Annotated in this window: 37 protein-coding genes (2 of these 37 cut by a window edge); 24 read left to right on the top strand and 13 right to left on the bottom strand. The window is 72.5% G+C overall.

Going from position 1 to position 57671, the window contains the following annotated elements:
- The 6 genes from mtrA to ACLJPL_RS04995 form a co-directional block, all read left to right on the top strand.
- On the top strand, positions 1-498 hold the 3' portion of the coding sequence (gene mtrA, locus ACLJPL_RS05020) for a two-component system response regulator MtrA (RefSeq protein WP_007448372.1). It extends 192 nt beyond the left edge of the window; 498 of the gene's 690 nt are visible here — the last part of the coding sequence; its start codon lies off the left edge, out of view; the stop codon is at positions 496-498.
- Between the two features lies 1 nt (position 499).
- Positions 500-2533: an MtrAB system histidine kinase MtrB gene (gene mtrB, locus ACLJPL_RS05015; RefSeq protein WP_411079407.1), complete on the top strand. Its 2034-nt coding sequence runs from the start codon at positions 500-502 to the stop codon at positions 2531-2533.
- A 28-nt stretch (positions 2534-2561) separates the two neighbouring features.
- Positions 2562-4397 (top strand): LpqB family beta-propeller domain-containing protein, encoded by a 1836-nt coding sequence (locus ACLJPL_RS05010; protein WP_411079471.1) that lies wholly within the window; start codon positions 2562-2564, stop codon positions 4395-4397.
- A gap of 111 nt (positions 4398-4508) precedes the next feature.
- Positions 4509-5237 carry a ComF family protein gene (locus tag ACLJPL_RS05005; RefSeq protein ID WP_411079406.1) on the top strand — a complete coding sequence of 243 codons (729 nt, stop codon included), beginning with the start codon at positions 4509-4511 and terminating at the stop codon, positions 5235-5237.
- A gap of 330 nt (positions 5238-5567) precedes the next feature.
- A complete protein-coding gene (gene hpf, locus ACLJPL_RS05000) occupies positions 5568-6257 on the top strand; it encodes a ribosome hibernation-promoting factor, HPF/YfiA family (protein WP_411079405.1) in 690 nt (229 codons plus the stop codon).
- 183 nt (positions 6258-6440) lie between these two features.
- Positions 6441-7193 carry a response regulator gene (locus ACLJPL_RS04995; RefSeq protein ID WP_411079404.1) on the top strand — a complete coding sequence of 251 codons (753 nt, stop codon included), beginning with the start codon at positions 6441-6443 and terminating at the stop codon, positions 7191-7193.
- An 18-nt stretch (positions 7194-7211) separates the two neighbouring features.
- Here the strand turns inward: ACLJPL_RS04995 and ACLJPL_RS04990 are convergent, their stop codons facing one another.
- Positions 7212-8399 carry a winged helix-turn-helix domain-containing protein gene (locus ACLJPL_RS04990; RefSeq protein ID WP_411079403.1) on the bottom strand — a complete coding sequence of 396 codons (1188 nt, stop codon included), beginning with the start codon at positions 8397-8399 and terminating at the stop codon, positions 7212-7214.
- 90 nt (positions 8400-8489) lie between these two features.
- Complete coding sequence (locus tag ACLJPL_RS04985) at positions 8490-9119, bottom strand: GNAT family N-acetyltransferase (protein WP_411079402.1); 630 nt, start codon at positions 9117-9119, stop codon at positions 8490-8492.
- Between the two features lie 240 nt (positions 9120-9359).
- Here ACLJPL_RS04985 and secA point away from each other — a divergent pair, with 240 nt between their 5' ends.
- Positions 9360-12185, top strand: a complete 2826-nt coding sequence (secA, locus tag ACLJPL_RS04980) for a preprotein translocase subunit SecA (protein WP_411079401.1) — start codon at positions 9360-9362, stop codon at positions 12183-12185.
- Positions 12186-12301: 116 nt separating this feature from the next.
- Here the strand turns inward: secA and ACLJPL_RS04975 are convergent, their stop codons facing one another.
- A complete protein-coding gene (locus ACLJPL_RS04975) occupies positions 12302-12736 on the bottom strand; it encodes an Rv3235 family protein (protein WP_411079400.1) in 435 nt (144 codons plus the stop codon).
- 276 nt (positions 12737-13012) lie between these two features.
- Here ACLJPL_RS04975 and ACLJPL_RS04970 point away from each other — a divergent pair, with 276 nt between their 5' ends.
- The 3 genes from ACLJPL_RS04970 (at position 13013) to ACLJPL_RS04960 (ending at position 19636) form a co-directional block, all read left to right on the top strand.
- Entirely contained in the window at positions 13013-13519 is a 507-nt protein-coding gene (locus tag ACLJPL_RS04970) for a DUF6912 family protein (protein WP_411079399.1), read from the top strand.
- Between the two features lie 61 nt (positions 13520-13580).
- Complete coding sequence (locus ACLJPL_RS04965) at positions 13581-14258, top strand: HAD family hydrolase (RefSeq protein WP_411079398.1); 678 nt, start codon at positions 13581-13583, stop codon at positions 14256-14258.
- A gap of 380 nt (positions 14259-14638) precedes the next feature.
- On the top strand, positions 14639-19636 hold the full coding sequence (locus ACLJPL_RS04960) for an NAD-glutamate dehydrogenase (protein WP_411079397.1): 4998 nt from the start codon (positions 14639-14641) through the stop codon (positions 19634-19636).
- A gap of 203 nt (positions 19637-19839) precedes the next feature.
- On the opposite strand, the gene ACLJPL_RS04955 is transcribed toward ACLJPL_RS04960, so the two are convergent.
- On the bottom strand, positions 19840-20631 hold the full coding sequence (locus ACLJPL_RS04955; RefSeq protein WP_411079396.1) for an ABC transporter ATP-binding protein: 792 nt from the start codon (positions 20629-20631) through the stop codon (positions 19840-19842).
- Entirely contained in the window at positions 20624-21580 is a 957-nt protein-coding gene (locus ACLJPL_RS04950; protein WP_411079395.1) for an ABC transporter permease, read from the bottom strand. Before ACLJPL_RS04950 ends, ACLJPL_RS04955 begins: the two co-directional genes overlap by 8 nt.
- A 189-nt stretch (positions 21581-21769) precedes the next feature.
- On the opposite strand from ACLJPL_RS04950, the gene ACLJPL_RS04945 reads away from it, so the two are divergent.
- Positions 21770-22381 carry a TetR/AcrR family transcriptional regulator gene (locus ACLJPL_RS04945; RefSeq protein WP_411079394.1) on the top strand — a complete coding sequence of 204 codons (612 nt, stop codon included), beginning with the start codon at positions 21770-21772 and terminating at the stop codon, positions 22379-22381.
- 49 nt (positions 22382-22430) lie between these two features.
- Here the strand turns inward: ACLJPL_RS04945 and ACLJPL_RS04940 are convergent, their stop codons facing one another.
- Positions 22431-23666: a hypothetical protein gene (locus tag ACLJPL_RS04940; protein ID WP_411079393.1), complete on the bottom strand. Its 1236-nt coding sequence runs from the start codon at positions 23664-23666 to the stop codon at positions 22431-22433.
- A 66-nt stretch (positions 23667-23732) separates the two neighbouring features.
- Complete coding sequence (locus ACLJPL_RS04935; protein WP_411079392.1) at positions 23733-27320, bottom strand: CDP-glycerol glycerophosphotransferase family protein; 3588 nt, start codon at positions 27318-27320, stop codon at positions 23733-23735.
- Positions 27321-27510: 190 nt separating this feature from the next.
- Between ACLJPL_RS04935 and ACLJPL_RS04930 the strand changes: the two genes are divergently transcribed.
- The 6 genes from ACLJPL_RS04930 (at position 27511) to ACLJPL_RS04905 (ending at position 38326) form a co-directional block, all read left to right on the top strand.
- The gene (locus ACLJPL_RS04930) at positions 27511-28638 is read left to right on the top strand and encodes a CDP-glycerol glycerophosphotransferase family protein (RefSeq protein ID WP_411079470.1); all 1128 of its coding nucleotides are present in this window, start codon (positions 27511-27513) and stop codon (positions 28636-28638) included.
- Positions 28639-28776: 138 nt separating this feature from the next.
- A complete protein-coding gene (locus tag ACLJPL_RS04925; protein WP_411079391.1) occupies positions 28777-29532 on the top strand; it encodes a methyltransferase domain-containing protein in 756 nt (251 codons plus the stop codon).
- A gap of 11 nt (positions 29533-29543) precedes the next feature.
- On the top strand, positions 29544-30446 hold the full coding sequence (locus ACLJPL_RS04920; RefSeq protein WP_411079390.1) for a TylF/MycF/NovP-related O-methyltransferase: 903 nt from the start codon (positions 29544-29546) through the stop codon (positions 30444-30446).
- A 277-nt stretch (positions 30447-30723) separates the two neighbouring features.
- On the top strand, positions 30724-34233 hold the full coding sequence (locus ACLJPL_RS04915) for a CDP-glycerol glycerophosphotransferase family protein (protein WP_411079389.1): 3510 nt from the start codon (positions 30724-30726) through the stop codon (positions 34231-34233).
- Positions 34230-37187 carry a CDP-glycerol glycerophosphotransferase family protein gene (locus tag ACLJPL_RS04910; protein WP_411079388.1) on the top strand — a complete coding sequence of 986 codons (2958 nt, stop codon included), beginning with the start codon at positions 34230-34232 and terminating at the stop codon, positions 37185-37187. The genes ACLJPL_RS04915 and ACLJPL_RS04910 overlap by 4 nt, the downstream gene beginning before the upstream one ends.
- On the top strand, positions 37184-38326 hold the full coding sequence (locus ACLJPL_RS04905; RefSeq protein ID WP_411079387.1) for a glycosyltransferase: 1143 nt from the start codon (positions 37184-37186) through the stop codon (positions 38324-38326). Before ACLJPL_RS04910 ends, ACLJPL_RS04905 begins: the two co-directional genes overlap by 4 nt.
- Before the next feature lie 52 nt (positions 38327-38378).
- Here ACLJPL_RS04905 and ACLJPL_RS04900 read toward each other — a convergent pair whose 3' ends face one another.
- The 5 genes from ACLJPL_RS04900 to ACLJPL_RS04880 all read right to left on the bottom strand — a co-directional run bounded on the left by ACLJPL_RS04900 (position 38379) and on the right by ACLJPL_RS04880 (position 48780).
- Positions 38379-40592, bottom strand: a complete 2214-nt coding sequence (locus tag ACLJPL_RS04900; protein WP_411079386.1) for a CDP-glycerol glycerophosphotransferase family protein — start codon at positions 40590-40592, stop codon at positions 38379-38381.
- 204 nt (positions 40593-40796) lie between these two features.
- On the bottom strand, positions 40797-41675 hold the full coding sequence (locus tag ACLJPL_RS04895; RefSeq protein ID WP_411079385.1) for a carbohydrate ABC transporter permease: 879 nt from the start codon (positions 41673-41675) through the stop codon (positions 40797-40799).
- A complete protein-coding gene (locus ACLJPL_RS04890) occupies positions 41672-42958 on the bottom strand; it encodes a carbohydrate ABC transporter permease (RefSeq protein WP_411079384.1) in 1287 nt (428 codons plus the stop codon). Before ACLJPL_RS04890 ends, ACLJPL_RS04895 begins: the two co-directional genes overlap by 4 nt.
- 106 nt (positions 42959-43064) lie before the next feature.
- The gene (locus ACLJPL_RS04885) at positions 43065-44432 is read right to left on the bottom strand and encodes an ABC transporter substrate-binding protein (protein ID WP_411079383.1); all 1368 of its coding nucleotides are present in this window, start codon (positions 44430-44432) and stop codon (positions 43065-43067) included.
- A gap of 217 nt (positions 44433-44649) precedes the next feature.
- On the bottom strand, positions 44650-48780 hold the full coding sequence (locus tag ACLJPL_RS04880; protein ID WP_411079382.1) for an FHA domain-containing protein: 4131 nt from the start codon (positions 48778-48780) through the stop codon (positions 44650-44652).
- Between the two features lie 545 nt (positions 48781-49325).
- Between ACLJPL_RS04880 and ACLJPL_RS04875 the strand changes: the two genes are divergently transcribed.
- From ACLJPL_RS04875 to ACLJPL_RS04860, 4 genes are all read left to right on the top strand, one after another.
- On the top strand, positions 49326-51026 hold the full coding sequence (locus ACLJPL_RS04875; RefSeq protein WP_411079381.1) for a serine/threonine-protein kinase: 1701 nt from the start codon (positions 49326-49328) through the stop codon (positions 51024-51026).
- 186 nt (positions 51027-51212) lie between these two features.
- A complete protein-coding gene (locus ACLJPL_RS04870) occupies positions 51213-52460 on the top strand; it encodes a serine/threonine-protein kinase (RefSeq protein ID WP_411079380.1) in 1248 nt (415 codons plus the stop codon).
- A 93-nt stretch (positions 52461-52553) separates the two neighbouring features.
- Positions 52554-53660 (top strand): peptide chain release factor 2, encoded by a 1107-nt coding sequence (prfB, locus tag ACLJPL_RS04865; protein ID WP_411079379.1) that lies wholly within the window; start codon positions 52554-52556, stop codon positions 53658-53660.
- A 353-nt stretch (positions 53661-54013) separates the two neighbouring features.
- A complete protein-coding gene (locus tag ACLJPL_RS04860) occupies positions 54014-54952 on the top strand; it encodes a hypothetical protein (RefSeq protein WP_411079378.1) in 939 nt (312 codons plus the stop codon).
- Positions 54953-55144: 192 nt separating this feature from the next.
- On the opposite strand, the gene ACLJPL_RS04855 is transcribed toward ACLJPL_RS04860, so the two are convergent.
- On the bottom strand, positions 55145-55345 hold the full coding sequence (locus ACLJPL_RS04855; protein WP_411079377.1) for a hypothetical protein: 201 nt from the start codon (positions 55343-55345) through the stop codon (positions 55145-55147).
- Positions 55346-55605: 260 nt separating this feature from the next.
- On the opposite strand from ACLJPL_RS04855, the gene ftsE reads away from it, so the two are divergent.
- The 3 genes from ftsE to ACLJPL_RS04840 all read left to right on the top strand — a co-directional run.
- Positions 55606-56295 (top strand): cell division ATP-binding protein FtsE, encoded by a 690-nt coding sequence (gene ftsE, locus ACLJPL_RS04850; protein ID WP_411079376.1) that lies wholly within the window; start codon positions 55606-55608, stop codon positions 56293-56295.
- Between the two features lie 56 nt (positions 56296-56351).
- Entirely contained in the window at positions 56352-57272 is a 921-nt protein-coding gene (gene ftsX / locus ACLJPL_RS04845) for a permease-like cell division protein FtsX (RefSeq protein WP_411079375.1), read from the top strand.
- 68 nt (positions 57273-57340) lie between these two features.
- Positions 57341-57671, top strand: the beginning of a protein-coding gene (locus ACLJPL_RS04840) for a S41 family peptidase (protein WP_411079374.1). The gene runs 851 nt beyond the window's last position; only the first 331 of its 1182 coding nucleotides appear in the window; its start codon is at positions 57341-57343; its stop codon lies beyond the right edge, outside the window.

Here is a 57671-nt window from a genome sequence, read left to right as displayed (position 1 = left end):
GGCATCGAGGTGTGCAGGCTGATCAGGGCCGAGTCCGGGGTGCCGATCGTCATGCTCACTGCCAAGAGCGACACCGTCGATGTCGTGGTCGGCCTGGAATCAGGTGCCGACGACTACATCGTCAAGCCGTTCAAACCTAAGGAGTTGGTCGCCCGGATCAGGGCACGCCTGCGGCGGTCCGAAGAGCCCGCGCCGGAGCAGTTGACCATCGGTGACCTGGTCATCGACGTGGCCGGTCACTCCGTGAAGCGGGAGGGGCAGTCCATCGCCCTGACTCCGCTGGAGTTCGACCTGCTGGTCGCGCTCGCCCGTAAGCCGTGGCAGGTCTTCACCCGTGAGGTCCTGCTGGAGCAGGTCTGGGGTTACCGCCACGCGGCCGACACCCGACTGGTGAACGTGCACGTCCAGCGGCTGCGTTCCAAGGTCGAGAAGGACCCCGAGCGCCCGGAGATCGTCGTGACCGTCCGAGGGGTCGGTTACAAGGCCGGACCGAGCTGACATGGCCGAAGGCAGCGCTGCTCCGAAGCCCGGGGAGCCGGGAGTCCGTGCGGGGCGGGCTGCCGGTCCGGGACGGAAGGCTTCGCGCATGAGCCGTTTCCTGCGGGGCGGCCGGTTGTTCCAGGGCCGGACGCCCGGCGGGCCCGTACCGCGTCTGCTGATGCGGTGGGTGCGCCGTCCGCTGCTGCCCGCCGTGCGGTTGTGGCGGCGCAACCTGCAGCTCCGCGTCGTCGCGGGCACCCTGCTCATGTCGATGGCCGTGGTGCTGCTGCTCGGCTTCGTCGTGATCGGGCAGGTCCGCAACGGGCTGCTCGACGCGAAGAGCAAGGCCGCCCAGACCCAGGCCGCCGGCGGGTTCGCCGCCGCCCAGGAGAAGGCGAACGCCTCACTGGCCCCGGGCGGGCAGGGCAGCGACGGCTCCGACGGCCTGACCGCCAACACCTCCTGGCGCACCGAGCTCGTCGACCAGCTCGCCAGCGGCGGCAAGAACGCCTTCAACGTGGTCGCGCTCAGCGCGGACTCGGTGAACGACGGCGCGAGCAGCCGTGCGCCGCGCGGCTCCGGCAGCGTCGAGGCGTCCAGCGTGCCCGAGCGCCTGCGCCAGGACGTGGGCAAGGGGCAGGGGGCGTTCCAGACGTACTCCTTGATCCGGTACTCGTACGGCAAGGAGTCGCAGCCCGGCCTCGTCGTCGGCAAGCGGCTCTACGACGTCGATCAGCACCCCTACGAGCTGTATTACCTCTTCCCGCTCACGCAGGAGGAGAAGTCCCTGACCCTGGTCAGAACGACCCTGGCGACCGCCGGGCTGTTCGTCGTCGTGCTGCTCGGAGCCATCGCCTGGTTCGTGGTGCGGCAGGTCGTCACACCGGTGCGGATGGCGGCCGGCATCGCTGAGCGGCTCTCCGCCGGCAAGCTCCAGGAACGCATGAAGGTCACCGGCGAGGACGACATCGCCCGGCTCGGTGAAGCCTTCAACAAGATGGCGCAGAACCTTCAGCTGAAGATCCAGCAGTTGGAGGAGCTCTCCCGGATGCAGCGGCGCTTCGTCTCCGACGTCTCGCACGAGCTGAGGACCCCGCTCACGACCGTACGGATGGCCGCCGACGTCATCCATGAAGCGCGCGCCGACTTCGATCCCATCACCGCGCGCTCGGCCGAACTGCTCGGCGACCAGCTCGACCGCTTCGAGTCGCTGCTCTCGGACCTGCTGGAGATCAGCCGGTTCGACGCGGGGGCCGCGGCGCTGGAGGCCGAGCCGATAGACCTGCGGACCGTGGTGCACCGGGTGATCGGCGGCGCCGAACCGCTCGCGGAGCGCAAGGGCAGCCGGATCCTGGTCGTCGGCGACGACCAGCCGGTGATAGCCGAGGCCGATGCCCGGCGCGTCGAGCGAGTGCTGCGCAACCTCGTGGTCAACGCCGTCGAGCACGGTGAGGGCCGGGACGTGATCGTGCGGATGGGCGTGGCCCAGGGGGCTGTGGCCGTGGCCGTACGGGATTACGGGGTCGGGCTCAAGCCCGGCGAGGCGACCCGGGTCTTCAACCGGTTCTGGCGTGCCGACCCGGCGCGCGCCCGGACGACCGGCGGCACCGGGCTCGGGCTCTCCATCGCCGTCGAGGACGCCCGGCTGCACGGCGGCTGGCTCCAGGCGTGGGGCGAGCCGGGCGGCGGGTCCCAGTTCCGGCTGACCCTGCCGCGTACGGCGGACGAGCCGCTGCGCGGGTCGCCCATACCGCTGGAGCCCGAGGACTCGCGGCGCAACCGGGAGGACCGGGAGCGTGAGGAGGCCGCGCCGGCGGACGAGCACCGGCTGAGGTCCGTACCGACCCAGTCGGGGGCGGCGCAGCGCCCGGCGCTGCCCGTGCCGGGCCGAGGGTCCACCGTTCCGCACCCGGCTCCCGCCTCGGTGCACCCGGCGGCGCTGCCCGGCAACGGCGCCCGCGTCGTGGCACGTCCGGCCCCGGAGCGCTCCGGCGGCGGCACAGGTTCGCAAGCGCGGAATTCCGACCAGGAGGACACCACTCGTGGGTACTGACCGCCGTCGTGGCGGCCACCGGCGCGGCGTGCGGACGACCGCGCTGCTCGGCTGCTGCGTCATCGTGCTCGCCGGGTGCGGATCGATGCCGGTGACCGGGGATGTGAAGGCGGTCGACGCCTCGCAGCCGGGAGATTCCCAGGTGCAGGTGTACGCCGTCGCGCCCCGTGAGGGCGCGGCGCCCAGCGAGATCGTCGACGGCTTCCTGGAGTCGATGACCAGTGACGATCCCGGTTTCCGGACCACGCGGAAGTATCTGAGCGCGGACGCCGCGCAGACGTGGCAGCCGAGCGAGGGCACCACGGTCCTCACCCAGGCGCCCAACCGCAGCGGGCCCCTGCTCCAGGACGAGGAGAACCAGGAAACCGAGACCGCCTACACGCTGACCGGCGAGAAGGTGGCGGCGGTCGACGCCCAGAGCTCCTACCAGCCGCTCGCGCCCACCGACTACTCCCAGATCCTGCACCTGGTGCGGGAGAAGGGGGCGGACGGCAAGCAGGAGTGGCGCATCGACATCGTGCCCGACGGCCTGGTGCTGGGACAGTCCGACTTCAAGCGGCTCTACCGCTCCGTGAACAAGTACTACTACGCCTCCGGGCAGGCGAACGGGCAGTCCACCCTTGTCGCCGACCCCGTCTACGTACGCAACCGCACCGATCCGGTCTCGCGCATGGACACGGCCACGCAGACGGTCCGGACGCTGCTGGAGGGGCCGACGAACTGGCTGCGGCCCGTCGTCGACTCCCGGTTCCCCACCGGGACGGCCCTGCGCAAGGGCGTCGTCGCGCTGGCGCCCGACGACCAGAACGTGCTGAAAGTGCCGCTCAACCGGAAGGCCGACAAGGCGAGCCGGGCAGCCTGCCGGATGATGGCCGCCCAGGTGCTCTTCACCCTCCGCGACCTGACCTCGGCGCGGGTCGAGCAGGTGGAGCTGGAGGGCGGGCGGGGCCGGCTGTGCGCGCTGGACGCGGACGAGGCGGCGGAGTTCTCCTCCGACAGCGGATCCGGCGGGCCGGACAGCCAGTACTTCATCGACGCCAAGGGCAAGGTGCAGCGGATTTCCGGCACCACCGAGGACAACGGCACCCCCGAGGTGGTGCTCGGCCCCCTCGGCACGGGCGCGGTGGCGATGGGCTCCCTCGGCGTGGCCCGGGACGAACTGCGGGCCGCCGCGGTCTCGGCGGACGGCCAGAACCTCTACGTGGCTCCCTTGAACGCGGACGGCGAGCTGGCCGCTCCCGTCGTGACCAGCAAGGCGAAGAAGACCGCCGACCGGCTGTCGCCGCCGAGCTGGGACGACCGCGGGGACCTGTGGATCGCCGACCGCGACCCGGCCGGACCGCGGTTGCTGCGCCTGGTCAAGGGCGAGGGCGAGCCGCAGGAGGTGCGTGTCCCGGGTCTGAACGGCGGGCACGTCAAGGAGCTGCGGATGTCGGCGGACGGGGTGCGGATCGCCCTGCTGGTGACGGAGGACGGGCATACGACGCTGAAGATCGGCCGGGTCGAACGACGGGGGTCCCAGGCGGCCCCCGAGATCTCGGTCGAGGACCTGCGCCAGGCCGCGCCGCAGCTCACGGACGTGACCGCCATCTCCTGGTCCGGCCGCAGCCGCCTCGTGGTGGTCGGCAAGGAGGCGGGGGGCGTCCAGCAGGTGCGGTACGTGCAGGCGGACGGTTCCACGCCGTCCTCCGGGGCCTCCGGGGTGCTGCCCGGGGTGAACCAGGTCCAGGCGGTCGCCGCCGCGGACGACGAACTGCTTCCGCTGATGGCGGAGACCGAGAGCGACGGCATCGTGAGGCTCTCGCCCGGGGACAACTGGCAGACGGTCCTGGAGGAAGGCACCTCGCTGGTCTACCCGGGCTGATCCGGGGCCTGTCCCGTCCGGGGGTTCCTCGTCGCCCCGTCCGGGCGCCCCCGTCCCGCAGGGTTTTCCACAGGGGTGGTCCTGCCCTCGGCGGCCGGGCACAGTGGATCCGTGCGGGATTGGTGGCGTGAGGTCTCCGGGCTGGTCCTGCCGGTGGCCTGTGCGGGCTGCGGCAGGCCGCGTACGGAGCTGTGCGCGCGGTGCGGGACCGCGCTGCACGGTGCGCCGCCCCGCCGTGTGCGGCCCTCTCCCCGGCCCCCGGGGCTTCCGGCGGTCCATGCGGCGGCGCCCTACGAGAACGCCGTACGTGCGGTACTGCTGGCCCACAAGGAGCGCGGGGTGCTCGGGCTCGCCGCGCCCCTCGGAAGGGCCCTGGCGGCCTCCGTACGGGCCGGGACGGGGCAGCCGGGAGCCGCGGGTCCCCTGTTGCTGGTGCCCGTCCCCTCCGCGCGGTCCGCGACCGCGGCGCGCGGCCATGACCCGGTGCGCCGGATCGCCCGGGCGGCGGCGGGGGAGCTGCGGCGCACCGGGACGCCGGCCCGGGTGCTCCCGGTGCTGCGGCAGACCCGCGCGGTCGCCGATCAATCGGGCCTCGGAGCGCGTCGGCGGCGGGCCAATCTCGACGGGGCCCTGGCGGCGGCCCGAGGAGGAGAACGGCTGCTCGCCCACGGGAGGGTGGTCCTGGTGGACGATCTGTTGACGACGGGATCGACGCTGGCCGAAGCGGCACGGGCCGTGGCCGAGGCGCTCGGAGCCGGCCGGGAATCCGCCGGGCGCGGAGTGTGCGCGGCGGCGGTCGTATCCGCTTCTCCATCCGCCTTCGAAATAAACCGGAACTGACCGATGACTCGCATCGTTGCAGGTAAGAAGAGGGCGTTGCCCCCTGAACGGAGGTACGTGCCAGTAGCGGGTGCCGACACCGTGGTGCGCAGGCTATGTTCAGTTGTGGGGAACGGTGAATGCCGGACCTCGATGAATGCACCATCAGCTTTCGGGCAGGTAACCCACCAGAGAGATCGTAAGCACTCGAGTCGGTGGGGTAGTGACCTCTCCGACGGGGGAGGAGGAGGCGAAAGTCACCGAGTCCGAGGCCCTGGTGATCGCCGGGGCCGGGTGCAAAAGGGAGATGCTCCGCCATCGAAGCGGGGCGATCCGGGAACGGAGTTCTGCGTGGACATCGTCGTCAAGGGCCGCAAGACCGAGGTGCCCGAGCGGTTCCGCAAGCACGTGGCCGAGAAGCTGAAGCTGGACAAGATCCAGAAGTTCGACGGCAAGGTGATCAGCCTCGACGTCGAGGTGTCCAAGGAGCCGAATCCCCGTCAGGCCGACCGTTCCGACCGGGTGGAGATCACACTCCGCTCGCGGGGTCCGGTCATCCGGGCGGAGGCGGCGGCGGGCGACCCTTACGCAGCGCTCGACCTGGCCACCGGAAAGCTGGAGGCCCGGCTGCGCAAGCAGCACGACAAGCGTTTCAGCCGCCGCGGCAACGGCCGTCTGTCTGCTGCCGAGGTCGGGGACGTGGTGCCGGGCGTCGCCTCGTTCGACGAGGACGGCGAGCTGGTCGGGGAGCAGCCGTCCGAGCCCGTGCCGACCACGAAGATCGGTTCGCTCGAGGTGCAGGGCGAAGGGCCGCTCGTGATGCGCGAGAAGACCCACACCGCCGCGCCCATGGCGCTCGACCAGGCGCTCTATGAGATGGAACTGGTCGGGCACGACTTCTACTTGTTCGTCGACGCCGAGACGAAGGAGCCCAGTGTCGTCTACCGGCGACACGCGTACGACTACGGCGTCATCCACCTGAGGACCGACCCGCTCGCCGCTGACGAGGCAGGCGGCGCGGGCGGCGCGCTCGGCGGCTGACACCACACCGTCCCGGTGCCCCTGGAGCGTTTTCACGCCACCGGGGGCACCTGTGTGCGAGCCGACGATCACCGCATGGACGCTCCGGCATGGAATCATGGCGGCCCAAGCCAATCGGCGGTCGGTGCAGTGCCGTTGGCGGACGACTGATGACTCAGGCCGTGGCCTTCAGGGGGAGGAACGATGGCGGACACCTTCGGGCCCGTGCGCGACGTGAATGATTCCGGTGACGACGGCGATCGCGCCGGCGGCGACACCGGCGGTGCGTCGCGCAAGGAGCCGATCCGGGTCCTCGTGGTCGACGACCACGCGCTGTTCCGCAGGGGCCTGGAGATCGTCCTCGCGCACGAGGAGGACATCCAGGTCGTCGGTGAGGCCGCAGACGGTTCGGAGGCGGTCGACAAGGCGGCCGACCTGCTGCCCGACATCATTCTGATGGATGTGCGGATGCCCAAACGCGGCGGCATCGAAGCCTGCACCGCCATCAAGGAAGTGGCCCCCAGCGCCAAGATCATCATGCTGACGATCAGCGACGAGGAAGCCGACCTCTACGACGCGATCAAGGCGGGCGCCACCGGATACCTCCTCAAGGAGATCTCCACCGACGAGGTGGCGACGGCCATTCGCGCCGTCGCTGACGGGCAGTCCCAGATCAGCCCTTCCATGGCCTCCAAGCTGCTCACCGAGTTCAAATCGATGATCCAGCGCACCGACGAGCGCCGGCTCGTCCCCGCGCCCCGGCTGACCGAACGGGAACTGGAAGTCCTCAAACTCGTGGCGACCGGTATGAACAACCGGGATATCGCCAAGGAGTTGTTCATTTCCGAGAACACGGTGAAGAACCACGTCCGCAATATCCTGGAGAAACTGCAGCTGCACTCCCGCATGGAGGCCGTGGTCTACGCGATGCGCGAGAAGATCCTCGAGATCAGGTAGGGGCCACGGCCCGTCGCCTCAGCGGCCGGCCCGTCGCAGCGCCCGGCCGATCTCGTCCCTGAGCGGGTCGCGCAGCTCCGGGGCGTCGATCCGCTCCAGCCGGACGTCCGTGCAGCCCACCCAGGACGCCGCCTCCACCAGGGCCTCGGCCATCGGGACCACCGCTTTCGGGCCGATCAGGGACGCCTGCCGGACGACCAGCGTGGCGCCCTCGCGCGCCGGGTCGACGCGGCCCTGGAGCTTCCCGCCCGCCAGCAGCGGCATCGCGAAATAGCCGTGGATCCGCTTCGGCTTGGGGACGTACGCCTCCAGCCGGTGCGTGAAGCCGAAGATCCGCTCCGTACGCGCCCGTTCCCAGACCAGGGAGTCGAACGGGGACAGCAGCGTCGTACGGTGGCGTCCGCGCGGCTCGGTGGCCAGAGCCTCCGGGTCCGCCCAGGCGGGCTTGGCCCAGCCCTCCACCGCGACCGGCACCAGACCCGAGTCCGCGACCACCGCGTCGAACTCCTCGCCCCGCAGCCGGTGGTAGTCCGCGATGTCGCTGCGGGTGCCGACCCCCAGCGACTTGCCGGCCAGCGCGACCAGCCGCCGCCGGCACTCGGCGTCGCTCAGGTCGTCGTGGAGCACGGCGTCCGGGACGGCCCGCTCGGCGAGGTCGTAGATCCGCTTCCAGCCGCGCCGCTCGGTGCACACCACCTCGCCGTACATCAGGGCCCGCTCGACGGCGACCTTGGAGGCCGACCAGTCCCACCACTCCCCGCCGTTCTTCGCGCCGCCGAGCTCCGTCGCGGTCAACGGGCCCTCGTCGCGCAACTGCTTGATCACCGTGTCGTACACGCCGTCCGGCAGATCGTGGTGCCAGTTGGGACGGGCCCGGTAGGCGCGGCGGCGGAACGCGAAGTGCGGCCACTCCTCGACGGGCAGGATGCACGCGGCGTGCGACCAGTACTCGAAGGAGCGGCCGCCCGACCAGTACGCCTCCTCCACCGTGCGCCGGCCCACCGCGCCGAGCCGGGCGTACGGGATCAGCTCGTGCGAGCGGGCCAGCACCGAGATGGTGTCCAGCTGGACGGCCCCGAGGTGGCGCAGCACCCCGGGCACCCCCGCCCGGCGGTCCGGGGCCCCCAGGAAGCCCTGGGCGCGCAGCGCTATGCGTCGGGCCTGGTCGGCGGAGAGTTCGACTGCGGGAGGAGGCACAGGCGTCATACGTCGAACCCTAGACCGCGCCACTGACAGCGGGGGGCCCGATCCTGCTCCCGCACCCCCTGACCGGTCGAGCCCGGTCCGGCCGCCGCCTCAGCGCGCGGAATCCGGGGCGTCTGCGGGCCGTCCGGCGTGCTCCCCGGGAAGAGCGGCGCTCCCGGGGAGGTACGGGTGGGCGCCGGGGAGCCCCAGGTCGGACGGGAGCAGGGCCGCCGTCCAGGCGTCGCGCCGCACGCCCTTGTTGAGCAGCCCGGACCGCTGCTCCCCCTCCAGCCGGAACCCCGCCCGCAGTGCGACGGCGCGGGAGGCCAGGTTGCCGGTCTCGGCCCGCCACTCCAGCCGGTCCGCCCCGAGTGAGGTGAAGGCCCAGCGGGCGGAGCCGAGCACCGCCTCGGTGACGTATCCGCGACCGCGGTGCTCCTTGGCGCCCCAGTAGCCGACCTCGTACGTCCCCGGCCGGCTGCGGCGGTCGATGCCGAGCGCCCCGACGAGCGTCCCGGTCTCCGGCAGCACCAGGGCGAAGCTGTAGGAGGAGTCGTCCCGCCAGCCCGCCGGGGCGAGCTTCGCGGTGAACAGCTCGGCGTCGGTGAGCCGGTACGGGGAGGGGATCACCGTCCAGCGCTGGATGTCCGGGTCCTGACAGGCCGCGTGCACCCGATAGGTGTCCTGCGGTGCGAACGGCCTCAGAAGAAGGCGTCGCGTGGCGAGAGTGATCGGCTCCATAGAGTGATTCTCGTGAGCGGGGACCCGCGATGCGAGCACTTTTCGGGCTTCCCGGCACCTTCCGCGCCTCTGGTCCGTTGTCCGTTGAGGGTGCGGCGAGGTCCACGCGGCGGCAGCCCTCCCGACGCGGTGGTGTCCTCGCTTACGATGGCCGTTGCGGTGGGGCCCACCTGCCGTGCCCGCGCCAGAGTCCATCAAACGACCCAGTGCCAGGCCCGACCGGCAAGGAGACCAGCCTCAGTGTCCGTCTTCAACAAGCTCATGCGTGCAGGCGAAGGCAAGATCCTGCGCAAACTGCACCGCATCGCGGACCAGGTCAGCTCCATCGAAGAGGACTTCGTCAACCTCTCCGACGCCGAGCTGCGGGCGCTCACCGACGAGTACAAGGAACGGTACGCGGACGGCGAGAGCCTGGACGACCTGCTTCCCGAAGCGTTCGCCACGGTCCGTGAGGCCGCCAAGCGCGTCCTCGGACAGCGTCACTACGACGTACAGATGATGGGCGGAGCCGCCCTGCACCTCGGCTATGTGGCCGAGATGAAGACCGGTGAGGGCAAGACCCTCGTCGGCACCCTGCCCTCGTATCTCAACGCCCTCTCGGGCAAGGGCGTGCACCTGATCACGGTCAACGACTACCTCGCCGAGCGTGACTCCGAGCTGACGGGACGCGTCCACAAGTTCCTGGGCCTGACCATCGGCTGCATCGTCTCCAACATGACCCCGGCCCAGCGCCGGGAGCAGTACGCCTGCGACATCACGTACGGCACGAACAACGAGTTCGGTTTCGACTACCTCCGCGACAACATGGCGTGGTCCAAGGACGAGCTCGTCCAGCGCGGCCACAACTTCGCCGTGGTCGACGAGGTCGACTCGATCCTGGTCGACGAGGCCCGTACGCCGTTGATCATCTCCGGCCCGGCCGACCAGGCCACCAAGTGGTACGGCGACTTCGCCAAGCTGGTCACGCGTCTCACCAAGGGTGAGCCGGGCAACCAGCTCAAGGGCATCGAGGAGACCGGCGACTACGAGGTCGACGAGAAGAAGCGGACCGTGGCCATCCACGAGACCGGTGTCGCCAAGGTCGAGGACTGGCTCGGCATCGACAACCTCTACGAGTCGGTCAACACCCCGCTCGTCGGCTACCTGAACAACGCCATCAAGGCCAAGGAACTGTTCAAGAAGGACAAGGACTACGTCGTCATCGACGGCGAAGTCATGATCGTCGACGAGCACACCGGCCGTATCCTCGCCGGCCGCCGCTACAACGAGGGCATGCACCAGGCGATCGAGGCGAAGGAAGGGGTGGACATCAAGGACGAGAACCAGACCCTCGCCACGATCACCCTGCAGAACTTCTTCCGCCTCTACGACAAGCTCTCCGGCATGACCGGTACGGCGATGACCGAGGCCGCCGAGTTCCACCAGATCTACAAGCTCGGCGTGGTGCCGATCCCGACGAACCGGCCGATGGTCCGGGCCGACCAGTCGGACCTGATCTACCGCACCGAGGTCGCCAAGTTCGCGGCCGTCGTCGACGACATCGCCGAGAAGCACGAGAAGGGCCAGCCGATCCTGGTCGGCACCACCTCGGTCGAGAAGTCCGAGTACCTCTCGCAGCAGCTCTCCAAGCGCGGTGTCCAGCACGAGGTCCTCAACGCCAAGCAGCACGACCGGGAGGCGACGATCGTCGCCCAGGCCGGTCGCAAGGGCGCGGTCACGGTCGCCACGAACATGGCCGGCCGAGGCACTGACATCAAGCTCGGCGGCAACCCCGACGACCTCGCCGAGGCGGAGCTGCGTCAGCGCGGCCTCGACCCGGTGGAGAACGTCGAGGAGTGGGCGGCCGCGCTGCCCGCCGCGCTGGAGGCGGCCGAGCTGGCCGTGAAGGCGGAGTTCGAAGAGGTCAAGGAGCTCGGCGGGCTGTACGTGCTGGGCACGGAGCGGCACGAGTCGCGCCGTATCGACAACCAGCTGCGCGGTCGTTCCGGCCGTCAGGGCGACCCGGGCGAGTCCCGCTTCTACCTGTCGCTGGGCGACGACCTGATGCGTCTGTTCAAGGCCCAGATGGTCGAGCGCGTCATGTCGATGGCGAACGTCCCGGACGACGTGCCGATCGAGAACAAGATGGTCACCCGTGCCATCGCCTCCGCCCAGTCGCAGGTCGAGCAGCAGAACTTCGAGACGCGTAAGAACGTCCTGAAGTACGACGAGGTGCTCAACCGGCAGCGCGAGGTCATCTACGGCGAGCGCCGTCGTGTCCTGGAGGGCGAGGACCTCCAGGACCAGATCCGGCACTTCATGGACGACACGATCGACGACTACATCCGGCAGGAGACCTCCGAGGGCTTCGCCGAGGAGTGGGACCTCGACCGGCTGTGGGGCGCCTTCAAGCAGCTCTACCCGGTGAAGGTCACCGTCGACGAGCTGGAGGACGCGGCCGGGGACCTGGCGGGCGTCACCGCCGAGTTCATCGCCGAGTCGGTCAAGACCGACATCCACGAGCAGTACGAGGAGCGTGAGAAGACGCTCGGCCCCGACATCATGCGTGAGCTGGAGCGGCGCGTGGTGCTCTCCGTGCTGGACCGCAAGTGGCGTGAGCACCTCTACGAGATGGACTATCTCCAGGAGGGCATCGGCCTGCGGGCCATGGCGCAGAAGGACCCGCTGGTCGAGTACCAGCGCGAGGGCTTCGACATGTTCAACGCCATGATGGAGGGCATCAAGGAGGAGTCCGTCGGCTACCTGTTCAACCTGGAGGTCCAGGTCGAGCAGCAGGTCGAGGAGGTTCCCGTGCAGGACGCGGCCGAGCGCACCTCCCTCTCCAAGGAGGACGCGCCCGCCACCGCGCGTCCGGAGATCCGGGCCAAGGGCCTGGAGGCCCCGCAGCGCCCCGACCGGCTGCACTTCTCCGCCCCCACGGTGGACGGGGAGGGCGGTGTCGTCGAGGGCGACTTCGCCAACGACCCTGACGGCGCGCGGGCCGGTTCCTCGGACGGCATGACGCGTGCGGAGCGCCGCAAGGCGCAGAAGAGCGGTGGCGGCGGCGGTCGCCGTCGTAAGAAGTAGCGTCGTAAGGAGTAGCACCGGGGCGGGGGGTCTCCTTCCCGCGGGAGCTTCTCCGTCGAGCGGTACGGCCGGGGCCGGACACCACCAGGTGTCCGGCCCCGGCCGCGTCGCGGGGGTCACCGGGGGCCTGGACGCCCGGCGGTGAGGCGTTCGCCGCCCAGCTCCACGGCCGCGCAGCGCCAGCGCTGGTCGGCGCCCTGTTCCAGGCGGAAGGCCATGGCCTGCACCCGGTCGCCCGCCGTGATGCTGGCGAACGCCTCGACCACGCCGGTGGCGGGCTGGGCGCCGTGGCAGTGGCGCAGGACGGGGCGGTGGCCCCGGGCGGCTCCGAGCGGGGTGCTGGGGGCCAGTTCGGCGAGCTGGTCGTAGGCGTCGCCGATGGTGTGGCCGAGCATCCAGTGGACCGGGCGCTGGCCGCTGAGGACCGCGAGCAGCCGTTCGGCGAACCACTGGTGGGGCCGCGGCGGGAGCCGCCGGGACCGCTGGTGAGGTACGGCCCCGGGCCTGCGCTGGTCGCGTCGGCCGGCGGGCCTCGTGCTGTCCGTGCTCATGTTCATCGCCCCCGTGAACCGGGCCCGGTGAATACCGGGCGGTAACTTTTGCTGGGGACCTTCTACGGGGACGGCCGACAACATCGCAAGGGCCTCCCGTACCCGGTCAGGGGCACGGGCGGATTCACCTATCCGGGTCATGGGCCTTGTGCCGCAAGGGCTGCCGCCGGGGTGACGGGGCGCTGCGGGTGGACGGAGGCCCCCGGTTGCCGAAACCCGAAAGGGGACGGCCCCCACGTATCCTGAAGACGTCTCCGACTACGAAAGCGGCCTGCCATGCGCGTGTACGTCCCCCTGACCCTCTCCGGTCTCGCAGCGGCACACGCGGCCGGCGAGGTCGGCCCGGGACCGCTGACGGCCTACGCGGTCACCCCCGGGCTGCGCGAGTGGTACGTCTCCGACGACATCGAGGAGCTGGAGTACGCGGCGCTCAGCCGGGCCGCCGCCGCCTCGCTCCGCCTGATCGCCGGCGACCCCGGCGAGGCCCGTCGCCGGATCGTCGTCGCCGTCGACGTGCCGGACGGGGCCGCCGTCGCCGACCCCGACCAGGCGCTGAGCGCCGCCTCGCTGGGCGAGGTGCGCATCGCCGCCGCGCTGCCGCTGGCCAAGGCCGCCGCGGTGCACGTGGACGCCGACGAGGCCGAGAAGGACGTGGCGGCCGCCGCGGCGGCCCTGGGGGCGGCGGACCTCGGGGACGACGACGCGCGGTTCACGGTGGACGGTGCGGAGGACCACGAGCTGCTCTGGTTCGGCGTGCAGGAGATTCCGCAGCTCATCGGCTAGCCCGGCCGGCTTCACCGGCCTGCGCTTCTGCGTTGTCATACCCGGCGGGTACGTTTTCTTCATGACATCCGGTAAGACACGCACGCATCTGGTCTGGGACTGGAACGGCACGCTGCTCGACGACATCCACGCCGTCATCCACGCGACGAACGCCGCGTTCGCCGAGGTCGAGCTCGCGCCGCTCACGCTGGAGCAGTACCGCGAGATGTACTGCGTGCCGATACCCCGCTTCTACGAGCGGCTCCTGGGCCGGCTGCCCACCGAGGCCGAGTGGGAGCGGATGGACGACATCTTCCACCGGTATTACGCGGAGCACCGGGTGGTCTGCGGACTCACCACCGGAGTGGAGGAGCTGCTGACCCGATGGCAGCAGGCCGGACACAGCCAGTCCCTGCTGAGCATGTACGGGCACGAGCACCTCGTGCCCGTGGTGCGGGGGTACGGGATCGAGCCCCGGTTCGTCCGCGTCGACGGGCGTACGGGCCCTTCGGGCGGCAGCAAGGCGCTCCACATGGAGCGGCATTTCGAGGCGCTGGCGGGCCTGGGCGGGATATCCCCGGAGAACTCGGTGGTCATCGGGGACGCGGTGGACGACGCGGTGGCCGCGGCGCATGTGGGGGCGCGGGCGGTGCTGTACACCGGGGGGTCGCACAGCCGGAGCAGCCTGGAGGCCGCGGGGGTGCCGGTGGTGGACAGCCTGGGGGAGGCGGTCGCGCTCGCGGAGACGTTCTCGGGGTGACGGGAGTGACGGGGGTTACAGCGTTCTCGCGGCGGCACTCCAAGCGCGGCTCCTTGCTGTCCGAAGTGGCCAAGTTCAGTTTCTTCTTTTGGACAAATGCGGCTCATGACGGGGTGGGGTGAAGGGGCGATAGCCTGGTCCCGTGATCAGCGCGATACGCCTCGGGGGCAGCGAAGCCCCCGGCCGCCGCCCGGAGTGCCACCGCACCCGGGCGATCCGCGATCTTCCGAACCCGGACCGGCCGTCACAAACGGCCCATGTGGTCCCGGGTGACTCTCGAAGCGGCATAGCGTCGTCCCAGACCGGAAACCCCGCGTCATGGCGGTACGTCGTTTTTCTCACCTACGTCACGCAACGGCGCGCGACAGGAGCCAGAGGACATGCAGACCAAGCTGGACGAAGCCAAGGCCGAGCAGCTCGCACGGGCGGCCCAGGTAGCTGACCACAGCCCGGGCGGTGGTGTCGGCGGCCCGGGCGGTACCCCCCGGGTGCGGGTCGCCGCCTCCGGGGCCGACGAGGACGCCCGTCCGGGTCAGGACGCGGTGCTCGCCTACCTTCAGCGCTACTACCTGCATACGGCTCCCGAGGACCTCGGCGGCCGGGACCCGGTCGATGTCTACGGCGCCGCCGCCTCGCACTACCGGCTGGCCGAGAACCGCCCGCAGGGCACCGCCAACGTCCGCGTGCACAGCCCGACCGTCGAGGAGAACGGCTGGACCTGCCGCCACTCGGTCGTCGAGGTCGTCACCGACGACATGCCCTTCCTGGTGGACTCCGTCACCAACGAGCTCTCCCGGCAGGGGAGCGGCATCCACGTCGTGATCCACCCGCAGGTCACCGTCCGCCGCGATGTCACGGGCAAGCTCATCGAGGTCCTCTCCGGCGGTCCCGGCACCCCGAACACCTCCCGGGGCCGCAAGAACGGCCAGGCCGAGCTGCCGCACGACGCGCTCGTCGAGTCCTGGATCCACGTCGAGATCGACCGCGAGACCGACCGCGCCGACCTCCAGCAGATCACCACCGACCTGCGACGCGTCCTGTCCGACGTACGGGAGGCCGTCGAGGACTGGGGGAAGATGCGCGACGCCGCCCTGAGGATCGCCGACGACCTGCCGGGCGAACCGCTGGACGACCTCGCCGACGAGGAGGTCGAGGAGGCCCGCGAGCTGCTGCGCTGGCTGGCCGCCGACCACTTCACCTTCCTCGGCTACCGGGAGTACGAGCTCCGGGACAGCGACGCGCTCGCCGCCGTGCCGGGCACCGGGCTCGGCATCCTGCGCTCCGACCCGCACCACAGCGAGGACGAGGACCACCCCGTCAGCCCGTCCTTCGACCGGCTGCCCGCCGACGCCCGCGCCAAGGCCCGCGAGCACAAGCTCCTCGTCCTGACGAAGGCCAACAGCCGGGCCACCGTGCACCGCCCCAGCTACCTCGACTACGTCGGCGTGAAGAAGTTCGACGCCAAGGGCAACGTCGTCGGCGAGCGCCGTTTCCTCGGCCTCTTCTCCTCCGCCGCCTACACCGAGTCCGTGCGCCGGGTGCCCGTCATCCGCCGCAAGGTCGCCGAAGTGGTGGAGGGCGCGGGCTTCTCGTACAACAGCCACGACGGCCGCGACCTGCTCCAGATCCTGGAGACCTACCCGCGCGACGAGCTGTTCCAGACCCCCGTCGACCAGCTCCGCTCCATCGTCACCTCCGTCCTCTACCTCCAGGAGCGCCGCCGGCTGCGGCTCTACCTGCGCCAGGACGAGTACGGGCGCTACTACTCCGCGATCGTCTACCTGCCGCGCGACCGCTACACCACCGGCGTGCGTCTGCGGCTGATCGACATCCTCAAGGAGGAGCTCGGCGGCACCAACGTCGACTTCACCGCCTGGAACACCGAATCGATTCTCTCCAGGCTGCACTTCGTCGTCCGCGTCCCGGCCGGCACCGAGCTGGCGCACCTCACCGACGCCGACGCCGACCGCATCGAGGCCCGCCTCGTCGAGGCCGCCCGCTCCTGGGCGGACGGCTTCTCCGAGGCGCTCAACGCCGAACTGGGCGAGGAGCGCGCCGCCGAACTCCAGCGCCAGTACGGCCACTCCTTCCCCGAGGGCTACAAGGCCGACCACTCGCCGCGCGCCGCCGTGGCCGACCTGGTCCACCTCGAAACCCTCAGGGAGGGCGAGAAGGACTTCGCCCTCAGCCTGTACGAGCCGGTCGGCGCGGCCCCCGGCGAGCGCCGCTTCAAGATCTACCGGACCGGCGAGCAGGTCTCCCTCTCCGCCGTCCTCCCCGCGCTCCAGCAGCTCGGCGTCGAGGTCGTCGACGAGCGACCGTACGAGCTGCGCTGCGCCGACCGCACGCACGCCTGGATCTACGACTTCGGGCTGCGGATGCCGCAGACCAACGGCCACACCGGCCACCTCGCCGACGACGCCCGCGCCCGCTTCCAGGAGGCGTTCGCCGCCGTCTGGAAGGGCGAGGCGGAGAACGACGGCTTCAACGCGCTGGTCCTCGGCGCGGGGCTGAACTGGCGTCAGTCCATGGTGCTGCGCGCCTACGCGAAGTACCTGCGGCAGGCCGGCGCGATGTTCAGCCAGGACTACATGGAGACCACGCTCCGCAACAACGTCCACACCACCCGGCTGCTCGTCTCGCTCTTCGAGGCCCGGATGTCGCCGGGCCGCCAGAGCGCGGGCACCGAGCTGACGGACGGACTCCTGGAGGAGCTGGACGGGGCCCTGGACCAGGTCGCCTCGCTGGACGAGGACCGGATCCTGCGGTCCTTCCTCACCGTCATCAAGGCGACCCTGCGCACCAACTTCTTCCAGAACGCGGACGACGGCGCCCCGCACGCGTACGTCTCGATGAAGTTCGACCCGCAGGCCATCCCGGACCTGCCCGCGCCCCGCCCGGCGTACGAGATCTGGGTCTACTCGCCGCGCGTCGAGGGCGTCCACCTGCGCTTCGGCAAGGTCGCCCGGGGCGGGCTGCGCTGGTCGGACCGGCGTGAGGACTTCCGTACCGAAGTGCTCGGCCTGGTCAAGGCGCAGATGGTGAAGAACACCGTCATCGTGCCCGTGGGCGCCAAGGGCGGCTTCGTCGCCAAGCAGCTCCCGGACCCGTCCGTGGACCGGGACGCCTGGTTCGCCGAGGGCATCGCCGCCTACCGCACGTTCATCTCGGCGCTGCTCGACATCACCGACAACATGGTCGCCGGCGAGGTCGTGCCGCCCGCCGACGTCGTCCGCCACGACGAGGACGACACCTACCTCGTCGTCGCCGCCGACAAGGGCACCGCGAGCTTCTCCGACATCGCCAACGAGGTCGCCGTCGCGTACGGCTTCTGGCTCGGCGACGCGTTCGCCTCCGGCGGCTCGGCCGGCTACGACCACAAGGGGATGGGCATCACCGCCCGGGGCGCGTGGGAGTCCGTCAAGCGGCACTTCCGGGAGCTGGGCCACGACACCCAGACCGAGGACTTCACCGTCGTCGGCGTCGGGGACATGTCCGGTGACGTGTTCGGCAACGGGATGCTGCTCTCCGAGCACATCCGCCTGGTCGCCGCCTTCGACCACCGGCACATCTTCATCGACCCGAAGCCGGAGGCCGCGACCTCCTACGCCGAGCGCCGCCGCCTCTTCGACCTGCCCCGCAGCTCCTGGGCCGACTACGACACGGGCCTGCTCTCCCCGGGGGGCGGCGTCCACCCCCGCAGCGCCAAGTCGATCCCGCTGAACAACCACATCCGCGAAGCCCTCGGCATCGACGCGTCGGTGAGCAAGATGACGCCCGCCGACCTGATGCAGACCATCCTCAAGGCTCCCGTCGACCTCCTGTGGAACGGCGGCATCGGCACGTACATCAAGGCCGTCCCCGAGTCGAACGCCGACGTCGGCGACAAGGCCAACGACGCCATCCGCGTCAACGGCGAGGACTTGCGGGCCAAGGTCGTCGGCGAGGGCGGCAACCTCGGCGCGACCCAGCTCGGCCGCATCGAGTTCGCCCGCAACGGCGGCCGGATCAACACCGACGCGATCGACAACAGCGCCGGTGTGGACACCTCCGACCACGAGGTGAACATCAAGATCCTGCTCAACGGCCTGGTCCGGGACGGCGACATGACCGTCAAGCAGCGCAACCAGCTGCTCGCCGAGATGACGGAGGAGGTCGGCTCGCTCGTCCTGCGCAACAACTACGCGCAGAACGTCGCCCTCTCCAACGCCTGCGCGCAGGCCCCCTCCCTGCTCCACGCCCAGCAGCGCTTCATGCGACGCCTGGAGCGCGACGGCGCGCTCGACCGGGCGCTGGAGTTCCTGCCCGCCGACCGGCAGATCCGCGAGCTGCTCGGCAACGGCAAGGGGCTCAGCCAGCCCGAGCTGGCGGTGCTGATCGCCTACACCAAGATCACGGCGGCCGACGAGCTCATCTCCACCGTCCTGCCCGACGACCCGCACCTCCAGAAGCTCGTGCACGCCTACTTCCCGACCCAGCTGCGCGAGCGGTTCCCCGAGGCGGTGGACGGGCACGCGCTGCGCCGCGAGATCATCACGACGGTGCTGGTCAACGACACGGTGAACTCCGCCGGTTCGACCTTCCTGCACCGGCTCCGGGAGGAGACCGGGGCGTCGCTGGAGGAGGTCGTGCGGGCCCAGTTCACGGCACGCGAGATCTTCGGCCTGTCGTCGGTGTGGGACGCGGTCGAGGCCCTCGACAACGAGGTCGCCGCCGACGTCCAGACCCGGATCCGGCTGCACTCGCGCCGGCTGGTGGAGCGCGGTTCGCGCTGGCTGCTGGGCAACCGGCCGCAGCCCGTCGCCATCGCGGAGACCATCGAAGGGTTCCGGGACGGGGTCGAGCAGGTCTGGAACGAGCTGCCCAAGCTGCTCAAGGGCGCGGACCTGGACTGGTACCACTCGATCCTGGACGAGCTGACCTCGGCGGGCGTCCCGAGCGAGCTGGCGGTCCGGGTGGCCGGGTTCTCCTCCGCCTTCCCGGCGCTGGACATCGTCGCCATCGCGGACCGGACGGGCAAGGACCCGCTGGAGGTCGCCGAGGTGTACTACGACCTCGCGGACCGGCTGCGGATCACCCAGCTGATGGACCGGATCATCGAGCTGCCGCGGGCCGACCGCTGGCAGTCCATGGCCCGCGCCTCCATCCGCGAGGACCTGTACGCGGCCCACGCGGCGCTCACCTCGGACGTGCTGAGCGTGGGCGACGAGTCCGCCACGCCGGAGGAGCGGTTCCGGGCGTGGGAGGAGAAGAACGCGGCGATCCTGGCCCGGTCGCGGTCGACGCTGGAGGAGATCCAGGGGTCGGACGCGTTCGATCTGGCGAATCTGTCGGTGGCCATGCGGACTATGCGGACGTTGTTGCGCACGCACGCGTAGGGGGTGCCGTACGGGGGTGGGGGCCGGGGTCTGTTCGGACGCCGGCCCCCTCGGCGTGGGGTCCGTCCTCGAACGCCGGACGGGCCGGGGTTGGTGCGGGCGGGCCGAGAAGCGCCGGGCGCCCCTCGGCCGGGGCTTCGTCCTCGAACGCCGGACGGGCTGGATGTGGCCGGACGGCGGGGAAGCGCGTGGGTGGTGGTGGGCTACTTGCGCTTCGTGAATGCCTCGTACGCTGCCACTACTTCCTTCGCCGGGCCGTCCATCCGTAGCGTGCCCGCCTCCAGCCACAGTGCCCGGTCACAGGTTTCGGTGATCGACTTGTTGCTGTGGCTGACCAGGAACACCGTGCCCGCCTCGGCGCGCAGTTCCTGGATGCGCTCCTTGCTGCGGCGCTGGAACTTCGCGTCGCCCGTGGACAGCGCCTCGTCGATCAGCAGGACGTCGTGGCTCTTGGCGGCGGCGATGGAGAAGCGGAGCCTGGCCCCCATGCCGGAGGAGTACGTGCGCATCGGCAGCGTGATGAAGTCGCCCTTCTCGTTGATGCCGGAGAAGTCGACGATGTCGTCGTAGCGTTCGCGGATCTGCCGGCGCGTCATGCCCATCGCGAGTCCGCCCAGCACCACGTTCCGTTCGCCGGTCAGATCGCCCATCAGGGCCGCGTTCACCCCGAGCAGCGACGGCTGGCCCTGCGTGTGGACCTTGCCCCGGCTCGGCGGGAGCAGGCCCGCGATGGCCTTGAGCAGGGTGGACTTCCCCGAGCCGTTGGAGCCGATCAGGCCGATCGCCTCGCCCTTGTACGCGGCGAAGCTCACCCCCTTCACGGCGTGCACCTGGCGTGCGCCGGGGGTACGGCGGCGCGTGGTGATCCGGCTGAGCGCGGAGGTCGCGCTGCCCCGACCGGTCCGCGCGCCGTTGACGGTGTACGTGATGTGGACGTCGTCCACGACGACGGTCGGAACGCGGTCGTCCGCGAGGGAACTCTTGAGGTCAGCCACGTCCGTACGTCTCCTCCGCCTTCCAGAAGTACACGAAACCGGCCACTCCGCAGAGCAGCGCCCAGCCCGTCGCGACCGCCCACACATGCGGCGGCAACTGCGCCCCCGTGTAGCTGTCGATGAGGGCGAACCGCATGAGGTTGATGAAGATCGCCGCCGGGTTGTACTCCAGCGCCACCATGACCGCCTGCGGCACCCGCTCCCCCTGGAGGAGGTGGTCCAGGCTCCACATCACACCGGACGAGTACATCCAGGTCCGCAGCACGAACGGCATCAGCTGCGCGATGTCCGGGGTCTTCGCCGTCAGCCGGGCCACCGCCATCGACACCCCGGTGTTGAACACCGCCTGGAGCGCGAGCGCCGGAACGGCCAGCAGCCAGGACGGCCGCGGGTACTGGCCGAACACCAGCAGGATCAGGGTCAGCGCCCCCAGCGAGAACAGCAGCTGCTGCAACTGCTGGAGCGCCAGCGCCACCGGCAGCGAGGCCCGGGGGAAGTGCAGGGCCCGCACCAGTCCGATGTTGCCGCTGATCGCCCGGGTGCCCGCGGTGATCGAGCTGCTGGTGAAGGTCCAGATGAAGACCCCGGTGACCAGGAACGGAACGAAGTCCTCCACCCCGCGCCTGGTGTCCATCAGGACGCCGAAGATGAAGTAGTAGACCGTCGCGTTCAGCAGCGGCGTCATGATCTGCCAGACCTGGCCCAGCTTCGCCCGGCTGTACTGGGCCGTCAGCTTGGCCGTCGCGAACGCCGTGATGAAGTGCCGCCGCCCCCACAACTGCCGGACATACGCGGGCAGGGACGGCCGGGCCCCGCTGACCGTCAGGCCGTGCCGGGCGGCCAGGGCGGCCAGCTCACCGGGCGCGTAGGCCGGGGCCGCATGGGCCGGGACGTCCGGAGCGGGGGCGGGAGAGGACGCCGGGGGCGGCGGGGCTGCTGTCTGGCTCACCACGATCGATCACTTTCGACGCAGAGGGAGGGGGGAGGGCGCGGGAGAAGGAGAGGAAAGGAGGAGGGGACGGTACGGTCCCGTGGGGACGCCCTCGTTGGGACGGGACCGTATCGTCGTAACGCTGAGAGTAGGACGCTTGTACGTCGCAACGCAACCGTTCCGTCGCGGCGGACTATCATGCGGGCCATGACCACCGAACGGGGAACTCGCCGCCGCGCCCCCGCGGGCGCGGCCGTCCTGCGCGAGGACGTCACGGACGCCATCCGCGCCGCCGTCTTCGAGGAACTGGCGGCGGTGGGGTTCGCCCGGATGTCCATCGAGGGCATCGCGCGGCGCGCCGGGGTCGGCAAGACCGCCGTCTACCGCCGCTGGAAATCCAAGCTCGCCCTCGTCCTCGACCTGGTCGCGGCCGTCGCCGCGCAGGGGATGCCCGCGCCGGCCACCGGTTCGCTGTACGGGGATGTGCGCGCCGTCCTCGAACTCGCCGCCTACGCCCTGCGCCACCCGGTCGCCTCGCAGGTCATCCCGGACCTGCTGGTGGAGGCGGCCCGCAATCCGGAGATCTCCGAGGCGATCAAGGCCGCCCTGCTCGACCAGCAGCAGGGCGTCGCCGCCGTCGTCGTCCGGGAGGCGGTGGCGCGGGGCGAACTGCCCGAGGACAGCGACCCGGACCGGGCCCTCGACCTCATCGTGGGCCCGCTGTACTGGCGTCTGGTCGTGGTGCGGGGCGAACTGCCCGAGGGGTATCTCGACGACCTGGCCGCATCGGCGGTCGCCGCGCTGCGCGACACCGGCTGAGACGGCCCCTCTCCCAGGAGTCTCACCGCTCCGGCGCGCCCAGCCGTTCTCACCCCGCCGACACGCGTGCCAGCACCTCTCCCGTACGCGGGCTGAACGTCAGCACCGTCGCGTTCCCGGGCAACTGCTGGAAGCGGGTCAGCAGCAGCCACCGCACCCCGTAGCGGGCGGTGATCCCGTCCCGTCGCTCCTGCGGCGTCGACGCGTCCAGGTAGGCGGCGACGGCCCGGCTCCGCTCGCGCCGCTCCGACGCCGCGAGCCCCGCGTCCGGCAGCCCGTCCGCGAGCACGTACGCCCCGTGCCCGGCCAGCGCGTACATCGCCTGGCGGCTGTCCGTGAGCACCACCTCGCCCGGCGGTACGTGTGAGGTCGCCCAGGTGTACGGCTCCCCGGCCGCCGGGACCCCGCCGGTCTGCGGGCGGTTCTCGGCCCCGGAGGAGAGCGGGGCGGGCTGGACGGTGAGCCCGTTGTAGTACGGCCACAGCGCCGCCACGGCCACCGTGCACAGGCAGGCGAACGCCCACCGCGGCACGGTCGGCCGGATCCGGGTCCGCTGCCGCACCGCGATCAGGGCGAGCACGCCCAGCGCCGCGCCGAACGCGGTCGGGGGGTGGACCAGCAGGACGACACCGAGCAGGACGCCGATCCCGGCCGCCTCCGCCCACCGGGGCGTCCTGCCCGGCGGCTGCCCGGAGCCGGTCCCGGGGTCGCGGCTGACGGCGCGACCGGTCCAGGCCCACAGGTGCAGGGCGACCGCGACGGCGAACGTGCTCGGCGCGCTCCACCGGCCCGGGTCCGCCCAGTGGATCAGGGCGAGCGGGACCAGCGTGAGGACCGGCGCCCAGCGGTTCGGGGTCAGCAGCCGGGTGAGGCGGCCGATCCCGGTCAGCAGGAGCGCCAGGTTCACGGCGGCGGACAGGGCGAGCACGGTCTGTCCGGAGAGGCCCCCGACCCGGGCGCCCAGGCCCTGGAGAACGGTGTACGGGGAGTAGTGCGCGCTGGCCACGGCGGGCAGGTCGGTGATCGGGAACGTCGGGTGCAGCAGATCGGCCCGCAGGCGTTCGACGACCGCCGCGTTCAGCCCGGCCTCGCAGCACATCGGCACCTGCCAGGCCGCCGCCGACAGCACCGCCCACAGCAGACCGCCCAGCAGCACGTAGGGCGAGGGCAGCCGGCGGGGCGGCGCCGGCGCCCGCCCGTCGTCGAGGGCCGCCGTGGGCGTGGGTGACGGCGGGAGTGGGGGAGGGGTGTCGGACGGGGCGGGTGTGGCGGAGGAGAGGGGCACGGGTGATGGGTTCCGTGCGCGGGGCCTTCCCTCCCGCCCGCCACTCTTCCGAGGGACAGGCCCTGCCTACTTTTCGCCCGGAGCCGGTCCGTCCGCCAGGAGCCCTTCGCCCGGAGCCGGTCCGTCCGCCAGGAGCCGTTCGCCCGGGGCCGGTCCGTCCGCCAGGAGCCGTTCGCCCGGGGCCGGTCCGTCCGCCAGGAGCCGGTCGACGACCCGGGCCGCCGCCCGGCCGTCGTCCAGGTCGCAGAAGTCGCGCCGGAAGCTCTCGTACGCGTCCGCGTGCCGGGCCGCCAGCGCCCCGATGCCGCGCAGCGCCTGCGCCACCTCGTCCGTCGTGACCAGCAGCGGACCGGGGGCCCGGGTCTCGAAGTCCAGGCAGAAGCCGCGCACGGTGTCGCGGTAGTGCTCCAGGTCGTACGTGTGGAAGAGCATCGGGCGGCCCGTCAGCGCGAAGTCGAACATCAGCCCCGCGTAGTCGGTGACCAGGACGTCCGCGATCAGGAGCAGTCCGGCCGCGCCCGGGTGGCGCGAGACGTCGAGCACGCCGGGTCCGGCCGGGACGCTGCCGGTGACCCGGGGGTGCCGGCGGACCAGCACCGTGTGGCCGGGGCCCAGCGAGCGAGCGAGGGCGTGCGGGTCGAGCGCCGGGTCCCAGCGGTACGGGCCGGGGGCCGTGCGGTCGGGGGAGGCCGCCGGGGGGTGGGCCAGGTGGTCGCGGTAGGTCGGCGCGTACAGGACGACGCGGTGGTCCTCCGGGATGCCGAGCGCGCGCCGGACCTCCTCGGCCGCCTTGTCCCGGTCCGGCGGGAACAGCACGTCGTTGGCCGGCGATCCGGCTTCCAGGACCTCACCCTCGTACGCCAGTGACCTGCGCAGCAACGGGGTGGCGAAGCGGCTCGGGGAGATCAGTGCCGACCACTGGGCCGATCGGTGGGCCAGGGTGGCGAGATGCTGGTGGTCGGCGTAGAGGGTGTCCGTCAGGGCCGCGCCGAAGCGGCCGAGCGGGGCGCCGTGCCAGGTCTGGACGACCGTCTGCCCCGGGCGGCGCTCGAACCAGGCGGGCAGGTGGTCGTCCGTGACGATCCGGCGGGACCGGGCCAGCGCCTCGTACCAGGCGGGGCTGTGCACGGGGACGGCTCGCGCCCCGGGCGGTACGTGGGTGGTGCGTCCTGGCGCGGCACCGGTGACCCACAGGTGCTCGACCTCCGCACCCCGGCGCACGAGCTCGGCGTGCACGGCGCGCGGGGAGTCGCCCCCGCCCGCGTAGAGCACGGTGTCCAGGAGCGGATGAGCCGGGGTGCGCCGGTCGCGGTAGTGCGAGCCGCGCAGGAGCCGTCTGCTGTACGCGCTCCGCTCGGCGACCGGGAGCGCCGGGCCCGCCACCACGGTCAGCCGGTCGCCGTGCCGCCGCTCCAGGGCGAGGGCGGAGTCGCCGCAGGGGAGGCGGGCGGCGAGAGAGGTGAGGACGAGCACGGGGAGGCCGCCCAGGCGGAGGCTCCAGCGGCCTTCGGGGAGGGGCGGGGCGATCCGCGCGGAGAAGCGGGCGGCGGGGTGGCCCTCGACGGTGACCTCGGTGACCGGGACCGTCTCGTGCAGGCTCTCGTGGCGGAGGACGAGCCCGGCCCCGGCCTCGCCGGCGTTGAGCCCGTCCCTGCGGGGCAGGGTCCCCGAGAGCCGCAGCGATCCGTCCGCCAGCCGCTCCGCCCGGTCCGCCACCGGCAGCCCCGCCAGGTCCAGCACCAGGTTCCCCGCCGCGTCCGCGCACGCGGGCGGCGGCAGGTCCGGGGCGGCGGGCAGCGCGAGGCGCGTCCCGTCCGCGAGCAGCAGCCGGGCCTGCCACCGGGCCCCGCTCTCCGCCTCGACCTCGCGGGGGGCCCGGTGCGGGGCGGGCGGCACGGCGGCGAGCTCGTCGAGCGGGATGCGCACCGCGAACGATGTGCCGCTGGGACGAACGCTCCCCTCCGCCGCGCACTCCACCGGCCAGGAGCGCTCATCGGCCCCCTCGCGCGTGAGCAGCAGGGCGGTGGGCCGGGCCTCCCCGCCGAAGAGCCGTCCCGTCAGCTCCAGCGGCTCCCCCGCCGCCCATGCGCTCCCCTCGACCAGCGCCCGCAGCCGGGACACCGTCACCCGGAGCCGGCCGCCCCGGAAGTCGAGCACCGCCCGCCGCCCGTCGCCCAGGTCGTGCACCAGCGGCTGGTCCGCGCCCGCGTCCACCGCGCGTACCGCCACCCGCCGCACCGCCCCGCGCGCCGCCACGACCAGCCCGACCAGCCCCCCGCTGCCGCCGTCCGCCGCACCGGGCAGCCGGTCCGGGTCGAGGACCATCTCGAAGCCCGCCCGGTCGTAGCCGTGCAGCTCCTGCCCGGAGTACACCGTCGCCTCGGGCGCCGGCACCGCCCGCACCGGCACGGCCCGCACGGGAATCACCCCCCGCCCCCCGGCCTCCGCCCGGACCAGCCCCACCCTGAGCTGCCGCCGCGCCGACCCGGCCGGGAGGTTGCGCAGGTAGGCGTACCCGCGCAGCCGGAGTTTCCCGTCCGCGCCCCAGCGCGCTTCCACGAGCCGTGCGACCGCCGGTACGTCGGTGCGCGCGAGCCGGGCGCTCGCGCCGCGCACGCCCGGGTACACCGCCCGCCGCCGCCCCGGCAGTCCCTCCACGGCGAACGTGCCGGTCCCGTTGGCCCGTTCGAAGGCGAGCACGGCCAGCAGCTCGTCCATCCGCCGCTCCCGCACCAGCCGCCACTTGATGCGCAGCTCCACCGGCAGCCCCGCCAGCACCCCGTCCCCCGCCCGGTCGACGAAGGCCCCGGCTCCCTCCAGGAAGGCCGCGCGATACGCCTCGCCGCCCATCGGGAGGCCGTTCATGAAGTAGCCGAAGTCGTCGCGCAGGCAGGACGCGTCGTACGCCCGCCGCTGCGCCGCGTCCCGGCGCCCGCCCAGGAACGCGCTGACCTGCTCGCACGCGGCGATCCGGTCCCGTACGCCCGTGACGTCCGTACGCCGCCGGGTGATCGAGCCCTCCCGCACCCGCCAGTAGTAGACGTGCTCGTGCAGGACGTCGACGGCCCCGGCGAGATAGTGCGCGGGGATCATCACCGGGGTGTCCTCGTACAGCTTCCCCTCGGGGAAGGCGAAGGCGTGCGCGTCCCAGAAGGAGCGCCGGAACACCTTGTTCCACGCCACCCGGTCGGCGAGCAGGCGCGGATCGCGGGTGATGTGGGTGCGGGCCCCGGTGGCGGTCAGCCAGCGGTACTGCCACGCCTGCTGCCGCCCCTGCTCCGTCAGCCGCCACACATTGCCGGTCACCAGATCGGAACCGCTCGACTCCAGCGAGGCGACCATCCGCTCGTACGCGTCGTGGACGACGACGTCGTCGCTGTCCGCGAACGCCAGATAGGGCACGGCGGGAGTGGTGTGCCGGACGCCGGTGTTGCGGGCCGCGCTCAGGCCGGCGTTCCGCTGCCGGACCAGGCGGAAGCGGCTGTCCCGGGCCGCGAACTCCGCCGCGATCGTGCCGCTGGCGTCGGTCGAGCCGTCGTCCACGAGGACCACCTCGATGGCGTCGAGACTCTGCTCCGCCACCGAACGCAGGCAGTCCTCAAGGTAGTCCTCGACGTTGTGGACGGGGACGACAACGCTGAGGAGTGGCTGCATGCCCTGGTCAACAGGGGGCGGGTCCCGGGGTCACGGCACCGACCCGAACGGGTGAATGCGACCCGAGGGCCGGGCGGCGGCGCGATTACCCTCGCGTCCCATGCCCACCAGGTCCATCAGGCCGACCCATTCCACCAGGTCCATCAGGTCCACCAAGGCGTCCGTGAAGCGGTTCGTCCGCCGGCAGGCCATGCGGGCTCTCTACCGCGCCGACCTCCGCCGCCCGCTCGACCCGCACCTCGCCGTCTACGGGGCGTACTGGAACCGGGGCGTCGCCTGCAATCCGGCCGCCGTCCATGCCAAGGCCCGCGAACTCGTCCCGCACATCAAGGGCGTGTGGGTCGTCTCCTCCCGGCACCGTGACCGCGTCCCGCCTGGCGTGCCGTACGTCATCGAGGGCTCGCGGCCCTACTGGCGGGCGATGGCCACCGCCACGTACCTGGTCAACAACTCCAGCTTCCCCGGCGGCTTCACCAAACGCCCCGGCCAGCACTACCTCCAGACCCACCACGGCACCCCGCTCAAGACGATGGGCCTGGACCAGCGCGGCTACCCGGAGTTGGCCCGGAAGGCGGACTTCGCCAAGATCCTGGCCCACGTGGGCCAGTGGGACTTCAGCCTCTCCGCCAACCCGCACAGCACCGAGGTCTGGGACCGCGTCTACCCGGGCTCGTACGCACACCTCGACCTCGGCTACCCCCGTAACGACGCCTACTTCACCGCCACCGCCGAGGACATCGCGAAGATCCGCGCCGAACTCGGCATCGCGACAGACCAGTTCGCGCTGCTCCACGCCCCCACCCACCGCGACTACCGCGAGGGGTTCGTGCCCGATCTCGACCCGGAACACCTCGCCCGTGAACTCGGCCCGCGCTACGTGGTGTTGGTGCGCGCCCACTACTTCTACGGGCGGCCCGCCGGAATCCGGGGCGCGTCGACCGGCCGGGTCCTGGACGTGACCGAGCACCCCCGTGTCGAGGAACTCTGCCTGGCCGCCGACGCGTTGATCACCGACTACTCGTCCCTCGCGTTCGACTACGCCTGCCTGGACCGCCCGATCGTCGTCCACGCCCCCGACTGGGACGCCTACCGCACCGCGCGCGGCACGTACTTCGACCTGCTCTCCGGCCGGCCCGGCGACACCCCCGGCCCCGTCACCACCACCCCCGACGAGCTGGTCGAGGCGTTCCGGTCGGGACGGTGGCGCTCACCCGCCTCGGCCGCGCTGCGCGCCGCGTTCCGGGAGCGGTTCTGCCCGTACGACGACGGGCGCGCGGCGGAACGGGTCGTCCGGCGGTTCTTCGACTGCCCGGAATGACGGGGTTCGGGCCACTCGAACGGCTCACGACCGGCTGCCCGGGCGACTCCTCGGGGCCGTACGGTCGTTGATCCCCGACAGCGACAGCCCGCGCACACCCGCCATGTCCCGCGCACACCGCCATGTCAGGAGACGTCCATGCACCGGTCCGCCTACGAGCAGATGGAACTCTGCGTCAGGGAGTACCTGCCCGCCGAGGGGCCCGCGTCCGGCGGCCGGTACCGCGTGGTCGACCTCGGGTCCCGTATCTCCGGCAAGCAGACCCGCACCCACCGGGCGCTGCTCGCCGGGCACCCCATCGACTACTTCGGCGTCGATGTGCAGGACGGGCCCAACGTGGACGCGGTGATGAAGAGGCCGTACCGCATCCCCGCCCGCTCCAACAGTGCCGATGTGGTGCTGTCCGGGCAGGCGTTCGAGCACATCCCGTTCTTCTGGGCGTCCATGCTGGAGATCGCCCGGGTCCTGAAGCCGGGCGGCCACGCCTTCATCACCGCGCCCTCGCGCGGCCATGTCCACGATGCCCAGGACTGCTGGCGCTACTACCCGGACGGGTTCCGCGCGCTGGCCGCGCACTCCCGGCTCGAACTCCGGGAGGCGTACACCGACTTCCCGCCGCAGGCGGGCATCTGGCACGACTACCGGGCCATCGACAAGAAGGCCGCCTACTGGGGCGACTCGGTCGGGGTCTTCCGCAAGCCGCAGGGCTACCCCCGGCTGACGATGTTCGCCGTACGGGGGCTGGCGGTCTGGTGGGCCAACCGGGTCGGCGGCGTGGACGGCGTCCCGGTGCCCCGGCCGGTCGAGGGCCGCGAGCGGTGCGGACGCCCGAAGGCCGTGCCCACGCAGGCGCCCTCGCTCGAACAGGACACCCCCCGATCAATGACAGGTTGACGAAAAGTGACATGCGCCACAATCCGCGCGTACTGTCCCGGGGCATGGCTTGGCGCAACGCCGTCAACGGCGTCCTTCAGCAGCTCACCGGATACCAGCTCAGGCGCGTGACGGTGCCCGCCGCTCGCACGGCCCCGGCCGATCCCCCTCCCGCCCCCGCGTCCACCCCCGTGGTCACGGAGGCGCCGGACCCGAAGCCGCAGCCCACGGCGAAGAAGCCCCCGGCGAAGAAGTCCCCGGCGTTCCCCGAGGACTACGACGACGAGGCGAAGGACATCATCCGGGCGGTCAAGCCGTACTCGATGACCTCGCCCGAGCGGCTCAACGCCTTCATCCTCGCCACCCGGTACATCGCCCGGCACGACATCCCCGGCGACATCGTCGAGTGCGGGGTCTGGCGCGGCGGCTCCATGCAGGCTTGCGCCAAGACCCTGCTCTCCGTGGGGGAGACCGAGCGCGAGCTCTATCTCTTCGACACGTACGAGGGCATGACCCCGCCCACCGCCGAGGACCTGCGCCGCGACGGCCGCCCGGCGCAGGAGCTGCTGGACGCCCAGGGCAGGGACCGGCCGATCTGGGCGGTCGCCTCGCTGGAGGACGTACAGGCGGGCTTCGAGAACGTGCCGTACCCGAAGGAACGCGTCCACTACGTGCAGGGGCGGGTCGAGGACACGGTCCCCGCGCGGGCCCCCGAGCAGATCGCGATCCTGCGGCTGGACACCGACTGGTACGCCTCCACCAAGCACGAGCTGGAGCACCTGTACTCCCGGCTGGTGAGCGGCGGCGTTCTGCTGATCGACGACTACGGCTACTGGCAGGGCTCGCGGCAGGCCGTCGACGAGTTCCTCGACAAGACCGGCGAGCGGCTGTTGCTGCTGCGCATGGACGAGGGCCGGATCGCCGTCAAGCCCTGACGTAGGCCCCACGGCAGCAGCGAGCCCCGTGCCCCTCCGGTACGGGGCTCGTTCGCGTCACGGGCGCGCCCCCTGACGCCTCACTCCGCCCCCCGTGTCACTCGAATGGCTGTCCTCGGGTGACCGGGCCCTGTGGCGCGGGTTGTTAACCCGTAGTCCTTTACGTCAAGTGACGTCCTTCGACGTTCCTTGACGTCCCTTGGCCCCCCGGCCCCGGCTCCCCGGCCCCCGAGGGGCGTCCCCCGATGTCGTCCGCCCGGAAGGATCGTGCGCTGCGATGGCACCCCGTCTCACCGTCGTCGTCCCCCTCTACAACGTCGAGGAGTACCTCGGTGCCTGCTTGACCTCGCTCGCCGAGCAGACCATGCCCGACCTGGAGGTCGTCCTCGTCGACGACGGCTCCACGGACGACGGGCCCGCCCTGGCCCAGGAGTTCGCGGACACAGACCCCCGCTTCCGGCTGATCCGGCAGGACAACGCCGGGCTCGGCGCGGCCCGCAACGCCGGGGTCCGCGAGGCCCACCCGGAGGCGGAGTTCCTCACGTTCGTCGACAGCGACGACGTCGTGCCGCCCGGCGCGTACGCCCGCATGCTCGCCGAACTCGACGCCTCCGGCTCGGACTTCGCGACCGGCAATGTGCTGCGGCTGCGGGCGAACGGGGCGCTGGAGCAGTCCCCGATGTTCCGCAAGCCGATGGAGAAGGCCCGCCCGGCCACCCACGTCACCCGGGACTGGCTCCTGCTCGGCGACCGCATCGCCTGCAACAAGGTGTTCCGCCGCACCTTCTGGGACGAGCACGCCTTCGCCTTTCCGACCGGCGTGCTGTACGAGGACATCGCCGTCGTCCTGCCCGCCCACTTCCTGGCCCGCTCGGTCGACGTCGTCGAGGAGCCCGTCTACCACTGGCGCGACCGGGACGGCTCGATCACCACCCGGCGGGCCGTGCCCCGGGGCATCCGCGACCGGGTCGCCGCCGTCACCGCCGTCAGCCGCTTCCTCGCGGCCCGGGAGGGGATGGCCGAGGCCAAGCGGCGTTACGACGCGCACGCGCTCTCCGGCGACCTGTGGCTGTTCATCGAGGCCCTGCCGGGCGGCGACGAGGAGTTCCACGAAGCCTTCCTCGACCACGCGGGAGCCTTCGCCGCCACCGTCGAACCCGCCGTCCTCGCCGGTCTGCCCCTGGACCTGCGGGTCAAGTGGCAGCTCATCCGGGAGCGCCGGATCGCCGAACTCCTCGACCTGCTCGCCGAGGAGAAGGGCGCGCGGAACGGCCGGGACGCCTTCCACGTACGCGGGTTGGTCCGTCCTCGCGCCCAGCACCCCGCCGTACAGGGCCCGTTGCCGTCCGCCACCACCGCGCTCACCCCCGAGGACCTCCCCGTGCACGCCCACCTCACCGAGGCCGTGTGGCGGGACGGGCTGCTGCGGCTGACCGGGTACGCGTATGTGCGCAACGCCCCGGGCGGGCCGCCCCGGTTCGGCTGGCTGCGGTCCGGGAAGCGGCTGGTCCCGCTGCGCCTGCGCCCCACCGGGGGCGACGAGGCCACCGCCCGCTCCGGCCGTTCCCTGCACCGTTACGCCCGCGCCGGGTTCGAGGCCGTCGTGGACCCGCGCACCCTCGCCGGCAGAAGCGCGGGCAAGGGCGCGCGTACGACCTGGAAGCTGGAGGCCGTCCTGTTCGGCGCGGGGCGGCTGCGGCGGGGCCCGATGCGGCTGACCGGCACCCCGGCCCCGCCCGTCGTGACGTACACCGACGAGCGGACCCGGGTCGTCCCCGTCCTGGCCGGCAACAAGCTGGAGCTGCGCGCCGAACGCGTCGCCGCCGTCCTCACCGGCCAGTCGGCCGTCTCCGCGACCCCCGAGGCCGGTGCGTCCCTGCGCCTGGAGGTGAAGGTCCTCGACGGCGACGGGCCCGTCGCGCTGCGGCTGACCGAGTGGCGCAGCAAAGAGACCCGGGAGTTCGCCCTGCGCGGCTCGGCCGGGTCCCGGGCCGCCGACATCCCGCTCAGCTCGTTCCGGGGAGAGGACGATGTCTGGGGCGTCCAACTGGTGGGCGGCAGAGGGCGGGTGACCGTCGCCGCCCGGCCCGACGCCCCGGACGGGCGCTATCCGCTGCCCGGCGGCCGTGAGCTGTTCGCGGCCCCCAACCCGTCCGGCGACCTCGTCCTCACCGACCGGCCCGTGCAGCCCGTCGTCACCACCGCGGAGTGGGCCGAGGGCGGGGGACTCGTCCTCGAAGGGGCCTTCCCGGAGCCCTCCGGGACCCTCGGCGAACTCGTGCTGCGGCACAGCGGCCACCATGAAGAGGCCGTCATCGGCGTCGAGTCGGAGCAGGACGGCAGCTTCCGGGCCGCCTTCCGGCCCGCCGCCGTCGACGGGCCGGGCGGGCCGCTGCCGCTCGCCGAGGGGCGCTGGTACCTCTTCTTCCGCGAGCCGGGGGAGCGCGACCCCGACGCGTACCGGCCCCTGCGGACGGCCACCCCGCTCCACGCCGGCCTGCCCCGTCAACAGGGCGCGGACGGGCGGCCCTTCACCCTCCAGCGGCGTCACCACGACCGGCTCGTCCTGGAGTCGGGCAGCGCCCTGCCGGTCACCGAGCAGGGCCCGTACGGGCAGCGGATCCAGCGCGAACGGTACGCCGGACTGCGCACCGCCCCCCGTGACCACCTGCGCCCGGCCGCCCTCTACTCCAGCTTCGACGGCCGCCAGTACTCCGACTCGCCCCGCGCGATCCACGGCGAACTGGCTTCCCGAGCACCGGACATCGAGCATCTGTGGGTGGTCCGCGACCAGCAGGCGGCCGTGCCCGAAGGGGCCCGCGCCATCGCCCTGCACAGCGCCGAGTGGCACGAGGCGCTGGCCCGCAGCCGCTGGGTCGTCACCAACACCCACCTGCCCGACTGGTTCGAGCGCGCCGAGGGCCAGTGCGTCGTCCAGACCTGGCACGGCACCCCGCTCAAGCGCATCGGCCGCGACCTCGCGGGCACCCCGCACGCGGACGCCGCGTACATGGCCTCCATGGAGCGCAGGTCCGCGCAGTGGAGCCTGCTCGTCTCCCCGAACAGCTTCTCCACCCCCGTCCTGCGCCGCGCCTTCGGCTATGTGGGCGAGGTCCTGGAGAGCGGCTACCCGCGCAACGACCTGCTGTACGCGCCCGACCGGGCGAAGGTCGCCGCCGCCGTACGGGAGCGGCTCGCGATCCCCGAGGGGCGGCGCGTCATCCTGTACGCCCCCACCTGGCGCGAGGACCAGCCCCGGCGGAGCGGACGGTACGGGCTCGACCTCCACCTCGACCTGGACCGGGCCCGCGAGGCCCTCGGCGACGACCATGTGCTCCTGGTGCGCCGCCACTACCTCGTCGGCGGCAGCGTCCCCGACACCGACTTCGTACGGGACGTCTCGCGCCACCCGGACGTCGCTGAACTGCTGCTGATCAGCGACTGCCTGGTCACCGACTACTCCTCGATCATGTTCGACTTCGCGCAGACCGGCCGCCCGATGCTCTTCCACACCTACGACCTGGCGCACTACCGCGACACCCTGCGCGGCTTCTGCTTCGACTTCGAGCACCGCGCCCCCGGCCCCCTGATCCCCGCATCGGCGGGGATCGTGGCCGCCCTGCGCGACCCGGAGGCGGCCGTGGCCGGGCACCGGGAGGCGTACGAGCGGTTCCGGGAGGCGTTCTGCGATCTCGACGACGGGAGCGCGGCCGCGCACGTCGTCGACCGGATGCTGGCCGACCGGACGCCGGGGGACGGCTCCGGGCCGGAGGGGGAGCGGGCATGAGCGACTTCAGCTGTGTGATCACCCGGGGCGGGGAGGGCGAGGGCACGGGCGGGCCCGACGCCCTGCGCGCCTCCGTCGAGTCCGTCCTCGGCCAGTCGCTGCGCGCCGCCGAGGCCGTCGTCGTCCTGGCCGCCGACGCCGACACGGCCACCCGCACCGCCGCCCGCGCCCTGGCCGAGCGCGCCCCGGACCGGGTCCGCGTCGTCCACGCCGACCCGGCCGCCCGCACCACCGGAGCCCTGCGCAACGCGGGCCTCGACGCGGCGAGGGGCCGGTACGTCCTGGTGCTCACCGCCGGCGAACGCCTCCAGCGCCACGCGTGCCGCAACCTGTGGCAGGCGGGCGAGCGCAGCCGCGCCGATCTGGTCGCCGGGCGGTGGAGCCGGGTCGTGGGCGAGGGCGGCAAGGAGCAGGAGCCGCCGTGGCAGGAGGAGCTGTACGCCCGCTCCCGCACCGTCTCCGATCTCGCCGAGGCCCCCCGACTCCTCGTCCACGACGCGCTGGTGACCGGCTTCTGCCTGCGCCGGGAGGCCGTACTGCGGCACGGGCTGCGGTACGAGGAGGGCCTCGCCCACAGCGAGATCGCGTTCGGGCCGCTCGCCGCCGACGCGGTGGGCCGGATCGCCCTGGTGCGCCGGCTGATCGTGACCGGCCGGGCCGTACCCGACCGGGCCCGCGACCTCACCGCCCTGGCCGAGGCCCATCGCCGGGTCGCCGGCCTCGCCGCCGCGCACGGGCTGGCCGAGGAGCGGGAGCGGGCGTTCGTCCGCGACCACCTGGTGCCGCTCGCCCGCTCCTTCCCCCGGCTGCCCGCCGCCCGCCGGGCCCGGGTCGCCGCAGCCGCCGCCCGCGCGCTGACCGCCCCCGCACCGGCGTCCGCACCCGTGTCCACCCCGGCACCGGCGTCCACCCCCACACCGGCGTCCGCACCCGTGTCCGTACCGGCGGCCCCCGTGCCGGAGCTGTCGCCGCTGGAGCGGGTCGCGGCCACTGTCCTGGCCCGGGGCGACGCGGAGGACGTCCTGACGGCGGCGTACGCGCTGAGCCGGCCCGCCACCGTCTGCGCCCCGCTCGTCACGGGCGAGGACGGGCGGGTGCGCTGGGGCGGCGGGGGCGACGCGGCGGTCGACGTCACCGAACTCGGCCACCAGTACCGCGTGTTCGGTGAGGCCCGGCTCATGAACCGGCTCACCCGCTGCACCGCCGAGGACGGCCGGCTGCTCCTGGAGGGCCGCCTCGTGCTGCCCCCGCACAGCGGCCCCGACGCCGGCACGCCCCTCACCGCCACCCTGGAGTTCCGGGCCCGGGAGGGGGCGCGCGCCGTCGTGTTCCCGGTGGCGGAAGTCCGGCACGACGGGACCGGGATCACGTGGGGGGCGCGCGCCGACGTCGCACGCCTCCTGCGCCCCCTCGGCGTCCGCGACACGGCGTGGGACGCGCGGCTGATCGTGGAGGCGGGCGGAGTGCGGTCCGTCAGCGACCTGTTCGGCCCGCAGGACCTGGTGGAGGGGGCGGTCCGGTTCGCCGCCCGGCCCCGGCTCGGGCGGCTCGCCGGGGACGCCTGGGAGCCCTACATCACCCTCAAGGACCACCTGGCCCTCCGTCTCACCGCCCGCCGCCGCCCGGCCCGGGCTGCCCGCCGCCTGGTGCGGTACGCCACCCGCTTCCGCCCCGCCCGCAAGGTGAAGCGCCTCGTCCGCACCCTGCGCAAGCGCCTGGACCGCTACCGCTCCCGGGGCTTCAAGGCGTCGACGTACAACACCTGGCTCACCCGGCTCCCCGTGCGCCGCGGCTCCGTCGTCTTCGAGAGCCACATGGGCCGCTGCTACGGCGACAGCCCGCGCGCCCTCCACGAGGAGATCCGCCGCCAGGGGCTGGGGCTCCGCTCCACCTGGTCCTACGAGACCTCGCCCAAGGGCTTCCCGGCCGACGCCCGCCTCGTACGCCGCTGGTCCTGGCGGTACCTGTGGGCGCTGGCCCGCGCCGAGTACTGGGTCGACAACCAGGGCTTCCCGCAGCACCTGCGCAAGCCCGCCCGCACCACCTACCTCCAGACCTGGCACGGTTCCGCGTACAAGCGCATGGGCTTCGACGAGATCCGCGTACGGATGCAGAACGCGCCGCAGCGCGAACGCCTCGAGCAGGCGGTGCGGCGCTTCGACCACTTCCTCGTCCGCTCCGAGCACGACGTGGCCACCCTCGCCCGGGCCTACCGGCTGCCCGAGGAGCGGCTGCTGCGCACCGGCTATCCGCGCAACGACGCCCTGATCGCCGCGCGCGCCCGCAGCGAGAGCGATGGCCGGCTGCCGCGTCCTTCGCCGGCCGGGGAACTGGGGCTGAGCGACCACAAGAAGGTGGTCCTGTACGCGCCGACGTTCCGGGGCGGCCTGGCGGGCGGGAAGCAGACGCGACGCCGACTGCTGCTGGACGTACGGGAGTTCGCGGAGCGGTTCGGCGACACGCACACCCTGCTCGTCCGGGCGCACTACCTGGAGGCCGCCCGGCTCCCCGTGTGTCCGCCCGGCACGGTGATCGACGTGTCACGCCACCACGACGTCAGCGAACTCCTGGCTCTCACGGATGTGTTGGTGACCGACTACTCCTCCATCATGTTCGACTTCGCACTGCTCGACCGGCCCGTCATCCTGTTCGCGCCCGACCTCGACACGTACACGGCCGAGCGCGGCAGCTACTTCGACCTGCGCGAGAAGGCTCCGGGTCCGGTGACCGCCACGCAGGAGGAACTCTTTGCGGAACTGGCCGAGTTGAAGGAGTCCGACGGCCGCCATGCCCCCGAACGGGCGGCCTTCGCGGCGGAGTTCGGCTCCTACGACCGGGGGGACGCGGCCCGGCAGACCGTTGCCGCGGTGTTCTCCGCCCATGAAGCCGGGCGACCCGGCGCCCGGCCCGGCGCCCGCCGCACCACCGACCAGCGACGGGGGGCCGGCCGATGAGCCGTGACATCTTCATCGTCTCCAACAGCACCGACGAACTCGGCGGCGTCACCGGCTGGATGCACCAGACCGCGCGCCTCTTCACCGAGCAGGGCCACCGGGTCCACGCCATCGGCATCCACGCCTCCGACCGGAAGATGGCCCTGCCCGCGGACCCCGGATACCCCGTCACCGCCCTCTACCCGGCCCACCCGCCGACCCCCTGGACGCCCCACGGCATCCGGGACCGCTTCCGCGTCCCGACCCGGCGGCGGGAGGCGGCCCGGGTCGCGGAGAAGCGGCGGGCCGTCGCGCGGCTCACGGAACTGTTCGCCGCCGCCCGCCCCGGCGCGATCGTCGTCGTCACCCAGGTCTGGGCGATGGAGTGGGTCGGGGAGGCCGACACAGACGGCCTGCGGGTCATCGGGATGAGCCACGAGTCCTACGACTACTCCCGCGCGAGCCACCGCTACCGCTGGATCAAGAACCACTACCAGGACATCGACCACTGGCTCGTCCTCACCGAGGAGGACGCCGACCGGTGGGCGGGCGACGGCATGAACAACGTCGGCTTCCTGCCCAACGCCCTCGCCCGCCTGCCCCACGTGCCCTCCCCGCGCACCGCCCGGACCGTGGCGAGCATCGGCCGCCTCACCGACCAGAAGGGCGTCGACCTGCTTCTCGACGCCTGGGCCCTTCTCGCCCCCCGACGCCCCGACTGGCGACTGCGCGTGTACGGGGCGGGCGAGGACGAAGCCGCGCTCAGGGTGCGGTGCACCGGGCTCGGGCTCGACGGGTCCGTGGAGTGGATGGGCCGCACGGACGACGTGGAGGCGGCCCTCGCGGACGCCTCCGTCTTCGTCCAGTCGTCCCGGGGCGAGGGCTTCCCGCTGGCGCTCCTGGAGGCGATGGCGAGCGGGTTGCCGTGCGCCGCCTTCGACTGCGCGCCCGGCGTCCGCGAGATCGTCCGGGACGGCGAGGACGGGCTCCTCGCCCCCGCCGGGGACGTCGCCGCCCTCGCGGACCGGCTGCTGCGGCTGACCGGCAACCCCCGGCTGCGCGACGCGCTGGGCGACCGGGCGCGCTCCGGCGTCCAGCGGTTCTCCGAGCCGGAGACCCTGCGGCGCTGGGAGGAGCTGTTCGCGTTCCTGGAGAGGTGAGGCGGGCCGGGCTCTCCCGGGGTGGGCCCGGCCTTCCCCGGGCGGGCCCGCCTCAGCCGCCCGCCCGGGCCCCCGCCGGGTTCTGCCGTACGGGCGCGGGCATCGCGAGGGAGGAGGCCGGCAGCACGTCCGTCTCCCCGAGGAAGACCCGCCGCACCACGCGCTCGGCGGCGTGCCCGTCGTCGTACGGGCAGAACCGCGCCCGGAACGCGGCGCGCAGCTCCGCCGAACGGGAGCCGCGCCAGTGGTCCGTGGCGAAGATGTCGAACAGCTCGTCCTGGCCGCGGGCGACGACGCCGGGCGGGAAGGCCGTGATGTCGAAGTAGGTGCCCCGGGCCGCTTCGTACGCCTCGATGTCGCCGAGGTGCAGCACCACCGGGCGGTCCAGGTTGACGTAGTCGAACATCAGCGACGAGTAGTCCGTGATCAACGCGTCCGAGGCGAGCGCCAGCGCCTCCGGAGAGGGATGGCCGGTGACGTCGATGATGCCGGGGTGCGCCCCCGTACGCGCACGTCCGCCGCTCCGGGCGACGGCGCGGTCCAGGATCACGAAGTGCGGCCCCAGGACCCGGATCAGCCGCTCCAGGTCCAGGGCGGGCCGCTGGACGCGCCGGTAGTCGCGGTGCGTGGGTGCGTGGAGCAGGGCCGTGCTGCCCGCCGGGATGCCGAGGGTCTCGCGGAGCCGGGCCACGTCGGCGGAGGTGGCGCGGTGGTAGACGTCGGTGCGCGGGGAGCCGTACTCCAGGGTCGTGTACGCGGACGGGTAGGCCCGCTCCCGTACGAGGGTGGAGTGCGGGTTGGCGGAGAGGGAGAAGTCCCACGTGTCGACGGTGCGGAGCAGCTGCTCGAAGTCGGTGTCGCGGGCCGCGGCCGGCCGGTCCAGGAGGTCGGCGCCCTCGGTCCTGAGCGGGGTGCCCCGGTGGGTCTGGACCAGGATCTGGCCGCGCCGCTTCACCAGCCGCCGGTCGAAGTCGGCGTTGTTCACGAGGTACGTGGAGCGGGCGAGGGCGCTCCAGTACGCGAAGGTGCCGGGTGCGAGGGGCCGGGTGCCGGTCGGCACGGTGTGGGCGTCGACCGGACGGCAGATCCACCCGGTCCGCAGCCCCGGGACCAGCTCGCGGGCCTTCGCCTCGATCGCGGCCGGGCTGCACGCGTACCCCCCGCCGCCGTGGGCCGCGAACACGGCGTGCGCCGGGCGCAGCGGCAGCCGCAGCTGGAGGCGGTAGTGCGCGTGGAGCGCGGCCCCCCGCACCGCCCGGCGCAGGGCCGCCGTGCCCCGGCGCAGCCCCTTGCCCAGGCGTCGGCTCGCGGCCAGGGCCCGGTAGGTGCGCCGCGCGCCCACCCGCATCAGGCCGTGCCGGAGCCGCGCGGAGCGGGGGGCCGGGGCTCCGGGGGTGCGGTAGCGGCGGCAGGCGGCGGTGGCCCGGCGGAAGAACGCGGGGCGGCTGGGGAGCGGCAGCCGGTCGGGGGAGGCGTAGACGGCCGAGAAGTGGTCCAGCATCCGGCGGAACAACACCGGCCGCCACGCCGCGAGTTCGGGGCGGGCGTCGACGAACGCGAAGACCCGGTCGTACTGGTCGAAGATGTCGAAGTGCTTCTCGCTGGTGGTGGAGAGGATGTTGCCGCGCCGCCGCTGCCGGTAGGAGACGCAGACCGCGTCCAGGACCGCGATCGACCCGGCGGACATCAGCACCGGGTAGGTCCAGGGGGTGTCCTCGTAGTAGCCGGGCGGGAAGGCGAACCCCTCGGCCTCGACGAACGCGCGGCGGTAGGTCTTGTTCCAGACGACCATGAGGAGTTCGAGCAGTTCGGGGCGGTCGGCCAGCCGGAAGGCGGCGGGGCCCCGCTCGTTCAGCCGGTCCGCCAGGACGTTGCGCACGCTCCGGCCCGTCAGATAGGTCCGGGCGTAGTCGTACATCAGGACGTCGGGGTCGCCGGTCGCCCCGAGCCGGTCCGCGATGGTCTGGAGTGCTTCGGGGAGGAGGGTGTCGTCGCCGTCCAGGAAGATCAGGTAGTCGCCGGACGCCCGTTCCATCCCGGCGTTGCGGGCCGGGCCGAGGCCCGCGTTGCGGGGCAGGTGGAGGGCGGTGACGCGGGGGTCCCGGCGGGCGTACTCGTCGGCGATCGGGCCGCAGGCGTCCGGGGAGCAGTCGTCGACCACGATGATCTCGCAGTCCTTGAACGACTGGCTCAGCACGGAGTCCAGACACGCGTGCAGATACGCCTGGACCCGGAATGCGGGCACGATGACACTGAACCGGGGCACTACACATCCATGGGTCGTTCGCGGGGACGCAGGTGGCCCGCAAACGTCGGATGGAATGACAGGGTTACGCCGGGCGCGGCATTCGGGTGAGATACACGGCGAAGCGACCCCGTTCCAGGGAGCGGGGCCGCCTCTCGTTGACGTACGAGTGTGAGTGCCGTCGTACGTGTGTGCGCGTTGTCGTGCGTGAGGGTGGGGCGGGGGCTACTTCACCGCCCCCGCCATGACCCCGGAGACGAACTGCCGCTGGAAGGCGAAGAACACCGCCAGCGGGATCACCATCGACACGAACGCGCCGGGCGCGAGGACGTCGATGTTGTTGCCGAACTGGCGCACCTGCTGCTGGAGCGCCACGGTGATCGGCGGCGAGTCGGAACCCGCGAAGATCAGCGCCACCAGCATGTCGTTCCACACCCACAGGAACTGGAAGATCCCCAGCGAGGCGATCGCCGGACCGCCCAGCGGCATCACGACCCGGGTGAAGAGGCGGATCTCGCCCGCCCCGTCGAGCCGGGCCGCCTCCAGTAGTTCGCGCGGGATCTCCGCGAAGAAGTTCCGCAGCAGGAAGATCGCGAACGGCAGCCCGAAGGCCGTGTGGAACAGGACCACCCCGAGCGTCGTCTCGAAGATCCCGATGGTGCCGAAGAGTTCGGAGACCGGGATCAGGGCGACCTGCACGGGGACCACCAACAGCCCGACGACCAGCAGGAACCACCAGTCGCGGCCGGGGAAGTCCATCCAGGCGAAGGCGTATCCGGCGAGCGAGCCGATCACCACCACCAGCACGGTGGACGGAACGGTGATCATGATGGTGCTGACGAGCGACCCGGTGATCGTCGAATTGTCCAGCAGCCGCTGGTAGTTGTCGAAGGTCAGCTCGGATGGGGCGGTGAAGATCTTCCACCAGCCGGTCGCGGCGATGTCCTCGGGCCCGCGCAGCGAGGAGAGGAACAGGCCGATCGTCGGCATGATCCAGAACAGGGCGACCAGGATCAGGAAGACCCGCATCACCCCGCCGCCGAGGCGCGCCGCGATCCGGGCGCCGAGGGACTGCTCGGGCTTGAGTCGCGTGGGCGTGCTCATCGTCGTCCCTCCTTCCGCATCCGGCGAATATTGAAGAGCATCACCGGCAACACCAGCAGCAGCAGGAGCACCGCGATGGCGCTGCCGATGCCCAGGTCGGCGTCCGTGCCGAACGAGGACCGGTACAGCTGGAGGGCCAGGACGTTGGCGTCGTCCTGGCTGGAGCCCGGCGCGATGATGAAGACCAGGTCGAAGACCTTCAGTACGTTGATCATCAGCGTGACCAGCACCACCGCGAGGACCGGAGCCAGCATCGGCACGGTGATCCGGCGGAACACCTGCCACTCGTTCGCGCCGTCCACCCGGGCGGCCTCCAGGAGTTCACGCGGCAGCCCGGCCAGCCCGGCCGCGATCAGCACCATCGCGAACCCGGCCCACATCCACACGTAACTCCCGATGATCCCGGGCGTCACGAGGGACGGGCCGAGCCAGTCGACGCCGTTGTAGGGCTCGCGGAAGTTGTCGGCGGGCAGGCGCAGTTGGGCCCCGTCCGCCGAAGCGGGCAGGGTGAACACCCCGTCGGCCCCGGCCGTCGCCGCGGCGACGACCTTCCCGTCCTTGACCGCCTCCACCTTGAGGCCCTTCAGGCCCAGCTCCTCGGGGTCGACGACATTGGGTTTCCCGCCGCCGCCCCGGGTGAAGTCCAGCCAGGCCGTGCCGGTGATCCCGTCCCCGGACGCCGGCGGGGCCGCCTTCGCGGGGCGGGCGTCGCCGGGCATCTTGGCCGGGGCCACGCCGACCAGCGGCGCCCGCACGGATTCCCCGGCCCGTAGCGGCTCCTTGGAGACGTACGAACCGCCCTCGCCCTTCTCCAGCGGATGCACGGGCAGCGGGCGCGCCTTGGGGAAGCCGGACGACTCGCTGAACGTGTCGTGCACGCCCACCGCGACGGCGTTGGCCACCCCGCGCTCCGGAGCCTGGTCGTAGACCAGCCGGAAGATGATGCCCGCCGCCAGCATCGAGATCGCCATCGGCATGAAGACGATCAGCTTGAACGCCGTGCCCCAGCGGATCCGCTCGGTCAGCACCGCGAAGATCAGGCCCAGCGCGGTGGCGACGGTCGGGGCGAACACCACCCAGATCGCGTTGTTCTTCACCGCGGTGAGGATCGTGTCGTCGGTGAACAGCGCCTTGTAGTTGTCGATCCCGGCGAAGCCCGTACCGGCCTGGTCGAAGAACGACCGGTAGAGGGAGTAGCCGATCGGGTAGAGCACCAGCGCGCCGAGCAGCACCAGCGCGGGCAGCAGGAACGCCGCCGCGATGACCCTGCGGGTGCCGGTCACGCTCTTGGCGGTCCTTTGCGGCGCCGGGTCCGGGGCCGCTGCGGGCGGATTCGGGTCGGCGGGAGGCGCCGCACCGGCGCCTCCCGCGTTCGTGGTCGCCACCGCGTCAGCCCTTGTACGCCTTGGCGGCTTCGGACTCCAGCTTCCGCTGGGCCCCCGCGATGTCCTTCGGGTTCTTCAGGAAGTCCTGGAGGATCTTCCACTCACCCTTCCCGGGCGTCCCGCCGAACGACTGCGGGGCCTGGTCCGACATGTCGAAGCGGACGTCGTCACCGGCGGCGATCAGCGCCTCGGCCATCGTGCGCTGCACGTCATTGGGGTACGCGGCCGTGTCCAGGTTCTTGTTCGGCGAGATGAACCCGCCGGCCTCGGCCCAGATCTTCGCCGCGTCCGCCGAGGCCAGCCAGGTCAGCAGCGCCTGCGCGCCCTTGCTGTCCTTCAGCGCCACGGCGGCGTCGCCGCCCGTCACCACGGGGGAGTCCGCGCCGACCGCCGGGAACGGGAAGACCTTGGCGTCCGTACCGATCTTCGCCTTGGTCTGCGCGATGTTGATGGAGACGAAGTCGCCCTCGAAGACCATCGCGCCCTTGGGCTGGTCGCCGCCCGTGAACGTCTGGGTCACCGACGTCGGGAACTCCGTCTGGAGCGCCCCGTCCGCGCCGCCCGCGATCAGCTCCGGCTTGCCGAACAGCTCGGCCAGCGTGGTCAGCGCGTCCTTGACGGACGGGTCGGTCCACGGGATCTCATGCTTGGCCAGCTGGTCGTACTTCTCCGGGCCCGCCTGGGAGAGGTAGACGTTCTCGAACCAGTCGGTGAGCGTCCAGCCGTCCGCGCCCGCCACCGAGACCGGGGTGACGCCGGAGGCGGAGATGGTCTCGGCGGTGGAGATGAAGTCCTTCCAGGTCTTCGGCTCGGCCGCGCCCGCGTTGTCGAAGGCCGCCGCGTTGTACCAGATCAGGGACTTGTTGGCGGCCTTGAAGTACACGCCGTACTGGGTGCCGTCCACCGCCCCGAGGTCCTGCCAGACCTTGGCGTAGTTCTTGGTCAGCTGGGCCTTCGCCGCGTCGCCGACCGGCTTGGCCCACTTCTTGGCGACCGCCTGCTGGATCGCGCCGACCTGCGGGATCATCGCGACGTCCGGGGGCTCGCCGCCCGCGATCTTCGTACCGAGGAAGTTGACGATCGGGTCCTGGGCCGGGACGAAGGTGACCTTCGCGCCCGTACGTTTCTCGAACTCGCCCAGCACCTTGGTGAAGTTGGCCTGCTCGGGTCCTGTCCAGACCGCGGCTACGGAGACCTTCTCCCCGTCCAGCTTCGGCAGGGTGACGCCGGAGGCGCTGTCCGTGCCCGTGCCCTTGCCCGAACCGTCGCCCGGCTTCTTCGAACCGCCGCCGTCCCCGCAGCCGGTCAGCGCCAGAGCGCCGACCGCCGTGAAGACGAGTGCGGCCCTGCGTATGGAAAGGGTTGTGCGCATTCTTCCTGCCCCGTTTCTTCCGTACGCGCCCCCCGGTCACGTCCTCGTAACCCGGGCTGCGTCGTCCGTTCGCACAGTCCTACGCCCGGTATCCGGACACCGCAATACCATCGTCGGTCCCAACAGGGTGATTGTGATGGGCTCGTGACGTCGCGTCAGTCGATACGGAGGGATGTGGCGGCATGAGGTGAGGGACGGCCGGGCAGGGGCAGGAGTGTCAGCTCGGGAACGGGATCAGCGGGGGCAGGCGTTCGGCGTTCACCGAGCGGGCCGCGCGCTCCAGGGCGCTGGCGAGCAGTGCCAGGTCGGTCGGCCCGTTGCCCAGCTCGCGGACCGGACGCCGGGTCGGCGGATCGCCCATCCGCTCCCACTCCAGCGGTACGACGGTGGGCCGCAGCGTCGCCGTACGCGGAATGCGGCCCGTGACCCGGCCGCCCTGGAACGGGGTCACCCGGCCGTCCGGGTGGCCCAACCGGCCCCGGCCCGGGGCCGGTTCGTCCGGGGAGGGCGGCAGGACCGGGGCGTCGAGGACGATCCGCAGCCTCGCCCCCCGGGCCAGGTCGGTGTCCTCGGTGCGGTCGGGGCGGGCCGAGGTGGCGACCAGATGGATGCCGAGCCGTCCGCCGTCCCGGGCCACGGCCTCCAGCGCCCGCACCACGGAACCGGCGGCGGGGCGGCCGGGGCTGCCGAGTCCCGGGGCGACCAGCGCGTCGAAGTCGTCGGCGAGCACGACGAGGCGGGGCAGCGGGGACGGGCCCGGGTCCGTGGCCCGCGCGGTGACCGGGCGCAGCCGCAGGGTGCCGCTGGCCGGGGAGTCCAGGTCGCCCCGGTGCTCGGCGCCGCTCGGTGGGCGCTGGCCCACGATGCGCCGGGACTCCTCCTGCTGGGCGTGTTCCTCGGGCTGGGCGTGCCGGGCGTGCCAGGCGGTGAAGTCCAGCGGGCCGAGGAGCTCGGCGCGGCGCTTCAGCTCACCGCCCAGGGCCTGCGCGAACTCCCGCATGCGGACCGGGTCGGAGGCCACGAGGTGCGTGAAGACGTGCGGCAGCTCCGTACAGGGGAGCAGTCCTGGTGCTGAGCTGTCGCGCTCCTCGGGCTTCCCGCCGTGGCCGTCGACCAGCAGGATGCCGAGCCGGTCGGGCCGGGCGGCGGAGGCCAGCGAGGCGGCGATGGCCCGTAGCAGCTCGGTGCGCCCGCTGCCCGCGGGCCCTTCGATGAGCAGGTGGGGCCCCTCGTCGGCGAGATCGACGCTGAGCGCGCCCCGGGGCCCGGCCCCGAGGACGAGCACCGGCCGCCCGGCGTGCACGCCCTGCGGCACGGGCCCCGCCGCCCGGGCCTCCCCGCCCTGCGGGCCGATCCGGGGGGCGGTGCGGGCGGGGTACGGGGTGCGGTCGGGGTCCCGGGCGTCCGTCCCGGGGGGCGGCGTGCGGTCTCCCATGGCGGGGTACGGGGTGCGGTCTCCCGTGCCGGGGTACGGGGTGCGGTCCGAGTCCCGGCCTCCCATGGCCGGGTACGGGGTGCGGTCGGGGTCCCGGGCGTCCGTCCCCGGGTACGGCGTGCGGTCTCCCGTGCCGGGGTACGGCGTGCGGTCGGAGTCCCGGCCTCCCATGGCCGGGTACGGGGTGCGGTCAGGGTCCCGGGCGTCCGTCCCCGGATACGGCGTGCGGTCCGCGTGCGCGGGGTCCTGGTTGTGGTGGCGCTGGGGGCCGACGCGTGGGCCCGTGCTGAGGGTGCGGCCCGAGCCGGGGGCGTCCAGGTCCGCCCGGGGCGGGGGAGCGGCGGCGGGGCGGGGCGTCGAAGCGCCCGGCTGCTCCTCCGCCGTGGAGGCCCAGCGGGCCATCAGCGACGCCGGGGTCGCGCGGGCCAGGCCCAGCTCGTCCAGCAGCCGGGCGGAGGGCGGCAGCGCGGCCGTCGTGGGGCGGCCCGCCAACGCGGCCGACCCCTCGTCCCGCAGCGGTGCCAGCGCCCGCCCGAACCGCTCGGCCCAGGCCGCCGACACCGCGTCCACCGCGGCCACCGTGCCGTGGCCCGCCGCCTGGCCGCCCGCCGTACGCAGCAGCCGCAACGCCGTCGCCACATCGCCGCTGAGCATCGCGACCGCCCCGCACTCGCGGAAGGCGATGGAGGCCCGGCAGGCGGCGTCGTACGTCGCGGCGACCGGGGAGGTGGGAGAGGCGGCCGGGGTCTCGGCCAGGCAGATCAGATGGATTCCGGCGGCCGCGCCCGCACCGGCCAGCCGGGCCGTCGTCTCGCGCAGCGCCGCCGTGCCCGGGTCGCCGTCCAGGACGACCACCGTGTGCGGGCCCGTGTGCGCGCGGGACGCCTCGGCCACCTCGGTCCGGTCCAGGTTCGGCCAGCCGGGACCGAGCGGCCCCTCGTCGAGGCGGCGGACCAGCTCGGCCGTCCGGGCGGCCGCCTGCTCACGGTCGTACGCCAGGAGGAGCCGGCAGTCCTGCCCGTGCATCGGGCGCAGATGCGGCAGCCACCCCAGCCAGGACCACTCGCGCCGCCGCTCATCCAGCGAGCGGGAGCGGTCCGTGCTGATGAGCACGATCTCCAGGTCGAACGGGGAATGCAGCGCGGCGAGCTGCGCCACCGTCGCACGGGCCACCCCCGCCAGCCGGGCGCGCGGCCCGGCGAGCCCCAGCGAACCGGCCTCCCGCAGCCCCACCGTCACCGGCACCGAGGGCACATCGGCCCGGTCGGTCGTCCCGAGCCGCACCACCAGCGCCTCCGGGTGCCCGTCGTGGCGCTCCCACAGCCGGGGCCCCGGCCCCAGCGCGGTCAGCAGCACCGCCGCCGGGTCCGGCCAGGTGCCCTCGGGCGCGGACGGCACGGCGGAGAAGGGGGAGAGGGGCGACGCGGGCGACGCGAGGTGTCCGGACTCGCCGGACTCGCCGGAGGTCTCGTACGGATCCGAGGAGGTGTACGTATCGGATGAGGTGTACGAGCTCGATGAGGCGTACGCACCGGATGAGGCGTACGGGCCGGAGGGCGAGCCGTACGTGCCCGGCGCGGCGGGGGAGCGACCGGAGGGGGTGGCCCCCGGCTCCTCCCACCGTTCGTCCTGCCACCGGCCGTCCTCCCACCCTTCGTCCTGCCCCCGGCCGTCCCCCCACCGTTCGCCCTGCCTCCGGTCGGCCTGCCCCTGGGCCTGCCCCGGCCGCTCCGCTCCCCGTGCCTGGTCGTTCCTGCTGCCGCTGCCGCTGCCGCTGCCGCTGCCGCTGCCGCTGCCACCGCTGCCGCCCTTGAGCCGCCGGGCCCACGCGCCTATGCCTCCGCGCCGGGGCGTCCCGCCCGCGCCGGACGGCTCGCGGCTGTCCGGATCCGCCGCGCCGGACGACTCCCCGCCGCCGTGGGTCCGGTGGTGGTGCGCGGGCGCGTCCGGAGCGCCGTGGGCGGGATCCGGCCTGCCGCTTTCGTGGCCGATGGGCCCGGTGGGACCCGAGCGGGAGACGTAGGGCGGGTAGCCGTACCCCTGACCTGGGCCGGAACCGGAACTGGAGCCGGAACCGGAGTCGTACCCGGACCTGGAGTCGGAGCCGTACCCGGAACCGGAGTCATACCCGGAGCCGGAACCGGAGCCGTCGCCGTGCCGGCCGGAATGCTCGGCCCGGTGGGCGGGAGCGGCGGCCGGGGCGGGGAAGGGCGTGCCGGTGCGGTGGTCGGCGGGGTGGTGACCCGGGGCGTGCGCGTCCGGGTCGACGCGGCTCACCCGGAGGTGGCCCTCGCCGTCCGGGGCCGTGGGCAGCGTCGCCGTACGCGAGCCGGCCGTGAGCCGGAGGGCCGATTCGCCGAGCCGCAGCAGCGCGCCGGGAGGGAAGCGGACCGGCCGGTCGCGGACCTCCGTACCGTCCAGGGACGTGCCGTTCGTCGAGCCGAGGTCCGCGACCGAGACCCGGCCGTCATCGGTGACCGTCACCGCGCAGTGCAGCCGCGACACGTCCGGGTCGTCCAGCGGGACGTCCGCCTCGGCGGAGCGGCCGATCCGGACCTGTCCGCCGTGCAGCAGATGGACCCCGCCCGCGTCCGGCCCGGAGACCACGTGCAGCTGCGCCGGAACGACGTCGTCCGTCGCCTCGTCGTCGCCGGGGACCTGGAGCGAGAGCACCGCCCCGTCCACCAGTGGCGGCTCACCGAGGGCTGTGCGCTGGGCGTCCAGCCGCTCCCGCCCGGCGAAGAGCACCACCGCCCCGCCGCCCTGGGAGCCCTCCGGCCCCGAGACGGCCTGGGCCAGACCGGAGGCGACGGCGGCCAGCGCCGTGCCCGCGGGAGCGGTGACGAGCACATCGCAGGCGCGCGCCGGGGTCTGGCCGCTGCGCGGCGCGAGGACGGTCAGCCGGATCTGCATCGCCGTCGGCGGTCCCTTCTGCGCGGGGTGCCCGGCAGGGGAAACGCCCTGTGATTCCCCCCACCCGGCACGGACAGGTCGTCCGTACAGGTCGTCACGGACCCCGGGCTCCCGACCCGTCAGATCCGTCCTTGGAGGCATCCTCGCACCTGCCACTGACAACACGCCCGGCGGTCACCTTTAAATGATCTTGAATGGTCGGCTGTGGGCGCAAAAGTGCCTGCTTGCGTCCGGTTCCCGCCGTTCAGGGGCCCACGGCGAGGGTTGCCGGCCGCATTCTCGACGGGCATACGGCACTTCTGTTCGAGTCTCGGATTCCCTGGCTACGGTCGGGTGCGGCAACCATCTGTCCGATGTGCGCGTCTTCCCCCGGAACGCGACCCCCGGAACCCTTCTCCGACGACACCCCGGCCCCTTGTCCAGCGGCATTAGAGTGGGCCGGAACATGGGCCCGGAGTATCGGCGACATGGGCCGGAGTGCCGGCCCGGGACAGCCGGGCGGGCCCGGGGACCGCAAGCACCACGATCAGCAGGGAGCGCATGACGTGCGGCCGGTAGGCAGCAAGTACCTGCTCGAGGAGCCGCTCGGACGCGGCGCCACGGGCACCGTCTGGCGAGCCCGCCAGCGGGAGACCGCGGGCGCCGAGGCGGCCGTCGCCGGGCAGCCCGGCGAGACCGTGGCGATCAAGGTCCTCAAGGAGGAGCTGGCCAACGACGCCGATGTGGTGATGCGGTTCCTGCGGGAGCGCTCGGTCCTGTTGCGGCTCACACACCCGAACATCGTGCGCACCCGCGACCTGGTCGTCGAGGGCGATCTCCTCGCCCTGGTGATGGACCTGATCGACGGCCCCGACCTCCACCGCTATCTGCGGGAGAACGGTCCGCTCACCCCGGTCGCCGCTTCCCTGCTCACCGCGCAGATCGCGGACGCGCTCGCCGCCAGCCACGCGGACGGCGTCGTCCACCGCGACCTCAAGCCCGCCAACGTGCTGCTCGACGAGCGCGACGGCGGCATGACCCCGATGCTCACCGACTTCGGCATCGCGCGGCTCGCGGACTCCCCGGGGCTCACCCGGACGCACGAGTTCGTCGGCACCCCCGCCTATGTGGCGCCGGAGTCCGCCGAGGGCCGTCCGCAGACCTCCGCCGTGGACATCTACGGCGCGGGCATCCTGCTGTACGAACTCGTCACCGGCCGCCCGCCGTTCGCCGGGGGCACCGCCCTCGAAGTCCTGCACCGGCACCTCAGCGAGGAGCCGCGCCGCCCCTCCACCGTCCCCGAACCGCTCTGGACGGTCATAGAGCGCTGCCTGCGCAAGGACCCCGACCAGCGGCCCAGCGCCGAGAACCTGGCCCGCGCGCTGCGTACGGTCGCCTCGGGCATCGGCGTCCACGCGAACTCCGCCCAGATCGCCGCCGCCGATGGGGTGGGCGCCCTGCTCGCCCCCGACCCGGCGCCCGCCGCCGTCCCGGAGACCCCGGGCGCGGCCGACCTCACGCAGGTGCTGCCGAGCAACGCGGGCTCGTACGACCCCGCCGCCGCCACCAGCGTGCTCCCGCAGACCGGGAACCCGAGCGGCCCCGGCGGCCAGGGCTACGGCAACCAGGGCCCCGGCGGCCACGCCGACCCGACCGCCGTCCTGCCGCCCGTGCCGCACCCGGACGGGCCGCCGCAGCCGGACGGCCCGCACCCCTGGCAGTCGCAGCTCCAGGCGGCCCGCGACCGCAACGATCAGACCCAGGTGCAGTACCTGGACCCGAGCCAGGACCCGCTGCGCCGCCGCCCCCAGCGCCAGGCGCCCCAGCAGCCTCCCCAGCGGCAGCAGCCCCCGCAGCGCCAGCAGTACCCGCCGCAGCACCAGCAGCAACAGCGCCAGCAGCAACCCCAGCGCTACCAGCAGCCGCAGCAACGGCACCAGCCGCAGCGGCAGCAGTACGCGCCCCCGCAGCCGCAGCAGCCCCAGCAGCCCGCCCCGCGCCCGTCGCGGGAGCCGCGTCCGCCGAGGCAGCGCAGCGCCAACCCGATGCGCATCCCCGGCCTCGGCTGCCTCAAGGGCTGCCTGTTCACCCTGGTCCTGCTGATCGTGGCCGGCTGGCTCATCTGGGAGCTGACCCCGCTCCAGGACTGGGTCGCCCAGGGCAAGGGGTACTGGGAAGCGATCGGTGACGCGATCGGCACGGTCACCGACTGGATCTCCGAGATCGGTAAGGCCACCGGAGACGGCGGGGGTTCGGGCGGGGCCTGACGCCCGCACCGGGCCATGGGCGGGCGCCGGACGGCCGTACCGCCCCGACCCTGTCCCTTTGTCGACTTCTCCGGGCCGATTTGGCCCGGAGAAGTGCAGGTTGGCGCCATCCCGGGCACGCGGCACCTCGAACGCCGCGTAACTTTGTCGACCGGGGGTCCACCGCCAGCCGCTGAGGGAGCAGTCTTGGCACGGAATATCGGCAGCCGGTACACGGCCCACCAGATCCTGGGGCGCGGCAGCGCCGGCACGGTGTGGCTCGGCGAAGGGCCCGAGGGCCCGGTCGCCATCAAGCTGCTCCGTGAGGACCTCGCGTCCGACCAGGAGCTCGTGGGCCGCTTCGTACAGGAGCGCACCGCTCTGCTCGGGCTCGACCACCCCAACGTGGTCGCCGTCCGGGACCTCGTGGTGGACGGCAACGACCTCGCCCTCGTCATGACCCTCGTACGCGGCACCGACCTGCGCACCCGCCTGGACCGCGAACGCCGCCTCGCCCCCGAGGCCGCCGTCGCGATCATCGCGGACGTCGCCGACGGGCTCGCCGCCGCCCACAAGGCCCAGGTGGTCCACCGGGACGTCAAGCCGGAGAACATCCTGCTCGACATGGAGGGCCCCCTCGGCCCCGGCGGCGCGCACCCGGCCCTGCTCACCGACTTCGGCGTCGCCAAGCTCATCGACACCCCGCGCCGCGCCAAGGCCACCAAGATCATCGGTACGCCGGACTACCTGGCCCCCGAGATCGTCGAGGGCCTCCCGCCGCGCGCCGCCGTCGACATCTACGCCCTGGCGACCGTCCTGTACGAACTCCTCGCCGGCTTCACCCCCTTCGGCGGCGGCCACCCCGGCGCGGTGCTGCGCCGCCACGTCACCGAAACCGTCGTCCCGCTCCCCGGCATCCCCGAGGAGCTCTGGCAGCTCCTGGTGCAGTGCCTGGCCAAGGCCCCGGCCTCCCGGCTGCGCGCCTCGGAGCTCGCCGTACGCCTGCGGGACCTGCTCCCGCTCCTCGCCGGCATCCCGCCCCTGGACGTGGACGAGCCCGGCGGCGACGAGGGGGAGCAGCAGGCCCCGGCGTACGACGAGCAGCAGTACACCCCGTCCGCCGAGGAGCCGCGCCGGCGCGGGGCGGTCCCCCTGGTGCCCGGGTCCTCCCCGGACTCCAACCGGGACACCCACACGAGCATGCGCGTCCCCGCCCCCGACGAACTGGCCGGCGGCCCCCTCGGCACGGCCCGGGCCCCGCGCGCGCCCGGGAAACCGCGCCCCGGCTCCGCCCGTAACAAGGCGGCGGCCGTCCGCAAGCGGCGCATCACCCTGGGGGCGGCCGCCGTCCTGCTCTGCGCCGCCGTCGTGGTGGGCGGCCGGCTGGCCACGGGCGGCGGCGACGGCGATCCGGCGCCCCAGGACAGCGAGAACTCGGCTCCGGCGATCCCGTAGGCAGCCCCTGGGGCCGCCCTTTCCCCGGCCCTTCCCCGGCCCGTTCCCCCGGGGGAGGGCAAGCTTTATCCGCCATGCCGTTACGCTGGACCCGTGGCAGTCGTCGATATTTCCGAAGAGCTGAAGTCCCTCTCCTCGACCATGGGGTCGATCGAGGCCGTCCTGGACCTGGATGCGCTGAGGGCGGACATCGCCGCGCTCGAGGAGCAGGCAGCGGCGCCGTCCCTGTGGGACGACCCGGAGGCGGCCCAGAAAATCACCAGCAAGCTTTCGCACCTCCAGGCCGAGGTCCGCAAGACCGAGACCCTGCGCGGCCGCATCGACGACCTCGCGGTCCTCTTCGAGCTCGCCGAGGACGAGGGCGACGCCGACGCCCTGGCCGAGGCGGAGACCGAGCTGGAGTCGGTGCGCAAGGCGCTCGACGAGATGGAGGTCCGCACCCTCCTGTCCGGCGAGTACGACGCCCGCGAGGCCCTGGTGACCGTCCGGGCCGAGGCCGGTGGCGTCGACGCCGCCGACTTCGCGGAGAAGCTCCAGCGCATGTACCTCCGCTGGGCGGAGCGGCACAACTACAAGACCGAGGTCTACGAGACCGCGTACGCGGAAGAGGCCGGCATCAAGTCGACCACCTTCGCCGTCCAGGTCCCGTACGCCTACGGCACGCTCTCCGTCGAGCAGGGCACCCACCGCCTGGTCCGGATCTCGCCCTTCGACAACCAGGGCCGCCGCCAGACGTCCTTCGCGGGCGTCGAGGTCCTCCCGGTCGTCGAGCAGACCGACCACATCGAGATCGACGAGTCCGAGCTGCGCATCGACGTCTACCGCTCGTCGGGTCCCGGCGGACAGGGCGTCAACACGACGGACTCCGCGGTCCGGCTGACCCACCTGGCGACCGGCATCGTCGTCTCCTGCCAGAACGAGCGCTCGCAGATCCAGAACAAGGCGTCCGCGATGAACGTCCTCCAGGCCAAGCTCCTCGAGCGCCGCCGCCAGGAGGAGCAGGCGAAGATGAACGCGCTCAAGGGCGACGGCGGCAACTCCTGGGGCAACCAGATGCGTTCGTACGTCCTGCACCCGTACCAGATGGTCAAGGACCTGCGTACGGAGTTCGAGATGGGCAACCCCGAAGCGGTCTTCAACGGCGAGATCGACGGCTTCGTCGAGGCGGGCATCCGCTGGCGCAAGCAGCGCGAGAAGTAGCCTCCGCCGTACGACGGTTGGGCCCGGACAGTCACCTGTCCGGGCCTTCCGCGTTCCGGGAGCGCTGCGGTGAGTTGGGGGGAAACTGTGCCTGATGCGTCACAGTCGTGGTTCCGAACAGCCGTCAAGTCCCCTCATACGGGGGCGTAGTGCGCGGAACGGCCTTGACGGAATCCTTAACCCTGGCCAGGGTGCTGGAGCAGCATGCGTATGTCCGGGACGGGTGTGAACCCGGGGGCCGGCGGGGTGACCACGACACGACGTGGCCCCGCCGGGGACGATTCCCCGCAGGGCCGCCGTGGCCTGCATATGGCTGCTCCACTGACGAGATCGGCTACTGGGGGTAGCAACAGATGACGAAGAAGACGCGCGTTCGTTTCGCGCGGATAGCCGCGGGCGCGGTTATCGCCGCGGGCGCCTCGCTGACCGCCGCGGGTGCGGCGCAGGCGGTCGGCATCGGTATCGGCGTGGACTCCGGCGTCGACGACGTCCAGGTCCAGGCGGGCCTGGGCGGCGACAGCACCGGTGCCGCCGAGGGCGCCGCCGGCGCTGTCGACCAGGGCGGCACCACGGGCGAGGCCACCACCGGTGAGGCGACGACCGGTGAGGCCACGACCGGTGAGGCCACCACGGGTGAGGCCACCACGGGTGAAGCCACGACCGGTGAAGCCACCACTGGCGAGGCCACCACGGGTGAGGCGACGACCGGTGAGGCCACCACGGGTGAAGCCACGACCGGTGAAGCCACCACCGGCGAGGCCACCACCGGCGAAGCGACGACGGGCGAGGCCACCACCGGTGAAGCCACCACGGGTGAGGCCACGACGGGCGAGGCCACGACCGGTGAGGCCACCACGGGCGAGGCGACGACCGGCGAAGCCACCACGGGCAACAACGGCGGCAACGGCAACACCGGCGGCAACGGCGGCAACGGTACGTCCGGCACCACCGGCGGCAACAATGGCGGTTCCGGCAACACCGGCGGTTCCGGCGGCGAGGACGGCGGCACCACCGGCTCCGCCACCGCGGGCTCCGCCACCTCCGGTTCCGCGACCGGCGGCGGCGACGACGGCGCCTGCACCGTCGACGCGGACGGCGTCGCGTGCGAGGACGGCACGGACACCGACAGCGTCGGCAACCAGCCGGTCGAGCAGAGCAAGGGCAAGGAGGAGCTCGCCGAGACCGGTGCGTCCGAGACCGCCTTCCTGGTCGTCGGTGCCGCGACGATGATCGCCGGCGGCATCGGCTTCCGTATCCTGCCGCGTCTGGTCGGCGGCCGTACGGTCGTCTAGGACTCGCTGAAGACCGCGTACGGGGGTTCATCGAGCCCCGTACACGGTCGGCACGGCACAGAGAAGGGCCCGGGGAAGCTGTCCATGGCCTTCCCGGGCCCTTCTGCGCGTGTGAGCCGCCCCAGCGGCCGTACAAGGACGTGTCGGACGGGTCAGGCCGTCCGGTGGGCCACAGGTGGGCCGACGGACGGATCAGGCCGTCTGGTGGGCCAGCAGCGCGAGCGCCGTCAGCAGCACGACCATCAGCGCGATCAGCATGGCGGGACTCATCCCGGCCAGCGGGCCCTGTCCCTGCTCCTCCAGCATCTGCTGCCGCACGGCACGGCAGACGCGGCACCGCCCCTCGCTCACGGGGGCCGCGCAGTTCGCGCACACCAGTCGGTCATAGGTCATGCGCATTCCTCCTCCCGCGCGGCGGAGCCGCTGACTGCTTCTCTCTCCGCACAACGCTCCGGGAAACGCAACCGTTCCCCCCACCACTGTGCCAGCTCCCGCCGGTTTCGGCGCGGCCCGCCGGACAAGGTAGGGCCCGACCCGATACGTACCGGACGGCGATCCACCATAAATCGCCCATTGCCGGACGGCGACTGCACGCGTGAGCCCGGTTCGCGTATGGTCACGCTCACCTACTCCCGGCCGACCGTGGTGCATCCGTGATCCGATTCGACAACGTCTCCAAGACCTACCCGAAGCAGACCCGACCGGCTCTGCGCGATGTCTCGCTGGACATCGAGAAGGGTGAGTTCGTCTTCCTGGTGGGCTCCTCCGGCTCCGGCAAGTCGACCTTCATGCGGCTGATCCTGCGCGAGGAGCGCGCCAGCACGGGCATGGTCCATGTGCTCGGCAAGGACCTCGCGCGGCTGTCCAACTGGAAGGTGCCGCAGATGCGCCGCCAGCTGGGCACGGTCTTCCAGGACTTCCGCCTGCTGCCCAACAAGACCGTCGCGCAGAACGTGGCCTTCGCCCAGGAGGTCATCGGCAAGCCCCCCGGCGAGATCCGCAAGGCCGTGCCCCAGGTCCTCGACCTCGTCGGCCTCGGCGGCAAGGAGGAGCGGATGCCCGGCGAGCTCTCCGGCGGTGAGCAGCAGCGTGTGGCGATCGCCCGTGCCTTCGTCAACCGCCCGATGCTGCTGATCGCGGACGAGCCGACCGGCAACCTCGACCCGCAGACCTCCGTGGGCATCATGAAGCTGCTGGACCGGATCAACCGGACCGGCACCACCGTGATCATGGCGACCCACGACCAGAACATCGTCGACCAGATGCGCAAGCGCGTCATCGAGCTCGAGCAGGGCCGTCTCGTACGCGACCAGGCACGCGGCGTCTACGGCTACCAGCACTGACCGGGGGGCCCGCGGGCCCCCCGTGCGTTTCGAGCATCGAGTACTGAAAGGACGCCATGCGCGCCCAGTTCGTCCTGTCGGAGATCGGCGTCGGTCTCCGTCGCAACCTCACGATGACCTTCGCCGTCGTGGTCTCCGTCGCCCTCTCGCTCGCCCTGTTCGGGGGCGCACTGCTGATGCGCGAGCAGGTCAGCACGATGAAGGACTACTGGTACGACAAGGTCAACGTCTCGATCTTCCTCTGCAACAAGAACGACGCCAAGGACATGCCCAAGTGTGCCAAGGGCGCTGTCACGGCCGAGCAGAAGAAGCAGATCAAGGCCGACCTGGAGAAGATGGAGGCCGTCCAGAAGCCGGTCCACTTCGAGACGGTCGACGAGGCGTACAAGCACTACCAGGAGCAGTTCGGGGACTCCCCGATGGCGGGCAACATCACGCCCGACCAGATGCAGGAGTCGTTCCGGGTCAAGCTGAAGGACCCGCAGAAGTACAAGGTCGTCGCGACGGCCTTCGCGGGCCGGGACGGGGTGCAGTCCGTCCAGGACCAGCGGTCCATCCTGGACAACCTCTTCGAGCTGATGAACGGCATGAACGTCGTCGCGATCTACGTGATGATCCTGATGCTGGTCATCGCGTTGATCCTGATCGTCAACACCGTGCGCGTCTCCGCCTTCAGCCGGAGACGTGAGACGGGCATCATGCGCCTGGTGGGAGCCTCCGGCTTCTACATCCAGGCCCCCTTCATCATGGAGGCGGCCGTCGCCGGCCTGATCGGCGGCCTGCTGGCCTGCGCGATGCTGCTCGGCGGCCGGTACTTCCTGATCGACGGCGGCCTCGCCCTCCAGGAGAAGCTGAACCTGATCAACTTCATCGGCTGGGACGCGGTCCTCACGAAGCTCCCGCTGGTGCTCGCGATCGGCCTCCTGCTGCCCGCCGTCGCCGCTCTGTTCGCGCTGCGCAAGTATCTGAAGGTATGACTTATGCCTCCTGGGGCGCGCGGGCAACTACCCGTGCGCCCCAGGAGGCTTGTCCTAGACTCGGCGTCATGTCGGGTTGTACGCACCGCTTCCGGCCCCGCCGCATCGGCCGCGGGGTGGCCCTGACCTTGCTCTTCGGATGCGTCCTCGCCACCGGCGCGGCGACCGGTTCGCTGCCGCAGGACCCCGACCCCGAGCTTCCGGCGCGCGCCGTCTCCTCCACCGTCGCCCCGGTCGACCGCGAGGAGATCGAGGGCGCGGCGGCGAGGGCCGAGGCGGACGGGAAGTCCGTGAAGGACGCGGCCGAGGAGGTCGTCAGCCGCAGCGGGGACCGCTGGGGGGCGGTCTACGACGAGCGGGAGTACGAGGAGTTCGAGCAGTCCCTCGACGGCTCGTACC

Origin of the sequence: Streptomyces sp. cmx-18-6, assembly GCF_046548915.1 — a bacterium.
GTDB lineage: Bacteria > Actinomycetota > Actinomycetes > Streptomycetales > Streptomycetaceae > Streptomyces.
The sequence above is the reverse complement of the archived record's forward strand: the minus strand, read 5'-3'. Positions and strand labels throughout refer to the sequence as shown.

Coding starts and splice junctions, on each gene's coding strand:
- ACLJPL_RS04855 (WP_411079377.1), bottom strand. CDS start 55,345: ATGACCTATGACCGACTGGTGTGCGCGAACTGCGCGGCCCCCGTGAGC.
- ACLJPL_RS04880 (WP_411079382.1), bottom strand. CDS start 48,780: ATGCAGATCCGGCTGACCGTCCTCGCGCCGCGCAGCGGCCAGACCCCG.
- ACLJPL_RS04930 (WP_411079470.1), top strand. CDS start 27,511: ATGCGGGCTCTCTACCGCGCCGACCTCCGCCGCCCGCTCGACCCGCAC.
- ACLJPL_RS04945 (WP_411079394.1), top strand. CDS start 21,770: ATGACCACCGAACGGGGAACTCGCCGCCGCGCCCCCGCGGGCGCGGCC.
- ACLJPL_RS04910 (WP_411079388.1), top strand. CDS start 34,230: ATGAGCGACTTCAGCTGTGTGATCACCCGGGGCGGGGAGGGCGAGGGC.
- ACLJPL_RS04970 (WP_411079399.1), top strand. CDS start 13,013: ATGCGCGTGTACGTCCCCCTGACCCTCTCCGGTCTCGCAGCGGCACAC.
- ACLJPL_RS04935 (WP_411079392.1), bottom strand. CDS start 27,320: ATGCAGCCACTCCTCAGCGTTGTCGTCCCCGTCCACAACGTCGAGGAC.
- ACLJPL_RS04960 (WP_411079397.1), top strand. CDS start 14,639: ATGCAGACCAAGCTGGACGAAGCCAAGGCCGAGCAGCTCGCACGGGCG.
- ACLJPL_RS04925 (WP_411079391.1), top strand. CDS start 28,777: ATGCACCGGTCCGCCTACGAGCAGATGGAACTCTGCGTCAGGGAGTAC.
- ACLJPL_RS04965 (WP_411079398.1), top strand. CDS start 13,581: ATGACATCCGGTAAGACACGCACGCATCTGGTCTGGGACTGGAACGGC.
- ACLJPL_RS04905 (WP_411079387.1), top strand. CDS start 37,184: ATGAGCCGTGACATCTTCATCGTCTCCAACAGCACCGACGAACTCGGC.
- ACLJPL_RS04995 (WP_411079404.1), top strand. CDS start 6,441: ATGGCGGACACCTTCGGGCCCGTGCGCGACGTGAATGATTCCGGTGAC.
- ACLJPL_RS04860 (WP_411079378.1), top strand. CDS start 54,014: ATGACGAAGAAGACGCGCGTTCGTTTCGCGCGGATAGCCGCGGGCGCG.
- ACLJPL_RS04885 (WP_411079383.1), bottom strand. CDS start 44,432: ATGCGCACAACCCTTTCCATACGCAGGGCCGCACTCGTCTTCACGGCG.
- mtrB (WP_411079407.1), top strand. CDS start 500: ATGGCCGAAGGCAGCGCTGCTCCGAAGCCCGGGGAGCCGGGAGTCCGT.
- ACLJPL_RS04915 (WP_411079389.1), top strand. CDS start 30,724: ATGGCACCCCGTCTCACCGTCGTCGTCCCCCTCTACAACGTCGAGGAG.
- ACLJPL_RS04990 (WP_411079403.1), bottom strand. CDS start 8,399: ATGACGCCTGTGCCTCCTCCCGCAGTCGAACTCTCCGCCGACCAGGCC.
- ACLJPL_RS04920 (WP_411079390.1), top strand. CDS start 29,544: ATGCGCCACAATCCGCGCGTACTGTCCCGGGGCATGGCTTGGCGCAAC.
- ACLJPL_RS04975 (WP_411079400.1), bottom strand. CDS start 12,736: ATGAGCACGGACAGCACGAGGCCCGCCGGCCGACGCGACCAGCGCAGG.
- ftsX (WP_411079375.1), top strand. CDS start 56,352: ATGCGCGCCCAGTTCGTCCTGTCGGAGATCGGCGTCGGTCTCCGTCGC.
- ACLJPL_RS04895 (WP_411079385.1), bottom strand. CDS start 41,675: ATGAGCACGCCCACGCGACTCAAGCCCGAGCAGTCCCTCGGCGCCCGG.
- ACLJPL_RS04985 (WP_411079402.1), bottom strand. CDS start 9,119: ATGGAGCCGATCACTCTCGCCACGCGACGCCTTCTTCTGAGGCCGTTC.